The sequence below is a fragment of the Pueribacillus theae genome, assembly GCF_003097615.1.
GTDB lineage: Bacteria > Bacillota > Bacilli > Bacillales > UBA6769 > Pueribacillus > Pueribacillus theae.
This window is the reverse complement of the sequence record NZ_QCZG01000016.1, coordinates 1-57671: the sequence shown is the minus strand read 5'-3', so window position 1 is coordinate 57671 and position 57671 is coordinate 1. Positions and strand designations below refer to the sequence as shown.

51 protein-coding genes (1 of these 51 running past the window's edge) are annotated in these 57671 nt (G+C 40.4%); 40 read left to right on the top strand and 11 right to left on the bottom strand.

From position 1 onward, the window contains the following. From DCC39_RS09280 to DCC39_RS09195, 18 genes are all read left to right on the top strand, one after another. A protein-coding gene (locus DCC39_RS09280; protein WP_116554612.1) for a helix-turn-helix domain-containing protein crosses the window boundary here: on the top strand, positions 1 to 321 show its 3' portion. 519 nt of this gene lie to the left of the window's left edge; only the last 321 of its 840 coding nucleotides appear in the window; its start codon lies beyond the left edge, outside the window; it ends in the stop codon at positions 319 to 321. A gap of 445 nt (positions 322 to 766) precedes the next feature. Then, on the top strand, positions 767 to 1936 hold the full coding sequence (locus DCC39_RS09275) for a Gfo/Idh/MocA family protein (RefSeq protein WP_116554611.1): 1170 nt from the start codon (positions 767 to 769) through the stop codon (positions 1934 to 1936). A gap of 70 nt (positions 1937 to 2006) precedes the next feature. Beyond that, positions 2007 to 3170, top strand: a complete 1164-nt coding sequence (locus tag DCC39_RS09270; protein WP_116554610.1) for a dihydrodipicolinate synthase family protein — start codon at positions 2007 to 2009, stop codon at positions 3168 to 3170. A 13-nt stretch (positions 3171 to 3183) separates the two neighbouring features. Next, on the top strand, positions 3184 to 4005 hold the full coding sequence (locus DCC39_RS09265) for a sugar phosphate isomerase/epimerase family protein (protein ID WP_165820820.1): 822 nt from the start codon (positions 3184 to 3186) through the stop codon (positions 4003 to 4005). A gap of 103 nt (positions 4006 to 4108) precedes the next feature. Further along, positions 4109 to 5236, top strand: a complete 1128-nt coding sequence (locus tag DCC39_RS09260) for a glycerate kinase (protein WP_116554609.1) — start codon at positions 4109 to 4111, stop codon at positions 5234 to 5236. A 25-nt stretch (positions 5237 to 5261) separates the two neighbouring features. Beyond that, a complete protein-coding gene (locus tag DCC39_RS09255; protein ID WP_116554608.1) occupies positions 5262 to 6668 on the top strand; it encodes an FAD-binding oxidoreductase in 1407 nt (468 codons plus the stop codon). A 1-nt stretch (position 6669) separates the two neighbouring features. Beyond that, positions 6670 to 7992 (top strand): (Fe-S)-binding protein, encoded by a 1323-nt coding sequence (locus DCC39_RS09250; protein WP_116554607.1) that lies wholly within the window; start codon positions 6670 to 6672, stop codon positions 7990 to 7992. Positions 7993 to 8102: 110 nt separating this feature from the next. Beyond that, positions 8103 to 9656 (top strand): acyl-CoA carboxylase subunit beta, encoded by a 1554-nt coding sequence (locus DCC39_RS09245; protein ID WP_116554606.1) that lies wholly within the window; start codon positions 8103 to 8105, stop codon positions 9654 to 9656. Positions 9657 to 9718: 62 nt separating this feature from the next. Beyond that, positions 9719 to 11299, top strand: coding sequence for an ABC transporter substrate-binding protein (locus tag DCC39_RS09240; protein WP_116554605.1), 1581 nt, complete (start codon positions 9719 to 9721; stop codon positions 11297 to 11299). Between the two features lie 55 nt (positions 11300 to 11354). Next, a complete protein-coding gene (locus DCC39_RS09235; protein WP_116554604.1) occupies positions 11355 to 13079 on the top strand; it encodes an AMP-binding protein in 1725 nt (574 codons plus the stop codon). A gap of 687 nt (positions 13080 to 13766) precedes the next feature. Next, a complete protein-coding gene (locus tag DCC39_RS09230) occupies positions 13767 to 14921 on the top strand; it encodes an acyl-CoA dehydrogenase family protein (RefSeq protein ID WP_240613586.1) in 1155 nt (384 codons plus the stop codon). Between the two features lie 14 nt (positions 14922 to 14935). Beyond that, positions 14936 to 15736, top strand: coding sequence for a 1,4-dihydroxy-2-naphthoyl-CoA synthase (gene menB, locus DCC39_RS09225; RefSeq protein WP_116554603.1), 801 nt, complete (start codon positions 14936 to 14938; stop codon positions 15734 to 15736). A 29-nt stretch (positions 15737 to 15765) separates the two neighbouring features. Further along, positions 15766 to 16518: an SDR family NAD(P)-dependent oxidoreductase gene (locus DCC39_RS09220; protein WP_116554602.1), complete on the top strand. Its 753-nt coding sequence runs from the start codon at positions 15766 to 15768 to the stop codon at positions 16516 to 16518. A gap of 34 nt (positions 16519 to 16552) precedes the next feature. Beyond that, positions 16553 to 18235, top strand: coding sequence for a class I adenylate-forming enzyme family protein (locus tag DCC39_RS09215; RefSeq protein WP_116554601.1), 1683 nt, complete (start codon positions 16553 to 16555; stop codon positions 18233 to 18235). A gap of 120 nt (positions 18236 to 18355) precedes the next feature. Then, entirely contained in the window at positions 18356 to 18787 is a 432-nt protein-coding gene (locus tag DCC39_RS09210) for a MaoC/PaaZ C-terminal domain-containing protein (RefSeq protein WP_165820819.1), read from the top strand. A gap of 7 nt (positions 18788 to 18794) precedes the next feature. After that, entirely contained in the window at positions 18795 to 20126 is a 1332-nt protein-coding gene (locus DCC39_RS09205) for a sigma-54 interaction domain-containing protein (protein WP_165820818.1), read from the top strand. Between the two features lie 144 nt (positions 20127 to 20270). Beyond that, the gene (locus DCC39_RS09200; protein ID WP_116554599.1) at positions 20271 to 20510 is read left to right on the top strand and encodes an indolepyruvate ferredoxin oxidoreductase subunit alpha; all 240 of its coding nucleotides are present in this window, start codon (positions 20271 to 20273) and stop codon (positions 20508 to 20510) included. Between the two features lie 68 nt (positions 20511 to 20578). Continuing rightward, positions 20579 to 20971 carry a thiol-disulfide oxidoreductase DCC family protein gene (locus DCC39_RS09195; RefSeq protein ID WP_116554598.1) on the top strand — a complete coding sequence of 131 codons (393 nt, stop codon included), beginning with the start codon at positions 20579 to 20581 and terminating at the stop codon, positions 20969 to 20971. A gap of 87 nt (positions 20972 to 21058) precedes the next feature. Here DCC39_RS09195 and DCC39_RS09190 read toward each other — a convergent pair whose 3' ends face one another. From DCC39_RS09190 to DCC39_RS09175, 4 genes are all read right to left on the bottom strand, one after another. Then, positions 21059 to 21583, bottom strand: a complete 525-nt coding sequence (locus DCC39_RS09190) for a tryptophan transporter (protein ID WP_116554597.1) — start codon at positions 21581 to 21583, stop codon at positions 21059 to 21061. A gap of 109 nt (positions 21584 to 21692) precedes the next feature. After that, complete coding sequence (gene bluB, locus DCC39_RS09185; protein ID WP_116554596.1) at positions 21693 to 22334, bottom strand: 5,6-dimethylbenzimidazole synthase; 642 nt, start codon at positions 22332 to 22334, stop codon at positions 21693 to 21695. 119 nt (positions 22335 to 22453) lie between these two features. Then, a complete protein-coding gene (serC, locus tag DCC39_RS09180; protein WP_116554595.1) occupies positions 22454 to 23527 on the bottom strand; it encodes a 3-phosphoserine/phosphohydroxythreonine transaminase in 1074 nt (357 codons plus the stop codon). Between the two features lie 137 nt (positions 23528 to 23664). After that, entirely contained in the window at positions 23665 to 24096 is a 432-nt protein-coding gene (locus DCC39_RS09175; protein ID WP_116554594.1) for an HIT family protein, read from the bottom strand. Between the two features lie 130 nt (positions 24097 to 24226). On the opposite strand from DCC39_RS09175, the gene DCC39_RS09170 reads away from it, so the two are divergent. The 14 genes from DCC39_RS09170 to DCC39_RS09105 all read left to right on the top strand — a co-directional run bounded on the left by DCC39_RS09170 (position 24227) and on the right by DCC39_RS09105 (position 39305). After that, positions 24227 to 24970: an ABC transporter ATP-binding protein gene (locus tag DCC39_RS09170; RefSeq protein ID WP_116554593.1), complete on the top strand. Its 744-nt coding sequence runs from the start codon at positions 24227 to 24229 to the stop codon at positions 24968 to 24970. Beyond that, complete coding sequence (locus DCC39_RS09165) at positions 24967 to 26184, top strand: ABC transporter permease (protein WP_116554592.1); 1218 nt, start codon at positions 24967 to 24969, stop codon at positions 26182 to 26184. The genes DCC39_RS09170 and DCC39_RS09165 overlap by 4 nt, the downstream gene beginning before the upstream one ends. 30 nt (positions 26185 to 26214) lie before the next feature. Next, positions 26215 to 26946 carry an EcsC family protein gene (locus DCC39_RS09160; RefSeq protein WP_116554591.1) on the top strand — a complete coding sequence of 244 codons (732 nt, stop codon included), beginning with the start codon at positions 26215 to 26217 and terminating at the stop codon, positions 26944 to 26946. A gap of 127 nt (positions 26947 to 27073) precedes the next feature. Next, the gene (locus tag DCC39_RS09155; RefSeq protein WP_116554590.1) at positions 27074 to 28564 is read left to right on the top strand and encodes a GGDEF domain-containing protein; all 1491 of its coding nucleotides are present in this window, start codon (positions 27074 to 27076) and stop codon (positions 28562 to 28564) included. A gap of 66 nt (positions 28565 to 28630) precedes the next feature. Then, positions 28631 to 29527 (top strand): 5'-3' exonuclease, encoded by an 897-nt coding sequence (locus DCC39_RS09150; RefSeq protein ID WP_116554589.1) that lies wholly within the window; start codon positions 28631 to 28633, stop codon positions 29525 to 29527. A gap of 95 nt (positions 29528 to 29622) precedes the next feature. Further along, complete coding sequence (locus tag DCC39_RS09145) at positions 29623 to 30315, top strand: TraR/DksA C4-type zinc finger protein (RefSeq protein WP_165820817.1); 693 nt, start codon at positions 29623 to 29625, stop codon at positions 30313 to 30315. Positions 30316 to 30593: 278 nt separating this feature from the next. Beyond that, positions 30594 to 31241 (top strand): MBL fold metallo-hydrolase, encoded by a 648-nt coding sequence (locus DCC39_RS09140; RefSeq protein ID WP_116554587.1) that lies wholly within the window; start codon positions 30594 to 30596, stop codon positions 31239 to 31241. A 311-nt stretch (positions 31242 to 31552) separates the two neighbouring features. After that, positions 31553 to 32599: a zinc-dependent alcohol dehydrogenase gene (locus tag DCC39_RS09135; protein WP_116554586.1), complete on the top strand. Its 1047-nt coding sequence runs from the start codon at positions 31553 to 31555 to the stop codon at positions 32597 to 32599. Positions 32600 to 32633: 34 nt separating this feature from the next. Beyond that, entirely contained in the window at positions 32634 to 33401 is a 768-nt protein-coding gene (locus DCC39_RS09130) for an SDR family NAD(P)-dependent oxidoreductase (RefSeq protein ID WP_116554585.1), read from the top strand. Positions 33402 to 33493: 92 nt separating this feature from the next. Continuing rightward, the gene (locus DCC39_RS09125) at positions 33494 to 34498 is read left to right on the top strand and encodes a thiamine pyrophosphate-dependent dehydrogenase E1 component subunit alpha (protein WP_116554584.1); all 1005 of its coding nucleotides are present in this window, start codon (positions 33494 to 33496) and stop codon (positions 34496 to 34498) included. Between the two features lie 13 nt (positions 34499 to 34511). Next, positions 34512 to 35489, top strand: coding sequence for an alpha-ketoacid dehydrogenase subunit beta (locus tag DCC39_RS09120; RefSeq protein WP_116554631.1), 978 nt, complete (start codon positions 34512 to 34514; stop codon positions 35487 to 35489). Positions 35490 to 35529: 40 nt separating this feature from the next. Continuing rightward, complete coding sequence (locus DCC39_RS09115) at positions 35530 to 36687, top strand: dihydrolipoamide acetyltransferase family protein (protein WP_116554583.1); 1158 nt, start codon at positions 35530 to 35532, stop codon at positions 36685 to 36687. A gap of 84 nt (positions 36688 to 36771) precedes the next feature. Then, positions 36772 to 38763, top strand: coding sequence for a sigma-54-dependent Fis family transcriptional regulator (locus DCC39_RS09110; protein ID WP_116554582.1), 1992 nt, complete (start codon positions 36772 to 36774; stop codon positions 38761 to 38763). Positions 38764 to 38837: 74 nt separating this feature from the next. Then, the gene (locus DCC39_RS09105; RefSeq protein ID WP_116554581.1) at positions 38838 to 39305 is read left to right on the top strand and encodes a DUF3237 domain-containing protein; all 468 of its coding nucleotides are present in this window, start codon (positions 38838 to 38840) and stop codon (positions 39303 to 39305) included. Between the two features lie 92 nt (positions 39306 to 39397). Here DCC39_RS09105 and DCC39_RS09100 read toward each other — a convergent pair whose 3' ends face one another. Further along, positions 39398 to 39832, bottom strand: coding sequence for a ferritin-like domain-containing protein (locus tag DCC39_RS09100; protein ID WP_116554580.1), 435 nt, complete (start codon positions 39830 to 39832; stop codon positions 39398 to 39400). Between the two features lie 366 nt (positions 39833 to 40198). On the opposite strand from DCC39_RS09100, the gene DCC39_RS09095 reads away from it, so the two are divergent. Continuing rightward, on the top strand, positions 40199 to 41743 hold the full coding sequence (locus tag DCC39_RS09095; RefSeq protein WP_116554630.1) for a gamma-glutamyltransferase family protein: 1545 nt from the start codon (positions 40199 to 40201) through the stop codon (positions 41741 to 41743). Positions 41744 to 41862: 119 nt separating this feature from the next. On the opposite strand, the gene DCC39_RS09090 is transcribed toward DCC39_RS09095, so the two are convergent. The 4 genes from DCC39_RS09090 to DCC39_RS09075 form a co-directional block, all read right to left on the bottom strand. After that, positions 41863 to 43974 carry a GDYXXLXY domain-containing protein gene (locus tag DCC39_RS09090; RefSeq protein ID WP_116554579.1) on the bottom strand — a complete coding sequence of 704 codons (2112 nt, stop codon included), beginning with the start codon at positions 43972 to 43974 and terminating at the stop codon, positions 41863 to 41865. Positions 43975 to 44163: 189 nt separating this feature from the next. Continuing rightward, positions 44164 to 45066, bottom strand: coding sequence for a chemotaxis protein (locus DCC39_RS09085; protein ID WP_116554578.1), 903 nt, complete (start codon positions 45064 to 45066; stop codon positions 44164 to 44166). Positions 45067 to 45197: 131 nt separating this feature from the next. Beyond that, complete coding sequence (locus DCC39_RS09080; protein ID WP_116554577.1) at positions 45198 to 45317, bottom strand: YjcZ family sporulation protein; 120 nt, start codon at positions 45315 to 45317, stop codon at positions 45198 to 45200. A gap of 126 nt (positions 45318 to 45443) precedes the next feature. Then, on the bottom strand, positions 45444 to 45959 hold the full coding sequence (locus tag DCC39_RS09075; RefSeq protein WP_116554576.1) for an antibiotic biosynthesis monooxygenase family protein: 516 nt from the start codon (positions 45957 to 45959) through the stop codon (positions 45444 to 45446). Positions 45960 to 46078: 119 nt separating this feature from the next. On the opposite strand from DCC39_RS09075, the gene DCC39_RS09070 reads away from it, so the two are divergent. Further along, complete coding sequence (locus DCC39_RS09070; RefSeq protein WP_116554575.1) at positions 46079 to 47926, top strand: LTA synthase family protein; 1848 nt, start codon at positions 46079 to 46081, stop codon at positions 47924 to 47926. Between the two features lie 142 nt (positions 47927 to 48068). After that, the gene (locus DCC39_RS09065; RefSeq protein ID WP_165820816.1) at positions 48069 to 48854 is read left to right on the top strand and encodes a glycoside hydrolase domain-containing protein; all 786 of its coding nucleotides are present in this window, start codon (positions 48069 to 48071) and stop codon (positions 48852 to 48854) included. 131 nt (positions 48855 to 48985) lie between these two features. Here the strand turns inward: DCC39_RS09065 and DCC39_RS09060 are convergent, their stop codons facing one another. Both DCC39_RS09060 and DCC39_RS09055 read right to left on the bottom strand, forming a co-directional pair. After that, positions 48986 to 50020, bottom strand: coding sequence for a DUF1574 family protein (locus tag DCC39_RS09060; protein ID WP_116554573.1), 1035 nt, complete (start codon positions 50018 to 50020; stop codon positions 48986 to 48988). Positions 50021 to 50056: 36 nt separating this feature from the next. Beyond that, complete coding sequence (locus DCC39_RS09055; RefSeq protein WP_116554629.1) at positions 50057 to 51508, bottom strand: MBOAT family O-acyltransferase; 1452 nt, start codon at positions 51506 to 51508, stop codon at positions 50057 to 50059. Between the two features lie 477 nt (positions 51509 to 51985). Between DCC39_RS09055 and hemE the strand changes: the two genes are divergently transcribed. The 5 genes from hemE (at position 51986) to namA (ending at position 57605) form a co-directional block, all read left to right on the top strand. Then, the gene (gene hemE / locus DCC39_RS09050; RefSeq protein ID WP_116554572.1) at positions 51986 to 53020 is read left to right on the top strand and encodes a uroporphyrinogen decarboxylase; all 1035 of its coding nucleotides are present in this window, start codon (positions 51986 to 51988) and stop codon (positions 53018 to 53020) included. 134 nt (positions 53021 to 53154) lie between these two features. Continuing rightward, positions 53155 to 54099: a ferrochelatase gene (gene hemH / locus DCC39_RS09045; protein ID WP_116554571.1), complete on the top strand. Its 945-nt coding sequence runs from the start codon at positions 53155 to 53157 to the stop codon at positions 54097 to 54099. After that, complete coding sequence (gene hemY / locus DCC39_RS09040) at positions 54096 to 55496, top strand: protoporphyrinogen oxidase (protein ID WP_116554570.1); 1401 nt, start codon at positions 54096 to 54098, stop codon at positions 55494 to 55496. The genes hemH and hemY overlap by 4 nt, the downstream gene beginning before the upstream one ends. A gap of 125 nt (positions 55497 to 55621) precedes the next feature. Then, a complete protein-coding gene (locus tag DCC39_RS09035) occupies positions 55622 to 56620 on the top strand; it encodes a phosphotriesterase family protein (RefSeq protein ID WP_116554569.1) in 999 nt (332 codons plus the stop codon). Beyond that, complete coding sequence (gene namA, locus DCC39_RS09030; RefSeq protein WP_116554568.1) at positions 56565 to 57605, top strand: NADPH dehydrogenase NamA; 1041 nt, start codon at positions 56565 to 56567, stop codon at positions 57603 to 57605. Before DCC39_RS09035 ends, namA begins: the two co-directional genes overlap by 56 nt. Positions 57606 to 57671: the final 66 nt, after the last annotated feature.

The window sequence follows — 57671 nt, the reverse complement described above, 5'->3', positions numbered from 1 at the left end:
TATATAGATAAGCACTATTTTGAAAACATTACCGCCGAAAGCCTATCATTGAAATTTGGTATATCACATCGGTATTTAAATAATATTTTTAAGGGTAAATTCAACGAAACCCCATTACAATATTTACAAAAGGTAAGAATAGATCGTTCGAAAGAACTGCTAATTGAAACTGATAAGGAGATTGCCTATATTTGCTTTGAAGTTGGTTATGAAACTCTTTCAACATTTTATCGCTCATTCAGAAATGTGGTAGGAATGTCTCCTAATAAATTTCGTAATACGAACCAATATTTTAAAAAAGTTAAAAATGTGATGGCTTAAAGTGCTTTCTCTGTTAATTGAGGCAATAACATAACCTCCACTATAGTTGGAGGTCTTATTTTGATGAATATCGATAAAATAACCAATAATCCAAACAATAATCTCATATTTAAGATCCGTCTTCCTTAAAAATTTAACTTAACCCTTTCTTTATTCCTCAAGAACTGCTCAACCCCCTATCCTTTGATTTTTGTTCCATGAGTCTATTTTCAACAGAAGAACTTTTTTACCGTAAAAGATTTCTCCCTATGCTAAATTTACACATTTATTTCTGATCGCTAGATTTCTAATTAAGTTTTTAATGGATAAAATGACTGTTCCTTAGAAGACTTCTGATAATGCAAATTCATTTCTAAATTGGATAAGACGATTCTTCCGTTCGCTTTTACAATAAATGTAGTTAGTTAGATTTAGCTATTGTATTGAAAAAGGAGAGGGTACACAGATGGCTATAAAGGAAACTGGAATCATCATGAACGGTGTTACGGGACGTATGGGCACAAACCAGCATTTAGTGCGATCGATTGTTGCGATCCGTGAACAAGGGGGGGTGCAGCTTGCGAGTGGCGACGTAATAATGCCAAATCCGATACTAGTCGGCAGAAACGAAAATAAGCTGTCAGCATTGGCAGAACAATATAATATTCCGAAATGGAGTACGAACCTTGATGAATGTTTGGCGAATCCTGATTATCAAATTTATTTTGACTCTCAAACAACGGACCGCAGGGCGAAAGATGTTAGAAAGGCTATCAGGGCAGGCAAACATATTTACTGTGAAAAGCCCACTGCCAATAGTTTGGAAGAAGCAATGCAGCTCGCAAAATTAGCTAAGGAAGCCGGTGTTAAAAACGGTGTCGTACAAGATAAATTGTTTTTGCCTGGACTACTGAAATTAAAACGCCTCATTGATTCAGGATTTTTCGGCGAAATTCTTTCTGTGAGAATGGAGTTTGGCTACTGGGTTTTTGAAGGGGATTGGCAAGAAGCACAGCGTCCGTCCTGGAACTACCGGGAAGAGGATGGGGGCGGAATTATTGTTGATATGTTTGCCCACTGGCGCTACGTTCTAGACAATTTGTTCGGTGAGGTAAGGGCTGTTTCTTGTCTAGGAAGAACACACATTCCAGAGCGAATTGACGAAAATGGAAATCGATACAAATGTACAGCTGACGATGCAGCATACGCTACTTTTGAATTAGAAAACGGTATCGTTGTCCAAGCAAACTCATCATGGGCAGTTAGGGTAGACCGAGATGATCTTTTAACGATTCAAGTGGATGGAACTGAAGGAAGTGCCGTTGCCGGGTTGCGTGATTGCAAAACACAACACCGTGTTAATACACCTAAGCCCGTATGGAATCCGGATATTCCAAATACAATTCGTTTTCAAGAGCAATGGGAAACAGTTCCGGATAATCAAACGTTTGAAAATGGATTTAAAATCCAATGGGAGCTTTTCCTGAAGCATATTGTCAACGACGAACCGTTTCCTTGGGATCTTTTGGAAGGTGCGAAAGGAACGCAATTATCTGAATTGGCGTTGGCTTCCTGGAAGGAGCGCCGCTGGGTTGATGTTCCGGAACTGTCGTATAAAGAACTAACAGTACAATAATGCTTGCTGGTGTTGGGCAAGAGAAAATCTCTTGCCCTTTATTAGTAATTGAATGGATGGAGGAATGAAGATGGGGTTAACAATAAAGCTTCCAAAAGAAGACGGCTCAACGTATGAATATAAAACTTCAAATAAAAGCTCGTTTCAAGTGCCAAGCAGAAAGCTTGAAAGTCGAATCGTTTTTTCGGCAGCCCACGTTGTATGTGATCCATTTGCTAATACTGATCCATTAACAAATGCACAAATTGACTGGGAGCATACGCTTGCTTACAGGCGCTATTTATGGTCACTAGGCCTTTCGGTTGCTGAAGCAATGGATACAGCTCAGAGGGGAATGGGGCTAGACTGGAAAAGGGCTAAAGAGCTTATTCAAAAATCAATAGCAGAAGCAAAAGCTGTTGGCGGGAAGGTTGCTTGTGGAGCAGGAACTGATCACCTTGCGCCAAACTTTCGAATAACGCTTGAACAGGTTGAAGCAGCATATGAAGAGCAATGCGAATTTGTTGAAAAGCATGGCGGCCAAATTATTTTAATGGCAAGTAGAGCCCTTGCTGCTTGCGCTCAAGCTCCGGAAGACTATGAGAGGGTTTATGGGAAAATTTTGCAGCAAGTGTCACAGCCGGTCATTTTACACTGGCTTGGCGATATGTTTGATCCGGCCTTGGAAGGCTATTGGGGCACGGCCGACTTGGATAGTGCGATGGAAGTTTGTTTAAATGTCATTTGGAACAATAAAGATAAGGTTGATGGTATCAAAATATCTTTGCTTGATGAGAAGCGTGAGATAGAAATGAGGCGGCTGTTGCCAGAAGGCGTACGCATGTATACCGGAGATGATTTTAATTATCCATCACTTATAAAAGGAGATAAACAAGGCTACAGCCATGCGCTGCTGGGAATATTCGATGCAATTGCTCCTGCAGCGGCGGCGGCGATCCATGCACTTGATAACGGCGATCTTGCCACTTATGATGCATTACTAGAAAAAACAGTTCCGTTATCAAAACATATTTTTCAGAAGCCTACTTTTTCCTATAAAACCGGTATTGTGTTTATGGCGTATTTAAACGGCCACCAACCACATTTTCGTATGATTGGCGGAGCGGAAGGCGCCCGATCAATCATACATTTGGCTGAACTTTACAAGCTTGCAGACGAAGCGGGATTAATATCAGATCCAGAGCTTGCGGCAGAACGTATGCGGCTGACGTTAGCGCTTGCTGGCATTCGCTAGAAAGGGGATAAAGATGGATAAATTGCAATCAATCGATAGGTTAAGCCACAATCAAATAACGACAAACCAATGGAACTTGCGTGAAGCGGTTGAGGGCTGTGTAAGAGCTGGCATTCCTTGGATCGGAATATGGCGAGATAAAATTGAAGAAATCGGTTTAAATGAAAGCAAGAGAATCGTTCGTGATGCGGGCCTTAAAGTTTCAAGTATTTGCAGAGGCGGAATGTTTCCCGCGGCGACAAAGGAAGAAAGACAAAAGAGGATTGATGAAAATAAGCGTGCGGTAGAAGAAGCAGCTGAACTTGGTACGGATGTCCTCGTACTTGTTTGCGGACCCTCTCCCGGTAAGGATATCGAGGCTGCCCGCAAAATGGTTGAAGTAGGCATTGAACAGCTTGTTCCTTTTGCAGAAGAGCATGGGGTAAAGCTCGGAATTGAACCGCTTCACCCAATGTATGCAGCCGAACGTTCCGTCATTGTGTCACTTGCACATGCGAATGAAATAGCAGAACAATACCGGCCTGAGCAAGTAGGAGTTGTTGTTGATGTTTTCCACGTATGGTGGGATCCGGATTTATACAATCAAATCAAGCGGGCGAAAGGAAGGATATTGGGTTACCATGTTTCCGACTGGCTAGTTCCTACTCCAGACTTATTAATGGGCCGTGGAATGATGGGTGATGGCGTTATTGAAATTCATCGCATTCGTAAAGCAGTTGAGGAATCGGGATATGACGGACCGATAGAAGTTGAAATTTTCAATCATGACATTTGGAATACCCCTGGTGACAAGGTTTTGGAACGAATGAAAAAACGGTATTTAGAATATGTATAACTGTAAAGTTTTTAACAGTGGCTCACTATCGGAAATTTCCGAGTGAGTTTTTTTCTGTATAATAGTTTAATAATATGTTTAATAATACGAAAAAGGTGATGAAATGAAAATTGTAGTAGCGCCTGATTCTTTTAAAGAAAGCCTTTCAGCCGTCGATGCTGGCAGGACGATTGAAAGGGCGATAAACAAAGAACTCCCCTCTGCTCAAGTCGATGTATTTCCAATGGCTGATGGAGGGGAAGGAATACTTGACGCGCTTGTCTACGCGACAAAAGGAAACGTGATCGAAATGAACGTGACAGGGCCATTAGGGAAAAAGATAAGGTCAGAATACGGCCTACTAGGAGATGGGAAAACCGTCGTCATCGAAATTGCCAAAATGGCCGGTTTAATGCAAGTCCCCTTAACTAAACGCAATCCAATGAAAACGACAACTTACGGGATTGGGGAAGCAATTTCTGATGCGTTGGAGAGTGGGTATCATAAGTTTATAATCGGGCTTGGAGGAAGCGCGACGAATGACGGTGGATTAGGGATGCTTCAAGCGCTCGGCGCTCGGTTTCTGGATGAAAATGATGAACAAGTTCCCCCATTTGGCGGATCGCTCGGAAAAATTAAAAAGGTAGATTTTCATTCATTGGATCATCGATTAAAAGATTGCCAAATCACTGTTGCATGTGATGTGACGAATCCATTATGCGGCAAGGAAGGTGCCACTTATGTGTTTGGTGAACAAAAGGGAGTAGCGAAAGAACAAATGGAAGACATTGATTCAGCGATGTCCCGTTATGCTCAATTGATTGAACGTGAATTGGATCAATCTTACCAATATAGAAAAGGTGCGGGAGCGGCTGGCGGTCTCGGCTTTGCATTAATGTTGCTTGGGGCGAAAATTCAGTCCGGTGCCGAACTTGTTGCGAATACAATTGGAATCAGGTCTTCGCTGGCTGATGCGGATCTCGTTATTACCGGAGAAGGAAAAAGCGACGAGCAGACGTTGTATGGCAAAGTGCCATCGTATATTAGCAAACTTGCACATCAACATAATGTGAAGTCTATTTTACTATCGGGAAGTTTAGGAGAAGGCTATGAAGCATTGTATAACGAGTTTATTAGCTGTTTTTCGATTATAAATAAGCCGATGGATTTGGATGAAGCGATAGCAAATGCCAGTGAATTGCTTTATCAACAAGCAAGAAGTATTGCGAGAATGCTAAAATATTTTCAATAGATTGCGATGTTTGGAGTGAAGATAGATGGAACAAGAACAGCTTTATAAGCTAATGCAATCCATTTTTCCAGAAAAACGTATACTCACTGATTTAGCTGATCGCTATTCCTATAGCTTCGATGCTTCATTTGGAGAATATTTACCTGACATTGTCGTCCAGCCTTCTAATAAAGAGGAAATCTCAAAAGTTATTAAACTGGCAAATGAATATAAAATTCCAGTGTATCCGAGAGGATCTGCGACATCATTGAGCGGGGGTTCCCTTGCTGTTAAAGGCGGCATTGTTCTTGATATGTCACAATATAAAAAGAAGCTAATCATTGACCGGGAAAATTTGCTTGCGATTGTTTCTCCGAGCGTCATTACAGCCGATATTCATAAACAGGCGGAAAATGTGGGTTTGTTCTATCCTTCCGATCCGAGCAGCTCCCACGTATCAACGATTGGTGGCAATTTGCTTGAAAATTCAAGCGGCCCGAAAGGATTAAAATATGGCACAACGAAAGAATATGTCATCGGGCTTGAGGTTGTCACGCCGACAGGTGAAATCATCCGGACAGGCGGCAAGACGGTAAAAAATGTGACAGGCTATGATTTAACGAGATTAATTGTAGGTTCTGAAGGGACGCTTGGCGTCGTGACCGAAGCTATTTTGCGCCTTATCCCAAAACCGCAGGCAAGAAAAACGCTTTTAGCCTCCTTTAATCGGCTGATTGATTCCGGCCACGCGATCACAAACATTTTATCAGCCGGCATCCTGCCAAGTGCGATGGAGCTGATGGATAACGCGTGCATCAGGGCGGTGGAAAACTACGAACCGAGCGGCCTGCCAATTGATGCGGAAGCGATCGTTATCATTGAAATTGATGGGCATATGGCCGCGATTGAAGAGGAAATTAAAAAATGTGAAGAAATTTGCCGGCTGCATCATGCAATCGAAATTAAAGTTGCTACAAATGAAAAAGAGCGTGACAGCATTTGGAAAGCACGGAAAATGGTATCGCCCGCCATTACCCAAATGGGTCCAACGAAAATTTCAGAAGATGCGACAGTGCCTAGAAGCCAAATTCCAAAAATGATGGAAAAGCTTTATGAAATTCGTGAGAAATACGAGCTTAATCTTGTTGTCTTTGGCCATGCAGGCGATGGGAACCTTCATCCGAATATTATTACAGACCAACGAAATAAGGAAGAAATGAAAAGGGTGGAGGACGCGGTCAGCGAGATTTTTGAAGCAGCAGTTGAACTTGGCGGCACACTATCAGGAGAACATGGAATCGGAACATTAAAAGCGCCTTATATGGAAATGGAGCTGGGCAAAGACGGGCTGCTCATGATGAAAAAAATAAAAGAAGCATGGGATCCGAACGATATTTTAAATCCGGGGAAAATTTTTCCCCAACCAGGCCAGTCAAAGGTGGTATTAAGCTAGCATGCAACAAGATAAATATGCTCTAAAACTATATGATTTCGCATATGAAGCAGCCAATACTTGTGTGCAATGCGGGTATTGCTTGCCCGCCTGTCCGACGTATGAATCGATGGGAAAAGAATCACAGTCTCCAAGAGGAAGAATCAATCTTGTTAAAATGGCAGCCGAAGGAAAAATTGATATACAAAAGGATCTAGCGGAACCAATCGATCTATGCCTCGGTTGCCGCGCCTGTGAAGTCGCATGCCCCGTGAATGTACCTTATGGGGAAATTTATGAAGCGGCGAAAGAAGTCATAACAATGCAGCAACAAGATAAAGAACTAGTTAAGAATTCGAGTGGCCGTGTAAAGATGCAAAATAGGGTATTAAATCAATTATTTCCTTCCAATAAACGTCTTCGAACACTAGGAAACCTTACGTGGATTTATCAACGTATAGGCATGTACAGGCTTGTCCAAAAATCAAAGATAATAAATAAAATTTCAGAGCCAATGGGGCAATTTGAAAAAATACTTCCTAAGCTTGAATCTCCCTTTGAAAGATACAAATTTGGACAAGTGTTCCCACCTAAGGCGACTAAAAAAATGACCGTCGCTTTTTTCCCCGGTTGTATTATGGACGCTGTTATGTCAAGAGTGAACCGCCTGACAATTGAACTCCTTCAATGCGTTGGCTGTGAAGTCGTCATACCAAAACAGCAAAACTGCTGTGGAGCTTTGCATACACATCAAGGATTCATAAAGAAAGCAACAGAACTTGCTAAAGCAAATATTGAAGCCTTCGAATCAAGCGCTGCTGAATACTTTGTAAACAACGCAGGTGGCTGTGGGGCAATGCTTCGTGAATATGATAAACTCTTCAAAAATGAACCGGAATGGAAAGAACGCGCTAAAGCATTTGTTAATAAAACAAAAGATATTACTGAAGTACTTGTGGAATTAGGCCCACTCCCATTAAAAAAAGAATGGAACGGAATCATAACGTACCAAGACTCATGCCATCTACGCAATGTACAAGGCGTCATGAATGAGCCAAGGTATCTTCTTCGTTCAATCCCCGGTGCAACCTATGTGGAGATGGAAGAAAGCGATCGTTGCTGTGCATCTGGAGGCATTTACAACCTTCTTCATTTTGAAGAATCGATGAAAATTTTGGATAAAAAAATGGAAAAAGCGAAACATACAAACGCAAAAACAATCGTCACAACAAATCCAGGATGCCTGTTGCAAATGAGGTTAGGGGTAGAGCGAAGCAACCTGCAACATGAAGTAGAAGCTGTCCACATTGTGGAAGTATTGGCCGAAACTTGTGGAATAAACTGAACACTTTATGTCATAATTGGTTACAACCCGGAATTTCCACTAGTAAAGAAATTGGTAATAATCTCATTAAAGTAAAGAGAAAAACAATTCAAAACATAGGAGTGATTTTTTTGAGCTGGCAGAAAGAAATTGATGAGTTGCGTGAGAGAGAAAAAGAAGCTTATAAAATGGGTGGAGAAGAAAATGTCGAAAGACACCGTTCAAGAGGGAAACTGGATGTAAGAGAAAGAATAAAACGGTTATTGGATGAAGAATCATTTCATGAATTTGGAGCAATCGCTGGGAAAACAGTTTACGAAAATGGGGAAAGAAAGAGCTTTACACCTGCAAATTTTCTTTATGGAACCGGAAGGTTAAACGGGAGAAAGGTCGTTATCGGTGCAGACGATTTTACAGTTCGCGGCGGCGCAGCAGACGGAGCGATTAGAGGCAAGCAAATAAAATCTGAACAGATGGCGCACGAGCTGCAGCTTCCCATCATTCGGCTAGTTGATGGCACAGGTGGTGGAGGAAGCGTCAAATTCTTGGATATAGAAGGTCATACATACGTTCCAGTTAACCCTGCATGGGACTACGTTGTCAAAAATATGGGTGTCGTGCCTGTCGTAGCAGCTTGTTTAGGCTCAGTTGCAGGCCTTGGTGCTGCACGAGTAGCAGCTTCACATTTTTCAATCATGGTAGAAGAAACGTCTCAGTTATTCGTCGCCGGTCCACAAATTGTCAATTATGGTGTTGGCCAAAATCTAACGAAAGAGGAACTGGGAGGTGTTCAAGTTCACCGTTCAAGCGGTGCCATTGATAATGTTGTCAAATCAGAAGATGAAGCCTTTGAACATATTCGGAAGTTTTTGTCTTATTTGCCAAGCAATGTGTATGAGCTTCCTCCAGTTAAAACATCTCAAGATGACCGGAATAGAAGAGAAGAGAAATTGATTTCAGTCATCCCGAAAAATCGCCGACGGCCATACAAAATACGCCCTATTTTGGAAATGATTTTTGATAAAGACTCAATTTTCGAAATGGGAAAATATTATGGTGGTGGAACAGTAACCGGCTTTGCGAGGCTTGATGGGCACCCAGTTGGGTTTTTAGCTAATGATCCGTTTATAGGGGGTGGCGGATTAACGGTGGAAAGCTGCGAGAAAATCGAACGTTTTGTTGATATGTGCAACACATTCCATGTACCAATCGTGAATTTTGTTGATCAGCCTGGGCTCGTTATCGGTCTTGAAGCTGAGAAAAGGGGAACCATTCGTAAAGGCGTTCGTGCCATCGCAGCAATCTATCAAGCGACAGTACCAATGATTGAAATTATTATTCGAAGAGTATTCGGTGTGGGCGGGGCTGGCATGTCGAATGGCCACGGGTTAAATTTACGTTACGCTTGGCCATCTGGAGACTGGGGGTCGCTTCCAGTTGAAGGGGGTATCCAAGTGGCCTATCGGAGGGAATTGGAAGCAAGTGATAACCCGCAGGCTTTGCTTGAGGAGTTGGCTGCGAACATGGAAAGTGTACGTTCACCGCTTCGTACAGCGGAAGCATTTGGCATTGAGGAAATCATTGATCCGCGCGATACGAGGCCTCTCCTATGTGAATGGATTGATGATGCATATCGACTTTTACCAGAACATTTAGGTTCCAAATCACATACGATGCGTCCTTGATTAGAATTAGAGTTTAAAACAACCATTTTTATTTAACCAAACTAAAAGGGGGCTTTTCATCAATGCAGGGCACACAGTTGAAGTTCATTATTAGATTTCTATTATTAATCGCTTTTGTGTTCGTTATCGTAGGGTGTTCGTCTAAGACTAGCGGCCAGCCAAAAGATAATGGAACCAAAGGAAATGAAGCTTCGAAAACAGAAGAAGGTAAGCCACAAAAAGGTGGAGAAGCAACTTTTGCATATCAGACAGATGTCAGCAACTATGATCCCATTCTAGGAAGCGCGGGAAGCGATCATGCATTGCTGTGGCCAGTATATGCTACGCTAATTGAATTTTCACCTGAACTAGAACCGGAAGCTGGGTTAGCAGAATCTTGGGACTTTGCGGATGATAAAACGTTGCAGCTTACGTTAAGAGAAGGGGTGACGTTCCACGACGGAACACCATTTAATGCGGAAGCTGTCAAATTTAACATTGAGAGAGCCAATTCTGAAAACTCAAAGGTGACCGATCTCAAAAATATTGAAAGCGTCGAAGTAGTTGACGAGAAAACCGTTAAGCTACATTTGTCCCAGCCTGATTCGTCAATTTTATTAGCACTATCGGATCGCGGCGGAATGATGGTTTCCCCGACTGCGGTTGAAGAAAAAGGAGATGATTTTTCACAAAACCCTGTAGGCGCAGGTCCCTATAAAATGGAAAAACGCGTGCCAAATGGCGAGATAGTATTCAAGGCATTTGAGGATTACTGGCAAGAAGGACAGCCTTATCTTGATAAAATGACGGTTAAAATTATGGCGGATGAAAATACACGCATCAATGCCTTAAAATCCGGCGAAATTGATTTGGCAGACGATATTAAGCCCGGGAACGTCCAAAGCCTTAAAAATGAGGCAAACATTATCCTAAAAGATAAAACGTCTGTTGCGTTCCGAATGTTGTATTTGAATGCAGAGAAGGAGCCGATCAATAACAAAGCTGTGAGACAAGCTATTTTATATGGAATTAATCGCGATGCAATTATTCAAGCGATTAACTTTGGAAGCGGTGAATCGGCTTACATACCGTTCCCTAAAGAATATTGGGCTGCGGATCAAAATATCAAAATTGACTATGATCCTGAAAAAGCAAAACAAATTTTAAAAGATGCAGGGGTTGAAAATGTCAAAATTAAGATGAACCATTATTCCACCGCCTATGAACAACGATTAGCAGAAGCAATTAAAAGCCAGTTAGCGGAAGTTGGCATTCAAGTAGAACTCCAAGCAATGGAATTGCAAGCCGCAGTTTCAAACTATTTTGTTGAAAAAGAAGTACCTATGTTTCTATCTAGTTGGACAGGTAGGCCTGACCCGCAAATTACGATAAAAAACTTGTTCGCGCGCGACAGTTTTTACAATGCCGGGGGCCATTCGACAGATGAAATTGAAAGTTTAATTTCAGAAGCTGCTGGCACCTATGAACAAGAAGGACGTGCAAAGCTGTATAGTGAAATTAGCCAAAAAGCTCTCCTAGAGGAAGCGATTATGATTCCGATTTTCTTTGAACCACGCGCAGCTGCTATGAACCAATCGATTAAGGGGTATGAACCTAATTTATTAGGAAAGCCAATTTTCTCAACGATTTGGAAAGAACAATAAACTTTAGGCGGAGGAAGCGGGCAATTCTATTATTTCTATAAGGGGAGGGAGCAGAATGAGTGTAGAAAGATTCGAGAAAACGTTAGGGACTGATGAAGAGTTAATTACTAAGAAATTTGAAAAATGGGCAAAGGAATGCGGCAATAAATCTTTTATTTTTTATGGGGAAGAAAATAAAACGTACACGTATCACGACTTTAATAAAATGGCTAACAACTTTGCCCATCATCTAATGAAAAGAGGGATTCAAAAGGGAGATCGTATCTCGTTATTTTTAAAAAATCCCCTTGTGACAACAATAGCGATGTTTGGGATTTGGAAAGCGGGTGCTGTTTTTTGTCCAATTAATTTTAACTATAAAGGCAAGCTCCTCTCGTATCAGATAAATGATACTAAGCCAAAGCTTCTTGTAACTGAAAGGCAAATGGTCTCCATAATTAATGGTATAAAAAGCGAACTGTACTCTTTTCCGATTGTCATGTATGATCCGGCCGAAACGAGTCATGATTACTCTGCGGAAGAGGCTGCAATCGAACTCGATTCTCAGTTCCCAGCAATTTCATTTCATGAAGTTGTTCAGGGAAACTATGAAAACCCTAATCTTCCAATCCACTATTACGATACAGCTAACATTATTTACACGTCGGGCACGACAGGAGCGGCAAAAGGTGTGGTGCAATCGTATCGTTGGATTCACGGTTATACGTATTTCTTTAGAGCCTTTAACAAACAGGAGGATGTGATCTACAACGATTTGCCAATGTATCATGTAGGTGGTGCTTTTGCCCTTGTTGCTCGTGCAGCGTTTGCTGGCTGCACAGTGGCGCTTTGGGATAAATTCAGTCCACATGATTTTTGGGAGAGAATACGGAAAAGCGGTGCAACGAATGCGATTTTGCTTGACGTAATGATCCCCTGGCTAATGAAAGCCCCTCCATCTGAGAAAGACCGATTCAATACGTTAAATCGCGTACATATGCAGCCGCTACCACAATATCACAATGATGTTGCAAAACGATTTGGAATTAACTTTGTTTCAGCGGGCTATGGCCAAACAGAATCAGGAAACGGTTTTGTTGGGATTATTGATGAACTTGGAGAAGAAAAAGGTACCCCAAAGGAAATGTATAAAGGATACACAAGAGAAGAAACTCAAAAAATTGCAAAAGAACTGGAGATTCCTTTTCAAAGAGGAAATGAACCACTAGCAAAAGGGTATATGGGCTATGCTGCACCTTTTTATGAAGCGGCAATTTTAGATGAGCATGATAATGAATGTGGCATTGGTCAGCCCGGGCAAATCGCATTTCGCTCAAAATTCCCGCACCTATTACTGAAAGAATATTTTAACAAACCCGCTGCCACTGTAGAGGTATTTCAAAACCTTTGGTTTCATACTGGGGATGTTGGATATCGGGACGAAAATGGAATTTACTATTTCGTCGATAGAATGAAAGATGTAATTAGGCATAAGGGAGAAAATATATCTTCTTATCAGGTGGAAGATATGATCAATCAGCATTCTCTTGTCAGCGTTTCAGCAGCTTTTCCTATTCCTGCCGAAGAAGGTGATGAGGATGATATTGTTGTTTTCGTCGTACCAAAAACGGAAAAGCTAAGCGTAGCTAAGTTAGAAGAATGGACGAAACGCGAAATGCCTAAATTTATGTGGCCGAAGCATATTCATTTTATTAAGGATTTACCGCGAACGCCAACGAATAAAATTGAAAAATATAAATTAAAAAAGCTATTTTTAGAGGAATTCTTGAAAAAGAATTAAATGATATTCACGCATAAACAAGGGAGACTAGAGGCTGACTGTCCCAGACTTTTTGGAAGGTATACTTTTATTGGGCTGCTAGACTAGCTTGAAAGGGAAAATACAAAATGTACGAGGTTCAAAGAAAAAGCTGGCCAGAACATTGATTTCCGAACAATAGAGGATGGGGAAAAACCTCTACACTTATCTCAAAACTCCAAGATTACAAAATATTTAAAGAGAAACAACAATCTCAATTGAGCTTATTATCCTATATTTGGCACCTTAAAGACAGGCTATTGGCCTTTTTAAGGTGCCTATTTTTAATTTGAGTTACTCACTGTTCCTTTTTTGCGTTTCTAAGCGACTGATTTCATCCCGAATGTGGGTGCTAATCACACTTGGATGAATTTTTATCACGCCGCAGCCGTCAGTAAGACCCCCACTTCAAGGCTTCGATGAATCGAAGAATAATCCCTGATAAGTCTCACAGCATTTGTCTTCGCAACATTGCGAAAAAATTATCCATAACGCAAAAAGTTTTCCGCTCATTTTTTGAAAATATCCTGTTATATCAAGGTTTAAATATTGGCATCATTTTTGCTTTATATAGAAATGTGAAGAAATGAATTCGTTTGAGAGGAGGGAATCAACACGTAAAAGTGACAGAAGTTATATAGTTAGAAAAAAAGAAATAGAGGGATGATCATGTTGGATTTCAGTTGGACGGAAGACCAGATCGCCTTTCGTCAAATTCTTCGAGACTTTTCAAAAAAGGAACTGCTCCCTAATTATATGAAATGGGATCGGGAAGAAAAATTCCCTTTTGACATATGGGGGAAATTGGGTACTCTCGGCGTTACTGGACTGCGTGTACATGAACAATATAATGGCAGTTCGGCGAGCTGCATCACAACAGGAATAGCGGCAGAGGAAATCGGAAAAGGAGATTTTAATGCCGCCTATGCAGTCATCTTAAATGGGCTAATCGGTGAAATCCTTCAGGAATTTGCTTCCGAAAGAATAAAAGAAGAGTGGTTAAAACCGATGGCTTCAGGAAATTGTTTGTTAGGAATTGCAATAACGGAACCTGGTGCCGGATCAGATGCAGCGAATTTGCAAACGAAAGCGGCAAAAGACGGGAATTCGTATATTTTATCTGGAGAAAAATCAGGTATTTCATTTGCGAAAGTCGCCCATGGGTTTGTTGTTTTTGCGAAAACCAGCCCTGATGAAGGTGCTCGGGGAGTTAGTGCATTTATGGTGCCCCGGGATTCAGAAGGATTGGAAATACAAAGCTACCACGATATGGGAAACGTGCCAATTGGCAGAGGTTCAATTTTTCTGAATGACGTTTGCATTCCCGGTGATTATTTAATCGGAGAAGAAAATAAAGGTTTTTATCAAGTCATGAATGGCTTTGACCTAAGCCGAGTTTTGATTGCATTACAGTGTCTCGGGGCAGCGGAGCAAACGTTGGAGGAAACAATCGAACATGTAAAAGGTAGACACGCATTTGGCCGTCCATTGGCGAAATTCGAAGGGGTTCAATTTCCGATAGCAGAACATCATACATGGCTGGAAATGGCGAAATGGTTGTGTTACCGAACGCTTTGGCTAAGGGATAAAGGACTTCCGCATACAAAAGAAGCATCAATGTGTAAATGGATGGGGCCTTACTTAGCAAGGGAGGCCATTCATGAATGCTTGTTATTGAATGGCCATTATGCGTACACGAAAGAAATGCCGATTGAACAACGGTTGCGTGATGTCATCGGATTGGAAATTGGTGATGGAACCGCTCAAACTCAAAAAATTGTCATTGCTAGGGAATTGATCGGCAAAGAGTTTAAACCTTATTGAGGGAGGATTTACTTATGACCTATTCAGATATTATCTATGAAAAAAACAATGGAATTGCAAAAGTTACGATAAATAGACCGGAAGTATATAACGCATTTCGTCCGAAAACGGTGACAGAAATGATCCATGCGTTTCGTGATGCTTGGGATGATAACAAGATTGGTGTTGTCGTGCTGACAGGGACTGGCGATAAAGCTTTTTGTGTCGGCGGAGACCAAAAGGATCGCGGCGGTGATGGATACAGTGGCGCTGGTGGATTAGGAAATGGCATTGGAATGGAAATCGAAGAATTGCACAATACCATACGGAATATCCCGAAACCAGTCATCGCGGCAGTTAACGGATATGCAATTGGAGGGGGCCATGTCCTTCATGTCATCTGTGATTTAACAATGGCATCAGATAAAGCTAGATTCGGCCAAGTCGGACCTAAGGTAGGAAGCTATGATGCTGGCTATGGAAGCGCATACTTGGCAAGGGTGATTGGTGAAAAGAAAGCGAGGGAAATTTGGTTTTTATGTGAACAGTATGGAGCAGAAGAGGCGCAGGAGATGGGACTCGTAAACAAAGTTGTCCCCCATGAGAAGCTGATGGAAGAAACGGAAGAATGGTGCAATAAAATTCTCGAAAAAAGCCCTACTGCACTTAAAATGTTAAAATATTCATTTAATGCCGACAGCGCAAATATAGCAGGAATTACACAACTCGCGATGGGCTCACTTGCCATGTATTATCGATCAGAAGAAGCGTTGGAAGGCAATCAAGCGTTTATAGAAAAAAGGCCTGCTGATTTTCGAAAATACTATAAAGGATAATCATCTTCATAGAAAAGGAGCATGCAATCATGAGGTTACAAGACAAAGTTGCAATTGTTACCGGTGCAGGAAGGGGAATTGGAAAAGCAATCGCTAGAAAACTTGCAAATGAAGGTGCAAAGGCAGTTGTAACTGATATCGATTTGGAGACGGCACAACACACTGTTGAAACGATAAAATCCGAAGGTGGAGAAGCATTGGCCGTTCAGGTTGATGTTACGAAGCGTTCAGACGTTGGAACGATGGTTGATCGAGTCATAAAACATTACGGAAAAATTGATGTGCTAGTTAATAACGCTGGCTGGGATAAAGTTGAGCCTTTTTTAGACAATACCGAAGAAACATGGGACAAAGTCATCGCAATTAATTTAAGGGGGGTTTTAAACACGTGCAAAACCATCTTGCCAGTGATGATCGAGCAAGGTTTCGGTAAAGTCGTGAATATCGCTTCAGATGCCGGACGTGTCGGATCGAGCGGAGAAGCGGTGTATTCAGCAGCAAAAGGCGGAATCATTGCCTTTTCGAAGACGATCGCAAGAGAAATGGCGAGGTACAAAATTAACGTCAATGTTGTCTGCCCCGGACCTGCAAACACACCATTATTCCAAGATGTTGTTAAAGATAATCCGAAAATTTCAAGTGCACTTGAAAGAGCCATTCCATTTCGCCGTTTAGCGGAGCCGGAAGATATTGCCAACGCAGTATGTTACTTCAGTTCTGATGAAGCTTCATTTGTAACAGGGCAGACGTTAAGTGTTTCCGGTGGGTTAACAATGGTTTAATCGATCAAAAATTTTGTAAGGGTTGGTGAAAAAATTGATTCAATCAGAAACTTTAAAAACCAGCATTGATAATCTGCTGTCAAAAGATTATGTATGGATGTCAAAAGAAACAATCGAAAATTACCTATCCTCTGGTGATTGGAAAGAGGAAAGTTTTGTACATCACCTGGAACGCCATGCGAAAGAACAACCCGACAACCCTGCAATTATTGATGAAAATGGAGATGTCACCACATATCAGGAATATGACAGGCAATCGTCTAATTTTGCTCTTGGCTTGCTGGAGTTAGGGCTTAAGCCAGGAGATCGCATTGCGTTGCAGCTTCCGAACAGCAGTCAATTTCTTATCGCGCTCATGGGGGCGGCGAAAGCAGGAATTTTGCCTGTACTATGCCACATACCTTATACAGCACATGACTTGGATTATGTATTGGAACTAACTGAAGCGTCCGCACTCATGATTCCTGATTCTTTCAGAAATCGAAATTATTTGGATATGGCAAGGCAACTAAAAGACAAACATACTTGTTTAGAGCATCTTATTGTCGTCTCGGGACAAAATGATTCTGATACAGTGAGTTATGGAAATCTTTTAAAAATTGGGGAGAATGGTTCTAGAGCGGAATTAGAAAAAACGCGACCTGTGGGAACTGATCCATTTTTCATTATGTTTACGTCCGGAACAACGGGCAGACCAAAAGCCGAATTGCATTTACACGCAAATAATTTGTATTGGGTCAACCGTTTCAATGAAATTTTGCAATTGCCGCGGGATGCGCGGTGGTTCATTGTCACTCCGATTGCCCATCTTACCGGTTTGGGGATAGGTTGTCTTGGCGCATTGTACCGCGGGGCACCGGTAATCTTGCTGCAAGCTTGGGATGTGGAAAAAGCTGTTGAATTGATTGAAAGAGAAAAACCGACAACCCTTTTGGGAGCGCCTCCCATGTTAATTGATTTGGCAAGGTTCGATGGGCTAGAGAACCGCGATGTTCATTCGATTGAAACAATAGCCTATGCTGGCGCAACTTGCCCTTATGATATTTTAAATACATTAAATAAGCGTACCGGAGCGGGTATTATCGCTTTTTACGGCTATACGGAAGCGGGCGCTACCCATTGCACGCGGCCTAATGACAGCATTGAAGTAACAAGTTCATCACTCGGCAAATTAATTGAGGGACTGGAAGAACGTTTAATTTCTCCGAGTGGAGAAGATTTAACGCCACCTTGCGAAGGAGAAATATGCGTGAAAGGACCAAGTTTTATCCCCGGTTATTATAACCAACCAAACAATACGGAAAAAATGTTTAAAGACGGCTGGTTTCATTCTGCAGATATTATTCGCATGGATGAAAATGGTTACGGCACCTTTATTTCACGAAGAGATGACTTAATCAACCGAGGCGGCTACAAAATCGATCCGCGTGAAATTGAAGAGGTGCTCTATACCCATCCGGCCGTTTCGCAAGCGGCCATTGTCGCAATTCCAGATGAGCGATTAGGGCAGCGTGCAGCGGCGATCCTCGTTCTAAAAAATGAAAATGACCGCCTCACATTAAAAGATGTGACCGCCTACTTGGAGGAAAAAGGTGTGAACAAAACCCACTGGCCTGAAGCGTTGAAAATTGTGAAAGAATTTCCTATGACAAGTACCGGGAAATTTCAAAGATTTGCATTAAGAGAGCAAGCGAAGGATCTTGTTCCCGAAAGGTAACCAATTAATTAATATATAGCAACCTGAAGGCCGGGAATCTCCCGGCTTTCAATGGATTTAAAATGTATGTTTACGGTATAATTCAATAAAGATAAAAACCAAATAATAGGAGTAAAAATGATGAGTAATTATACATTAACGGATTTGTTTGTTGGGCAAGTGGCAAGAATTCAACGAACATTTACGGAAGAAGATGTTCACCTTTGCAATACATTAACAAGAGAATTCAACTCCGTTTACAAACGGGAGGAAAATGTTTGGAAACCCCATTTTGACGGACCAATCGTGCCAGGGCTTTTATCTGAAGGCTTGATCACAGAAGTGATCAGTACAAAGCTGCCCGGAACAGCGTGTGTCCTTTTACAAAAAGAAATCATTTTCTGTCATCCAATTTATATAGGCGATACAATTAGTGCAGAACTTCAGGTCATAGATATAAATCATGAACGAAACTGGATTACTCAAAAAGTTAGCTGTTATAACCAAAATGGTAAAGAAGTCGTAAAAGGCCAAGTCGTTGTCTTTCTTTTACCAAACGAAAACAATAGGTGATTACATGTTGGATGAATCCAAAAAAACGTTTTGGGATTGGGGATTCTTTGAAATAGATACGAATGGCAGGCTTATCCATGTTAGCCAGCAGTTATGTGAACATTTCAACTTGGAATCTTCGCAACTTACTCATTTCAATCAAATGTTAAAAGAAACTTCACTACAAAAAATAGGAATTGCTGCGAACTCGGAAGCCATTGTTTTTGGAGTTTTGAATAATATCCCATGTTTGCTTAAAGTATTTCTCTGTTCGCAAAAAGGTTTTATTTGCCAAGTCATTTTAAAATATGAAGAGTCATATAGACAAGAGTTGCTGTCCCTTTTGAATAATAACGAACAACAAAAAAGGAGAAAAGTAAAAAGAAAACAACGTCCTTTATCACATTCCTACACCTTTGAACAAATCAATGGAACGAGTTCAGCAATCGAACAGATTAAAGAGCTGGCTGCGAGAGTTTCAAGAGGCAGCTCTACTGTCCTTTTAACAGGAGAAAGCGGAACCGGCAAGGAATTGTTCGCCCAAGCCATCCATGATCTAAGCCCAAGACGAGAAGGTCCTTTTATTCCAATAAATTGCGCCTCTATACCAGAAAGTTTATTTGAATCTGAACTGTTTGGTTATGAAGCTGGCGCATTTAGTGGAGCAGGAAAAGATGGAAAACCCGGAAAAATCGAACTTGCGCAAAATGGGACGCTCTTCCTAGACGAAATTTCTGAATTGCCTTTCATCACACAAGGAAAATTTTTGCGTGTTTTGCAGGAAAGGGAGATTGAGCGTTTGGGCGGTACAGGGCGAAAAAGGGTTGATATTCGAATTATTGCAGCTACAAACCGTGATTTAATGACACTTGTGCAAGAAGGAAAATTTCGCCAAGACCTTTTTTACAGACTGCTTGTCTTTGAATTGAAAATCCCCCCATTAAGAGACCGAAAAGAAGACATCCTCCTCTTAGCTGATCAGTTTATTGATGATTTTAATGATGAGTTCGGATTAAACGTCAAAGAAATTGATCCGTTGCTTAAAGATTGGATGTTAAATTATGATTGGCCGGGAAACGTTCGTGAACTGAAGTCTTTTATCGAACGTGGCATGAATATTGTTGAAGGTGGCACATTAACATTAGACGACTTCTTTTTGCCTTACGCAAATTTCCCGATTTACCAGAAACCACAAATGAAAGAATTGCTATCTTTAGAAGAGGAAGTAACAAACGCAGAAATTTCAGCTATTGAGCGCGCTTTAGAAGAAACAAATGGTGACAAAACACTTGCCGCAGAAAAATTAAACATCCACTTGGCAAGTTTGTATAGAAAAATGTCAAAATACAATTTGAAATAGTTTCAATACCTCAATTCCTCATTCGAAAAAAGCAATGGTAGTGACAAACATTGATTATTTCAAAAATCTTTTCGTTTGTTTATAATAAAAAGAGGTGGTAAAATTGAAATGACATATTTGCAGGAAAGGTGGGGGTGAATAGAGATGGCATTTGTAATTTTGAGCCCATGTATTGGGGAGAAAGCTGCGGAATGTGTGGACGTATGTCCCGTTGATTGCATAGAAGAAGGGGAAGACCAATATTTTATAAACCCAGATATTTGTATTGACTGCGGTGCTTGTGTAGCGGTTTGTCCAGTCGATGCTATTATTGAGGAATATGATGCAACTCCAGAAGAAGAAGAATTTCTTAGAAAAGCGGAAAAGTTCTTTGGTATATCATAGTTCCTAAAATGCCTTACTTGGTTAACATTGAACCTTGTAAGGCATTTTAAGTTCAGGGGTGTATGATGATGGAGCGAATTATTTTATTTGATGGAGTATGCAATCTTTGCAACCATAGTATTCAGTTTATTATTAAAAGGGATCCAAATGCTGTTTTTAAATTTGCATCACTCCAAAGTGATATTGGGAAAGAACTTTTAAAAAAGCATGGGTTAAATGAAGACACGGATAGTTTTGTGTTGATAGAAAACAATAAAAGCTATATAAAATCATCTGCCGCGTTAAGGGTATGCCGTAAACTAAAAGCCCCATGGAATTTTTTTGTTTTGTTTTTTATCGTTCCACGGCCTGTCAGAGACTTCATCTACGACTTTATCGCAAAAAACCGTTACAGGTGGTTCGGCAAACAGGAAAGCTGTATGCTTCCTACACCTGAAATTAGAAAGCGATTCATAGAATAATAAAGAAAACTTGCCGATTGGCAAGCCTTATATTCACGGACAATCAAAGAATAAAAAGGCACCCGCATCACGGGTGCTTCATTCATATTAAACCGCTCTCTGAATTGGCTCAAAGTTTGAACGCTTAAGGACGGATTGGACAATTGGGTAGACAATGACAATTAGAATAGTGTTTAAGGCAAGTGCTGGCAGCACAACAAGATTAAATAATGCAAGAAATGGCGCTGGTAGGCTTACGATAATCAAAGCCGAACTTAGAAATACAATCCCACTTACAAATGTTCCGATGACTGAGATGATTCCAGCTCTAACGATTGGTGTAAGTTTTTGCAGCATAAGCACTAGTCCTAGACATACGAAAGCTGTAATGAGCTTATCAATGATGTTCGGGATAAAGCCGCCGGGAAATGTGGAAATCAACCCTGATAAGATCCCTGTTAAAAGTCCTGTTAATAACACATGTTTTTTCTCAGGAAAAAGTAAAATGGCGATAAACATCATAACGAGTAAAACGTCAGGTCTCATACCAGCAAAAGTGACTGCCAAAATAAGTGATAAAACTGTCCCCATTCCTAATAGCAAAGCGATCAATACTAAATTCTTTGTTTTCATGCTCAACTCTCCTCTTCTCAGCTAATGTTTCTATTTTCAAACCATTATACCATACATTTTGGCGCAGACAACCGTTTTCCCTTCGAATGTCTCAACATCAAAACAGTCCTTATTTTTTTCCCCATTGATTTTGAAAGATGAGACGATCCAAAGTTCGTCTTTTTTCCCAATTCACTGTCTCTAGAATCGGTTTTTCAGGGTATTCCTCTGTGTAACCAATGGAGATAAGTGCAATCGGATCAATGTGCGGCGGGATGATTAGAATATCGCGAACGTCATTTTTTTTATAAAAACTGACCCAGCCCATCCCCAATCCTTCGGCACAAGCTGCGAGCCACATGTTTTGAATGGCGCAGGCGGTTGATAATGCATCCGTCTCAGGGATTGAATTTCTTCCTAAGACATGTGAGCCCCCTCGTGTAGGATCGCAAGTGACACAAATGGTCAAAGGGGCTTCTTTTAAACCTTCAACTTTTAAACTTAAAAATTTCGTTTCTTTTTCCCCTTCATAGTGTATGGCTAGTGCCCGCCTTTCTTTATCAGCGGCCCAGGCAAGTTTTTTCTTTACATCGCCTGAAGTAATCAAAATAAAATTCCAAGGCTGCATGAATCCTACCGAAGGTGCGTGGTGGGCCGCAAGCAAGATGTTTTGGATGGCAGATTCAGGGATCGGATCCGGCAGAAAACTGCGAATGTCTCTTCTCTTATGAATGACTTTGTAAACAGCTTCTTTTTCTTCTTTTGTAAACATACTATCCCCTCGAAAAGAATTGTTTGATTTGTTGCCATTTCTTTTAAAAGCCTTCGACAGAAAATAAAAACTTCGGGGGAATTTTTTCTATGTTCCCCCAAAGTTAGTCAAAGTTTTTCTCAAGCTTTCTTTTGGAATGAAATCATGAATTCACTTAATTTCTCAACTGATTCTAAAGGTACGGCGTTATAGATTGAAGCTCTGCAACCGCCAATGGAACGGTGGCCGTTTAAGCCGACAAAGCCTAATTCTTTCGATTCAGCCAGAAATTGTTTTGTTAAATCATCACTAGGAAGAGTAAAGGTAACATTCATAATGGAGCGGCTGTCTTTTTGAGCGTGTCCATTGTAAAAACCATTGCTTTCATCGATCACATTGTAAAGCAAGCTTGCTTTTTGATTATTGGTTTCTTGGATTTTTTCAGTGCCTCCTTGGTCCTTAAGCCATTCAAGTACGAGTGAAAGCATGTAGATGGCAAAAGTCGGCGGCGTGTTAAACAAAGAATTATTTTTGCTATGTGTACGATAGTCAAGCATTGTTGGCAAATTATCGGCGCCTTTTTCCAGGAAGTTCTTGTCGGCAATAACGACAGTAACACCTGACGGGCCGAGATTTTTTTGTGCTCCCGCATAGATTAATTTGAACTTTGATACATCCAATGGACGGCATAAAATGTCGCTTGACATATCAGCAATCAAATTTTCAACGGTAGGGAATGCTTGCCATTGTGTACCGTAAATCGTGTTGTTTGATGTAATATGGACATATGACGCATTGTCGTCAATAGACAGTTCGTTCAGTTTCGGAATGCGATCAAAGTTTGTTTGTTCACTTGTTGCCGCAATTGTTGTTTTCCCGATTTTTTCTGCTTCTTTCAGTGCTTTTTTAGACCAAGACCCAGTCAAGACATAGCTGCCGTTTCCATTTCCTAGGAAATTTATCGGCACCATCGTAAACTGCAGGCTTGCACCGCCTTGAAGAAACAGCACCTCATAATTCTCCGGGATATTTAGAAGCTCTCTTAAAAGCTGTTGCGCACGGTTATGGACTTCTTCGTATTCTTTGCTGCGGTGGCTCAATTCCATGACGGACATTCCGCTGTTTTTAAAATTGGTAAGTTCGCTCTGTGCTTTTTTCAATACATCAAGCGGCAAAGCGGCAGGCCCTGCATTAAAATTATAGCTTCTCTCCATTTTGCTACACTCCTTAAGTCGTTTATCTTTTCTATTAATTTCCGAACAAAGAACTATCAAACTTTCATTATGTTCATATTTTACCACTATTGCCTGCCGAAAAAAAGAGACTCCCCTTAAGGGAGCATGATGGAAAATTATTCGATGCCAGAAGCGATTTTTTCAGCCATTTCTTGCAATTTCTCAGGAGTATATTCGTCATGATGTGTTTTCCAAACCAATCCAAACCCATCGTCTTTTCCGTAGCGCGGGAGAAGATGGACGTGATAATGAAAGACTGTTTGCCCGGCTGCTTCGCCGTTGTTTTGGAGCAAGTTCATTCCAATTGGGTTAAATTTTTCTTTGATGGCGTTTGCAATTTTCGGCACTGCTTGGAATACATGTTTCGCGGATTCCTCAGATAACTCATAGACATTTTCTTCGTGATTTTTCGGTATGACAAGCGTATGTCCTTCTGTTACTTGGCTAATGTCAAGAAACGCAAGCACGTGTTCATTTTCATACACTTTAGCTGATGGGATTTCTCCAGCGATAATTTTGCAGAAAATACAGTTTTCATTATGTACCATAATCGATCATCCTTTCAATATAATTTATCATTACTTTAATTATAACAAACTCCGAGCCCACAAATGATGCAAAACGATGAAAATGTCGCTAAAATAAAAGTAAGACAGTTAAGAAGGGACAAATGAAACATTGAAGAAAATATTAGAACTGAAAAACGTAACGGGCGGGTATGCGGCGAATCGCCCCGTGTTACATGAGATTACTTTTGAAGTGAATGAAAGTGAGATCGTTGGCTTAATTGGATTAAACGGAGCAGGGAAAAGTACAACGATTAAGCATGTGCTTGGATTGATGGAGCCAATTTCAGGAACGATTCATGTGAACGGAAGAACATTCCTTGAAGCGCCGGAAGAATACAGGGGCCAATTTACATATATTCCGGAAACACCGCTTTTATATGATGAATTAACGCTTTGGGAGCATTTGAAATTAACAGCGATGGCATATGATGTGGAGGAGTCGGTTTTTGAAGAACGGGCAGAAAAGCTGCTTGAAGAGTTTCGAATGGTAAAAATGAAACATTGGTTCCCGAGTCAATTTTCAAAAGGGATGCGGCAAAAAGTCATGATTATGTGCGCTTTTTTGGTTGAACCGAAATTCTATGTCGTTGATGAGCCATTCGTTGGGCTTGATCCGATCGGCATCCAATCTTTTTTGGACTGGATGGTTGCATTTAAAAAAAATGGGGCGGGCGTCCTCATGTCGACACACATTTTGGCAACAGCCGAGCGATATTGCGATCGGATGATCGTTCTTCATGAAGGAAAAATTGTTCTCCAAGGAACAATGCAGGAGCTAAGGGAACAAGCAAGTATGCCCCGTGCGACACTTGATGAAATTTATTTAAAAGTAGCTCAAGGAGCGTTGACATGATGGATGCCGGAAAACTTTGGTATGAACGTTTTCAAGCGTTTTTGAATTTGTTTCTTCGGTATATGCGTTTAATTGGGAACAGCGGCTTGTTGTTCTCAGTATTGTTCCTTATTATTTTCGGAAGCTATTATTATAGTTTGCTTATTAAACAAATCCCTAATTCTTTTCCAGTAATGCTGTTTATTTCGATGGTCATGGCTTTTTTATTAGTGAGAGGGAAAATCCGGACGTTTTTAAAGAGGGCCGATCTCGTTTTTCTTATTTCGGCGGAAGAGCGGATGAAAGCTTATTTTACACCTGCAATTATCTACAATATCGTGATGCAAATGTTTATTATTTTGATTGGAGCGATTGTGCTGGCACCGCTTTACGCAGTTCGGGCAAATGATTTAACTTATCCGTACCTCCTTTTGATTATTTTGTTCCTTCTTATAAAAATATGGAATGTGATTGTGTATTGGTTTGCCCTCAAATTACCTTCTGAACGCACAGTATTCAGCTACTCATTCCTGCGTACAGTTGCAACATTTGTTCTTGTCTATTTATCAATGACAGGGGCATCGCCTGTCATTTTACTTTTGGTCATTGTCATCATGGTTGCTTATCTGTGGCATTTATCCCTCGCCATTCCGAAGGAACATGGCCTGAAATGGGAAAGGTTAATCGAAATGGAAGAAGGGCTCACATTGCGTTTTTACCGTTTTGTGAATGCTTTTACCGATGTTCCGGTGTTAAAAGAACGGACGAAGCCAAGAAGATGGGTGAATGTGTTTTCGAGAATGATCCGCCACCGCCAATCTTCAGCACCACTTTATTTGTATACGCACGCATTTATTCGTTCGGGAAATTATTTTGGCATTTATATGCGATTGCTCGTTATTGGAGCCCTCATCATTATTTTTCTGCCATATGAATACGGGAAAGTTATCGGTTATGCGCTGTTTTTATATTTATCCGCTGTCCAGCTAGTCGCGCTAGTCCAACATTTTTCCGGCCACGATATCGTAAACTTGTATCCTATTTCAACCGCACGTTTTTCTTATGCAAGCAAAACGCTGCTTAGCCTATTGCTCGTTATCAAGTGTTTTGTATTTTCGATTGCCCTTCTTATAGGAGGGGCATCAGTGGTTGTTGCTTTTATGATGTTAGTAGCCGGAGCTTTATGCAGTTACCTGTATATTCACTTGTCAGTGAAAAAACAGATGCAAAGTTAACTGTTCGAATCATTTTGAGGGGTGACGATGATGACAGAATACGAAAAAAAAGCGTTTCAGGAGTTAGAAGCTTGGGAAAAGAAAATGAGAAAGCGCCAAACCCTTGCAGCGAGATATGCGAAAGTGGTTCAAAACAAAATCAATGCGAAAATTCCCGAAAAAGTCCACAACATCATTACGGAAAGCATTAAAAAGACAGTGACCGCTGTGCTAGTCGGTTCAGAATATACAACGAAACGCACACCGCTTAAAGAAGCCTCCCTTGAACAAAGAGAGGAGCTTGTACTGGAAAAGGTGAAGGTTTACAAGCGGATTGCTTCAGCTGAAGGGGCGGGAACAGGGGCGGGTGGTCTGCTGTTAGGTGCGGCAGACTTCCCTCTTCTCCTTGGAATTAAAATGAAATTTCTTTTTGATGCCGCAAGCCTGTACGGATTTGATGTAAAAGATTACCGTGAGCGCCTGTATATTTTGCATCTCTTTCAACTCGCTTTTTCAAGTGATAAAAAGAGAATGGAAGTTTTGGAAGAAATAAAAAGCTGGGAACAGACAGCAGAAAGTCTGCCAGTGAAATCAACCTATTTACAAACCATTGATTGGCAGTCTTGGCAACAGGAATATCGTGACCATATCGACTTGGTGAAGCTTTTCCAGCTGTTGCCAGGCATCGGCGCGGTAATTGGCGCCTATGCAAACTATAAATTGCTGGATGAATTGAGCGAGACGGCAATGAATGGGTACCGGATGCGCTTCTTTAATAAATAGAGAATCAAAAAGCATGGGTCTTACGAACGGTTGCACCGTGATAAATAAAAGATTCATAATTTTTTGCGGCCTTTATATGGTATGATAGTCTTAGGGAATAAAGACTATTTACCGTGGGGGTGAATAAGTGGGAAGGACACGTTTTAGACTAAAATTATTTTTGGTTATGATTGTTTTTGCACTTATTATCTCTTTAACAACGGCAACGATTGCTTACTTGCAGATAAGGGATCATGTGATAATAGATAATGAGCAACAAATTAATACCATTCAAGAAATGGCTGAAGATTCGTTAAAAGCGATTGAAAAAGCATATTTCTTTTTTGATAAAAGCACTGCGGAAAAAATGGAGGCAAATACTATTTATTTAATACAGAAATATGAAGAACAGCCTTCTTTTGAAAAATGGGACTTTAAAGAGTTAAAAGATATTTTGAATATGGATATTTATGTGATTAATGATAAAAATGTCATTACATACAGCAGTTTTCAAAAAGACATCGGACTTGATTTTAATGTATGCTGTAAGAAACTTGCCCGGATCCTTGATGAAAGAAGAGAGTCGGGAAAATTTTATGTCGATGGTTTGGATATTGAGCAACAAACGGGTGAAATTAAAAAATACAGTTATATGGCAACGGATGATAAAAGATATATTATTCAATTGGGCTACTCCTTACAGAACAGCGAAATTTTCCGAGAGTTTAACTTTCTCAGTGCAATCGATGAGCTTACGGCAAAGTACCCATCAATTAATGAAATTAACATCCTTAATTTAGGAGGCTACTCTCTTGGACAACCCGTAGAAGAGGCGAAGCTGTCTAAAGAAAGAAGAAACGCATTTGAACATACACTAAAAACAAAAGAAAAGACAGAATTAAAGGCAAATTGGCACAACGAGCCGGCGATTTACAGGTATGTGCCTTACGAATCAGACTTTGATGAAGGAACGACCAAGAATAAAGTGATTGAAATCATCTATAATCAATATGAACTTGAGTCGGTTCTAAACAAAAATCTAAAGTCATTTATTATCCAATTCCTCATTAGTTTAACGATAACGATCTTAATAGCTTTTCTTATTTCCAGATGGGTGTCGAAACCGATGTATCTCGCCTACCATGACAGCTTAACAGGATTAATGAATCGGTCGGCATTTGAAGAAAGGGTTCGGCACATCCTAAGTGAAAATAAAGGAACAACAGCTTTTTTGATGCTTGATTTGGATAATTTTAAAACGGTTAACGACGACTTTGGCCATGACAAAGGGGACGAGCTTCTTAAAAAAGCAGCGAACCTGCTTCGCAATTTTTTACGAAAAGGCGACAGAATCTTTCGGTTGGGTGGGGACGAATTTGTGATCATTATGACTTCTGTTGATTTCGAAGAAACAAAAATAAGAGCCCAAGAGTTAATCGAGCAAATGAGTGAGCATTTTAAGCAAATAACAGAAGCTGCGCAGGCTGAACTATCCGTAAGTATCGGCATCGCTTTTGCCCCTGAACATGGGATTGATCCTGAAGAATTATACAAAAAAGCCGACATGGCCTTATACAAATCAAAACAAAAAGGGAAAAATCAATTTTCAATTTATGCGAATGAAGGACTTGGAAACTGAGGCGAGCTTATATTAAAGAGGCTCGTTTCTTTCTTTTTTTGCTAAAATAAGATTTGTAGGAAAAGAATGGGAGAGAGAAATTTGACCACTAAACATACAATAATGCTGGTAGATGGCATGTCTTTATTATTTCGGGGATATTATGCTACAGCCTATCGAGGCTCAATTAGAAGAACGAGTACAGGAATTCCGACAAACGGGATTTATACATTTGTAAGGTACTTATGGGATGCCATTCAAACATTTGGTCCCAGTCACGTCGTTTGTTGTTGGGATATGGGAAAAACGACATTTCGCACCGAATTATTTTCCGATTATAAAGCAAACCGACCCGATCCTCCATTCGATCTTTTACCACAATTCGATCTTGTTAAAAAAGTAACGGAAAGCTTTAATATTCCAAATATCGGAATAAAAGGATATGAGGCGGATGATGTCATCGGCACCATTGCTTTAAATCACGCGCCGGAATTGAATGTTCATATTTTAACGGGTGACAACGATTTGTTGCAGCTGGTAAATGAACGTATCCATGTCATTATTATGAAAAAAGGTTTTTCAAATTATGCACATTTTACACCGGAACGTGTTCTCGAGGAAAAAGGTTTAATGCCACATCAGCTCAGGGAATTAAAAGGACTAATGGGAGATGCAAGTGACAACTATCCCGGAGTAAAAGGAATTGGAATTAAAACAGCTCAGAAGCTTCTCCATCAATACGAATCAATCGACGGCATTCTTAAAAATGCGGAAGATCTTCCTAAAGGAATCCGCTCCAAAATCATGTCACAACTTGACATGCTTCATCTTTCACATGATTTAGCAAAAAATCGATGTGACGTCCCTATGTCGTTTTCTATTTCAGAATGTATGTTGTCACTGGATAAGGGAAAAATAGAAAAACAATTTGAAGCTCTTGAAATGCAATCTTTATTGAAGTTGTTGGACGACCCGTTTTCATAAGTAAAATGCTTCCACACCTATTAAATGAGAGGCAAGAATTGAATTCATTAGCGAACTGCAAATACCTTCTTGTCTGTTTAGAAAGGAGCAAAACAATGGCATTGACAGCGGAGCAACTGCAACAATTTAACCAAACATTGCTTGAGATGAAAAAAGAAACTGAAACATTGCTTAAATCAAGCGATCACTTCGGTACCGAAGAAGAAATGATCAAAGAGTCGATGGGTGAGCTTTCAAATTATGACAACCACCCTGCAGATAATGGGACAATCTTATTTGACCGGGAAAAAGACATTGCATTAAATGAACATACAGAAAGAGAATTAAACGAAATTAATGACGCGCTTGAACGAATAAAAAATGGCACCTACGGAATTTGTGAAGATTGTAAACAGGATATTCCAATAGAAAGGCTCGAAGCACACCCTACAGCAGCTCGATGTGTCGAGCATAGCAGAGATCAAACAGTAGCAAAACAGAGACCTGTTGAGGAACAAATCTTAGAACCACCATTCGGAAACTTTGAAGGCTTCGAGAATGATGAAAATGAAAATACGTCTTACGACTCCGAAGATGCATGGCAAGATGTGGCAAAGTGGGGAACAAGCGATACACCGTCAGATCTTTTTGATAACGAGATTAAAGATTACAATGACATGTATCTCAATTCAGACGAACGAGTCGGGTATGTCGAAGACATCGAAAGCCTTGTCGCAACAAACCGGTATGGCAAAAACCGGAAAGTCTTGCCGAATGATAAGCATGAAGAGTATGAGGAAAGAGAATAACTGAGAAAGCACCCAACTTTACGAAGGAGGGTGCTTTGATGTTTTAGTAAGACTATAGAAATTGACTCAAGTCATAAAATTTGTGTAAAAAATTCCCGAAAATAAAATCGCTAATTTTCATTTTCTCATTTTTAAGAAAAAATATTAAAGAAAACAGCTGATTAGATGAGAAATTATATTGGCATGAAAGTTGCTATAATAAACAAGTAGATTAGTAAGGGGTGATTATTAAAAATAAAAGGTGAAATTATACATCTGGAATTTTGGGAGGCCAGCTTATGTCTTCATTAAAAGTGAAGTGTTTTACTTTAGGTCAATTAAAAACGAATTGTTTTGTAATTACAGATAAAATTAATAATAACTGCGTAGTTATCGATCCGGGAGAAGACCCAGAACCCGTTTTGAGGTACATAAAAGATAAAACAGTTGATTATATTTTACTTACTCATTCACATCATGACCATATTGCAGGTTTGAATGAAATTAGGAAAATGACAGGAGGTTTGGTGGCCATTCACCATGAAGAAGCTCAATGGTTGCTTGAACCAAATTTAAACTTGTCATATCAATCTAAAAATCCAATTGTTTGCAATTGGCCAGACATCGTACTGTATGGGGGGGAGGTTATAAAGTGGAATAATCATTTGATAAAATCAATTCACACCCCTGGCCATTCGCCTGGAGGGACATGCTACTTAATCGAACAGTACTTATTTAGCGGGGACACATTAATGGAGGGAGTAATTGGCATTACATATGGGGTACCGTATGGGAATCGGGAAAAATTAAAACAATCAATAAGAAATAAATTATTTACGCTTGAAGATGGTATAAAAGTTATGCCTGGGCATGGAAATTTGACATCAATAGGAATGGAAAAGAGATACAATCTCCTTCCGAATGTCAAATCATTTAGCAGAGATTAAATAGATTCCTGGCAATAACAAGGGTTAGCTCATTTTGAAAACGGAGCTTGTTGGAGTCAGGCAATACAAGGAAGTAAAGTACATTCCTAACTCAGAATCTAAAATCCTAATTTTTTCAGAGGAATTTTCTTCATTAGCGTCTAAATTTTTAAAAGAGTCAGTAATAAAGCGAGCTATAAAAAACCTACAACGATTGCTTTTATAGAAGAACTTCCGAGAAATGCTTCAGGTAAAGTGCTTCGCCGGGAACTAAGAAATTGGGTTTCAAAAAAGAGTGATTTGAAGAATTCTAAAATCTAAGGAGTGAGGAAATGAAAGCTGCTGTTTTTAAAGGCCCTGGTTCTCTAGAAGTCTGTTCAATACCAGATCCTGACTGTGCTGAAAATGATGTGGTACTGCGAGTGATTGCTTGCGGCATCTGTGGATCGGATTTACACACATTTCGGACGGGTGACTTTGTGAATCATGATCAAGTGATGGGACATGAATTTGTAGGTGAAGTAGTTGAAGTTGGAAAAAATGTCCAAGGCGTTACGGTTGGACAGCGAGCAGTCGGATTTGCCGCTAATTTCTGTGGGGAATGCCACTGGTGCAAAACGAACGATTTTATCTATTGCCCAGAATTATTTAAAACGGGGACTGGTTATGGCCGGCCCGGTGCGTTTGCCGAATATGTAAAGATAGAAAACGCAGCTATCAACCAAAACATTTTTCTAGTTCCGGATGAAATAACGGACGAGGAGGCTGCATCTATTGAGCCGCTTGGAGTGGCTGCGCAAACCGTACAGCAAACTCATGATCCAACCTATCGGAAAGCGCTAGTACTAGGCAACGGCTTCATTGGAAATATGGTAGCCCAAATATTGAAAAATGTTCACGGATATGAAGTAGCCATATCAGAACCTTCAAACCTTCGAAGAGAACTATCTTATGGTGCTGATAAGGCAATTAATCCTTTGAAAGACAATGTGATTGACCAAATACAAGACATGTGGGGAGAAGGCCCCTATCACTTCGGAGTAGGTGGAATGGCTGATTTAGTTGTTGAATGTGCGGGGATAAATGATACGTTCTCCCAGGCACTTGAAGCAGTGAGAAGCAGGGGAACAATAGCACTTGTCGCCTTGCCGGATAAGCCAGTGGATGCAAATGTTATGAGAATCGTTCATAAGGCTCCCAAAATTATTGGTGTGTTAGGCTCTCATATGGCTGAAGCAATTAACCTATTAAAAAATAAAAAAGTGAACCTTGATAATTTGGTTACCCATAACTATCCATTGGAAAAAATTGAAGAAGCTTTCAGAATCCAACAAAACGCGCAGGTGTCCGTAAAGGTGTTAGTAACGCCTCAATATTAAGAAGAAAAATTTTCAATGAATGAAGGAGGAAACGATGAGATTAGAAGGGAAAGTGGCTATTATAACAGGAGCAGGTAGCGGACAAGGTAAAGCTTCAGCAAAGTTATTTGCGAAAGAAGGAGCAAAAGTTGTTATTGCCGAATGGAATGAAGAAGCAGGGAAACGAATGGAACAAGAAATCGTCGATGCCGGCAATGAGGCCGTCTTTATTCAAACAGATATCTCCGATGAATCCAACGTCACCCTATTAGTTGATCAAGTAGTAGATATGTACGGGAGAATTGATATTTTATTTAACAATGCCGGTATAGGCTTTTCCTCAAGCTCCAAATACAAAATGGCTCCGTTATTGGAAACGCCTTTGAAAGATTGGAATGACATTCTCGGTATTAACTTAAATGGGGCTTATCTAATGTCAAAATATGTGTTACCCGTGATGATCAAGCAAAAAAGCGGAAATATCGTCAACAATTCTTCATTAAACGGGGTGCTCGGTGTAACAGGAGCTGATGCTTATACGGCAGCGAAAGGAGGGGTTGTTGCTTTAACGAGAGTCATGGCAGTCGATTACGGCAAATATAATATTCGCGTGAATTGCATTTGTCCGGGAGCCATCGATACACCGATGATTGCCGATGCATTAAAAAATCCCGAAGTTTCCAAAAACTATGAAGCGGGTCCGCTTGGTAGAGTCGGAAAACCGGAAGAAATTGCTTATGCGGCTTTGTTTTTAGCATCTGATGAATCTAGCTATGTGACAGGTTTAATTATGCCGGTAGACGGTGGTTGGAGCGTTGTATAGCGTTATTCATTTGATAAGGTCATCGTGTCATATTTTTACAGAAATTTTAATGAATGGAAAATCACGTAAATAAAAGTATGAGGTGATTAATAATGGCTGAAATTTATCAAAAAGAAATTAATTTAAGAGATTATAGTAAGGAAAATTTAATGGCGTTTTACCGTACAATGGTAAAAATCAGAAAGTTTGATGAAAATCTCATTCAATTGATGCACGAAGGGAAAGTGTCTGGTTTCTATCATTCCGGTATCGGATCGGAAGGACTGTCGGCAGGTTCAATAGTGCACAACCTTCGTGATGAAGATTATCTTTATTACAATCACCGTGGATGCAATCAAAAAATTGCAAAAGGGGTACCACTTTCTAAATTGTACGGTGATTTTTTGGGTACAGTTGAAGGGACAACAAGAGGTCTGGGAGCGGGAATCGTGCATAGTGCAGATGTCTCAAGAGGAGTATTAGGTCAAGCCGGTACAATTGGCTCCCAATTTAATATTGCTGTAGGCACTGCTTATTCAGCAAAATTCCAAGGTACTGATCGAGTCACTGTTTGTTATTTTGGTGATGGCGCAGCAGCAAGAGAGCCGTTGCATGGTTCGTTAAATTGGGCGGGGATATATGAGTTGCCGATTATTTATATTTGTGAAAACAATGAGTATGCCATTTCTTGTCATACTTCAGAAATGCATGCTGTGAAAGAACATATCGCTGATTGGGCTGATGGTTATGGGATCCCGAATTGTGTTGTGGATGGGAATGATGTTCTGTTGATGCATGAAGTTGCCAAGGAAGCAATCGAAAGAGCAAGGAAAGGCGAAGGCCCAACTTTTATAGAAGCAAAGACGTTCCGACATCGTGGGCATTTTGAGGGAGATCCATACGATTATGTTGATCCCGAGGTAGTAAAAGAATGGAAAGAAAAAAGGGATCCGATTAAGAATTTTAAGAAACGATTACTTGAAAACAATATTTGTTCAGAGAACGATTTTTCAAAAATAGATGAGCAAGTAGATCATGAAATCCAAAAAGCTATTAAGACGGCTGAATCCGCACCACTACCGGGTAGGGAAAGAATTTTTGAAGGACTATTTGCTTAAAGGGGATGAAACGATGAGAACATTAACAATGCGTGCAGCAATTTTGGAAGCATTATCCGAAGAAATGGAACGCGATGAAAAAACGGTATTATTTGGCGAAGACGTTGGCAAATTTGGTGGAATTAATGCAGTTACAAAAGGATTGTATGAGAAGTTTGGGAATAAACGTGTATTCGATACACCCATTGCGGAATCAACCATTGTGGGAGCGGCATTAGGTATGGCAATTACAGGTTTGCGCCCGATACCGGAATTACAGTTTGGCGATTTTGTAGGCATCGCATTTGATGAAATATTTAATAAATTAGGTAAATGGCGCTATATGCATGGTGGGTCGATGGAAGTCCCGGTTACACTAAGATTGCCAATTGGTATTGCTGGAGGAGCAGGACCCGAACATTCACAAAGTCCTCAAGCATTATTTATGCATGGGCCGGGACTACACATTGCCATTCCCTCCACCCCATACGATGCTAAAGGTTTACTTAAAACAGCCATACGAGATAATAATGCTGTCCTTTTCTTCGAACATAAAGTCTTGTATGACTTAAAAGGTGAAGTGCCTGAAGAGGAATATCTCATACCTTTAGGCCAAGCGGATGTAAAAAGAGAAGGATCAGATGTAACAATTATTGCAACAGCTCTTCAAGTTCATACTGCTTTAGATGCAGCTGAATCTTTAAGCAAGGAAGGAATCGAAGTTGAAGTCGTTGATCCAAGAACATTAGCCCCACTTGATAAAGAAACGATATTAGGATCAGTTCGGAAAACAGGCCGTGTACTCATTGTACACGAAGAACCAAAAACAGGGGGATCAGGTGCGGAATTGGCCGCTCAAATATCCGAAGAAGCAATTTTTGACTTACAGGCACCTGTTAGGAGAATTGGAGGTCCAGATGTTCCGATTGCCCAAAGTCTACATTTAGAACAATTCTATCGCCCGAGTGAACAACAAATTATTGATACGGTGATGGAATTAATGGAATATTAAGTTTATCTGAATAAAAAAAAGATTGGACAGGGGTGGGAAAATGAACGAAGTAAAAATGCCTCGTTTAGGGGTGACCATGCAGTCAGGGAAAATTGCTGAATGGTTAAAAGAAGAAGGAGATTACGTCGAGAAAGGCGAAGAACTATTTGTATTGGAAACAGAAAAATCAACAGTGGAAATTGAAGCGCAAGTATCAGGTGTACTTAAAAAAATACTCATCCAAGAAGAAATCGAAGTCCCGATAAACGAAGTCATCGCAATTATAGGGGAACCGGACGAAGTGATTGATTTAAGCAAATATGAAAAACAAGCCCCATCCATAAGGGAAAATAGCGAAGAGCCCGCCGATTCTCTAAATAATGCAGGATCAGACCGCCCGAAACCGTCAGGAAAAGTTATGCCAAGGGTCAGGAAATTGGCCAAAGAATTGGGCGTTTCTCTAGATTCTGTCACTGGAACTGGAAAGGGAGGTATGATTACAGAAGAGGATATTCGAAATGCTAGTTCAATTCGTTCACAAGGGAACGAATTTAGGGAAACAATTGAATTGAATAATATTAAGAGAGAAATGTCAAAAAATATGTTAAACAGTTGGAGAAATATTCCACAATTTACTCAAATTGTCAGTGTAAACATGGAAAAGGTATTAGAAGTAAAATCAAAGCTGGATGGAGTAACAATAAATGATCTTCTCGTCAAAACGGTAGGCACGATCGCTGACAAATACCCCATAGTAAATAGTAAGCTAGAGGATAATAAAATATTAGTTTTTAAAGAGGTAAACATATCAGTCGCGGTGTCTTCCAAACAGGGGTTAGTTGTACCGGTTGTGAAGGAAGTAAACAAAAAAGGAGTCGATGAAATTTCAAAAGCAATCAAACAATTGTCTGAAGAAGCCGAAGCGAACCAACTGTCCCCTGATGACTTTTCTGGAGGTACAATTACAGTCTCAAACTTAGGGAGTTTGGGGATCGAATCAGGTACGCCAATCATAAATATCCCCCAGTCAACGATTGTTTTTGCTGGGGCAATACAAAAAACTCCCGTGGTGGATGAAAACGATGAGATTGTTGTGAAACCAATGATGAAATTATCCATTTGTTACGATCACCGTTTTATTGATGGGGTAGCCGGAGCGAAATTTACGAACGAATTGAAGAATGCTTTAGAGAACTTAACGATTGAAGAAGTAGAGTAATAGGGAACCGGCGGTTCCCTATTCTCGGTTCACAGGAATAAGCGGGAACAAAAATTAGTTTTTCTTTTTGGAGGAGTTGGCAGCATGTCGAATGTATTTTTATTTAAAAGTCTTTCCCAACCTTCTCAAGACATTTCTTCAAAGGCGATGTCAACAAAACGGGCATGGTTCAATTATTTTCAAAAAGGGATTGATCTCGGACAAGTCAGGTATATTATTATGCGTTCTTGGAAGAGATCCCAGCGCCACGGCATAAATCCAAATAACCAGGAAGCGCCTGTAGTATATAAAGGAAAAGTCATTGCAGAAAGAATTAATAAAAACAAAGAACTATTGCATTTAATTCGTCCCTTCATGGATGACCTTTATGAAATTGTGAAAGGGACAGATAGTGTACTGGCTTTTTCTGATCGTGACGGGGTCGTTCTGGAATTATTCGGCGATAGTGAAATTGCCGTGTCGGCAGCTTCTGTTAATTTTAAAGTCGGCGTAGATATGAGAGAAGAAGTTACAGGAACGAATGCCATAGGTTTGGCGATAAATGAAAAGAGACCCATTCAAGTCTTTTCTGCCGAACATTACTGTCTAGCTTGGCATGAGGCTAATTGTTCAAGCGCCCCAATTATGGATCCCTTTTCCAATGAATTGATCGGCGTGATAACCCTTGTTGGATATTATAAATCGGCCCATCCCCATTCTTTGGGGTTGATTACAACTGCTGCCAACACGATCATGCAATTAATCCATCAACAAGGATTGGAAAAGGAAAAGTATCTTTTAAATAATTATTTCAGTGCTGCGATGGACTCGATTTCGGACGGCCTGGTCATTGTTAATCGATATGGTGAAATTGTAAAGTTGAATGCTGTCGCCGCCCACCTTTTAAAAGTTCCAACAACTTCATGCTACAAAAATGTGCTGAAAGAATTCGATTATTTGAAACCACTGCTCCGTTCCATTCAGGAAACAATAAATGGCAACGACATTATTACTAAAAAAGAACTGAATATCCCTTCCAAAGAGAAATTTACGATTTTGTTCACCGCAAGGAGAATTACTGTCAATGAGGAATGCTTGGGCATCATTCTGATTTTAAAGAAAGAGTTGACTTCTGGCGTACGTGAACAAATTGCTGCCAAATACCAATTCTCGTCATTGATTGGCAAAAGTGATAAGTTTTTACATACGATTCAATTAGCAAAGAAAATGGCAAAAACAGATAAAAGCATCTTAATCTCTGGTGAAAGTGGAACAGGGAAAGAACTATTTGCCCAAGCGATTCATAATGCTAGCTCACGGAAAGACGGTCCTTTTATAGCGGTAAATTGCGCGGGAATTCCAAAAGAATTAATCGCGAGCGAGCTCTTTGGCTATGAAGAAGGTTCATTTACAGGTGCGGTAAAAGGCGGAAAAAAAGGCAAGTTTGAAGCGGCCAATGGCGGAACAATATTTCTCGATGAAATTGGAGATATGCCTTTAGATTTGCAGGCTCATTTACTAAGGGTGCTTGAAGAAAAAGAAGTAACACCCGTTGGCTCCAATAATCCAAAACCTTTAGATATTCGTGTCATAGCCGCTACCAACAAAGATTTATTTCTCATGGCAAAAGAAAATAAATTTCGCCTTGATTTGTTTTACAGGCTGAATGTTCTTTCCCTGACAATCCCTCCTTTAAGAGAAAGAACGGAAGATTTTACACAATTTATCGAAAAGTTTTTGCCGGAAAAAACAATGTCACCCTCGCTTTTAAACGAATTTTACAAATATGACTGGCCTGGAAACGTTCGTGAACTCCAAAACGTTTTAGAACATATTGATGTCATGTGCGAAGATAGAGTTGTAACTGCCGAACATTTGCCGTTCTATCTCAAAGAACAGCTAATCGTAACGAAAGAAGAAATGCCAATCCATAAAGTATTTACGAAAAAAGCAGAAAAGGAATCAATCATTTGGGCTCTAAGGGAGAGCGCGAGTGTTGCCGAGGCAGCGGAAAAGCTGCAAGTGTCGACAAGTACGCTATACCGATGGATTAAGCAGCACGGCATTTCTGTGAAAGAGGAATTGAAAAAGGAATGAGGAATATCTATCCAAAGCGCATCCACGAGGTGCGTCAATCGCTGAACACTGAAAAATAGAAAGGAAGGGAAATCATGGACCATTTAAAAACCCCAGAATTATCGTTTGTTTTTAATATGGAGCTTCGAGTTGAAAATCCTTATTTACCCGGGGAAACGCCGACAGGGAATAAAAGGATCATCAGGGTTTCTGGGGGTGAATTCGAGGGCGAAAAAATTAGAGGAAAAGTGACCCCGGGAGGAGATGACTGGATAACAGTCCGAAAAGACGGAACAATTATTCAGGATGTCCGCATCCTCTTGGAGACAGATGACAACGAACTGATTATGATGACATACCGGGGAATAAGGACTGGTCCCGAAAGCGTATTGGCTCGTTTGGATAACAATGAAGAGGTCGATCCAGAAGAATATTATTTTAGAACAGTGCCAGTATTTGAAACATCGTCAGAAAAATATGACTGGATGAATAAAACAGTTTTTATTGCCACTGGTAAACGATCAAAAGGTAAAGTGAATTATTCAATATTTGCAGTGGAATAAACAGAAGGGAATGTTTTTGTGGGGAACTCCTTTATAAGGATACATAAGCATGGGCTGCCCGATTGTAACTTAAGAGGGCAGCCCTATGTACTTTAAGCAAAATGTTGGTCTTTCAAAATTCGCTCCAGCTCTTCCGCATGATGCGTTTCATCCGTGATCATGTCTTCTAGTTTGGTAACAAGTTCTGTTAAGCCAAGATCTTCAGCTTGCTTTTTCCGTGTTTCGTAGCGATCGATCGTATCTTTTTCCGCTTTAAGCGCTTCTTCTAGCATTTCTTTAACATCAGTAACTTGTCTAACCTCGGCAGGTGTCGTTGTTGGCGTACCACCGAGTGTTTGTATTTTTTCAGCCAAGTAAAGCGCGTGGCCTTGTTCGTCTGCAATTTCGCCTTCAAAAAAAGGTTTCAGTGTTTGGCGGTATAACCCATTTACTGTTGCCGCGTAGTAAGTGTACTGTATTGCTGCTGCGTATTCGTTCGCTAAGTCCTCATTTAAACCATCGATTAAATCTTGCATCTCTTTTTCCATTCAAATACTCCCTTTCCCAAAATTTTTTAAAATGCAAAAGTGAAATCGGTCTTTTTCGCCAATTTCAACTAATCTGGCCTCTGATTTCTGACCTCTGTAATGTAGAGTACCCTTTTTAGCATAACATTAAACAATTTTTTCCTCCATTTGTTAACGAAAAAGATTTCCTTAATTTCATAAGGTCAAAAAAATAAAAAAATGTTATAATGAAAGTCAGAATAAGGATTAACTTGCAATCCGAAATAATTTTTTGTGATATAATGACAAAATGAATACTGAAATTAAGGAGGAACTAACAAATTGGCTAATTACTCAGCGTATCATCCTTACCCATCAGCAAGACATAGTACATATGCCAAAAACGGTATGGTTGCAACGTCGCAGCCTTTAGCTGCACAGGCAGGGCTTGATATCCTAAAAAAAGGCGGTAATGCCATTGATGCTGCAATTGCAACGGCTGCTTGTTTAACAGTTGTTGAACCGACATCAAATGGGATTGGCGGTGACGCATTTGCTCTCGTTTGGGTAAAAGGGGATCTTCACGGGTTGAATGCAAGTGGTTTTGCGCCGAAAAATATTAGTATCGATAAGTTAAAAGAAGCGGGTTATGATGAGATACCTGAAACAGGCTGGGCTCCTGTTACTGTTCCAGGCTTGCCGTCAGCATGGGCGGCATTGTCAAAGCGTTTTGGGAAGCTGCCTTTAACCGAAGTGTTGAAACCGGCGATTGATTATGCCGAGAACGGTTACCCACTTTCAAGAACGCTTGCTAGAGTATGGAAGCAGGAATATCGCAGGTTCAAACAATTATTGGACGGGGAAGAGTTTGAAAGCTGGTTTGAAACTTTCGCTCCAAATGGCCGTGCCCCTGAAATTGGCGAGGTTTGGGCGTCTCCGGGACATGCTTCTACTTTACGATCGATTGCTGAAACGAATGCCGAATCGTTTTACAGAGACGAACTAGCGGAGAAAATTGCTAAATTTTCCAAGGAACATAACGGTTATCTCACTGCCGATGATTTAGCAGAATATTACCCTGAATGGGTTGATCCGATCAATGTCAATTATCGCGGCTATGATGTATGGGAAATTCCTCCAAACGGCCAAGGGCTCGTCGCTTTGCAGGCGCTGAATATTTTGGAAGGCTTTGATTTTCCTGTGAAAGACAGCGTGGATACGTATCACAAACAAATTGAAGCAATGAAATTGGCATTTGCAGATGGAGGAAAATACATTGCCGACAGCAGGTATATGTCTCAAGATATTAATGGGTTGCTTTCGAAAGAGTACGCTGCGCAAAGACGTCGTTTAATAGGCGAGGAAGCATTAATGCCTGAAGCAGGGAAGCCGCCTAAAGGTGGTACGGTGTATCTCGCGACGGCAGATAGTGAAGGAAATATGGTCTCCTATATCCAAAGCAATTACATTGAATTTGGTTCGGGGCTTGTTGTACCTGGAACAGGAATCAGCCTGCAAAACCGGGGACACAGTTTCTCCTTTGATCCGAATCATGACAATGCGCTGGAACCTAGGAAAAGACCTTATCATACCATCATTCCTGGCTTCTTGACGAAAGACAATGTTGCGGTTGGTCCGTTCGGTGTCATGGGTGGATTTATGCAGCCTCAAGGCCATTTGCAAGTGGTTATGAATAAAATTGATTTCGATTTAAATCCACAAGCATCATTAGACGCACCTCGCTGGAAATGGGTGGAAGGCAAAACGGTGGAGTTGGAACATTCTGTACCAAACCACATTGCTCTTGCGCTCAAAGATCGCGGCCATGATGTTCGTATTGCTCTTGAACCGTATAGCTTCGGTCGCGGACAAATTATTTGGCGCGATCCGGAAACAGGTGTCCTTACAGGTGGAACAGAACATCGTACGGATGGTATCGTTGCAGCGTGGTAATCTATTATGTTATGAAAAATAACCCCTGTCAGCAAGGTTATTTTACCTCGCGGGAGGGGCTTTTCTATTTCTATCTCGGACGCAGTCTTTAAGCATTTAAGAATGGGGAAATTGTTTCCCTATTCCACACTTTGCAGCAGCGCATCTCCCTTTTTTCCTACACGAAGGTAGGCGAATTCTGCTTCATTTTGCAACTTCATTCCTTCTCCTTCAGGAACGAAATAGCTTTCTGTTCCATAAATCACTTCGCCCGGACCGTTCATTTTCCCGTTTATGATGACATCACCAGGCTGTTTTTCGTAAGGGCGGTTCCATTCTCCATTTTCGTAAACGTAGCCCGCATAGTCATAAAGATTATCTTCATTTTCTCGAAGGACGATTTTCACTTTCTCATTCCAAGTTGAAGGATCATCCAGGTCAGGAATGGTTGAAATGTCATATCGTAACGTGACGTAATCCCCTTGAAGCAAGGAGCGTGGGTCAACAGGTACGAGCTTTACTTTAATTAATGTTCCTTCTTTTAACAACGTTTCATTTGTGATGGATTGATAGGTGACAAATCCGACTTGCAGTAACACAACAGCCAGAATGAGTGCCCACTTTTGTTTGAAGCGTGGAAGTTTATCTTCTGTCTTGGCCATTCTCTTTTCAAAATAAATTGTAACGGCGAGAATGACAAGACCAAGAAATAAAAACAACAGCGATTTATGAATCAGTTTCCATAAATATTCGTAATATTTATACCCAATAAATAAAAACCAAAAAATAAAACTCGTTAGCCATTCCCACCTTCTCGTATCCCGATTCAATGCGAAAAGGCAAATGGTTGTGATGAGAAAGAAACTGATATTATAAACGATGCTCAACCAATTTGAGACATCGATTATTGTAAGCGTAATAAACGACAGGTAGGCAAGAATGAGTGCCGTATAATGCGTTGCTTTGTCCTTTTTTTGTAAATAGTAGTACACCCCATTCAAGACAAGCAGGCTAACGGTCACACCGTGAACCAAAAACCACTCGAACATGATGGAACCAAACACAAGATTCAAAAGCAAATAGAGAAAGACTCTCATGCCTTTTTGTTTCATAACATAAATGGCGAAACAGACAAGGGCTAATAGTAGCAAACGATAAAAAAACAGATCATGAAAGAGGCCGGTGCTTACTGCAAGCAGGAAACCCGTAGCTAAAAGTGTATAAGTAATTTGAACTGGCCAATTTGTTAATAATCCAGGGAGAATAAGTGCAATCACTGCAAAGAAAAATAAAAAATCAATTGAACTTTCAGGAAACATTAAGAAAAAGAGGCCAGATATCGCGCTTGTCGCAAACAAAGTTGCAATAAATGTAACCAATATTGTAATCAAAGATTTAATAAGTTTATTCATTGGATTTGCACTAATGTACTTCACAGCAATCACACTAAGGAAAACGAGGGCAGCGGCTAAAAGGAGAAAGAAAAATAAAATCCATTCTCCGAAGTAATCGGCAATCCAGTTAAAACCTTTTATGACGAGATAGATGGTTGCAGACACACCATGTAAAGTAAGCAGCACGCGGTTCGCTTTCATTTTGGACCAGTAATAAAATCCAATCGCCAAAACGATAACGTATAAGCCATTGCTTATCAACTTATAAAGTGGCAGCTCGGCAATGACGGTTAAGAAAATGAAAACGTAATGAAAGACGGCAAACGCCCCGTATTTCATTGTTTTAGAATGGAGGATCGGTTCACTTGCATAAAAAATAACGGCATTCAAAAGAATAACGCCAAACAGCATCCAAAAATATTGATGCTCATTCCAATTCGCAAAATAAGTGGACGGCGTTAAATAAAAATAAATCATTAGGTGCAATAAAATAAAGCCGAGAATATAAAAAGGCTCATATCTCGTAATCAATGAAAAAAGCAACACTGGAATAAGCCAGACTAAAAACAACAAATAACTGTCCGCATGAGAATTGTAGATTTGACCAATGAGTGCAACCGATAATCCAAATACGATACTTGTCGCAATCAGCATCCAATCACTTAGAAACCGCTGATGTTTCACTACATTCACTAAAAGAATATGCAGTCCATAAAAAAGTAAAATGAGCGCAATGCTTAAACAAACTTTCGTTATGCGATCAAATCCTTGCCAATTCGAAGCAAAGAAATAAAAAATGCTTGAAAGAAGAAGACTGATTCCTAACAAATAACCGGTCTTGATTCCTTTTACATCCAAATCATTTCCCCCTTTTACGATCAGTATATACGCTAATTTTCAGAAAATATATAGAAAAAAAGAAATCGGTCTTTTTCGCCGATTTCTACTAGTCTGGCTTTTGAACTCTAACTTTTTATAAAAGGATAAGTCTAAATTGGCAATTCGCCAGTTTAGACCAATCGCACCTCTCACGCGAATGCGTTTTTCTTAAAGTATGTATTGGTCAATCTGCTTTACAAGACTGAATACTTCCGGTTTGCTTACTTGCGCGTCAGCTCCAACACGTTCTCCTTTATGTTTTAAGTCATTTGTAATAAGAGAAGAGAAAATAATAACAGGCAAGACGTTGAACCTTTCATCCTCTTTAATTCTCTTTGTTAAATGATGTCCATCCATCTTAGGCATTTCAATATCTGTAATCACGAGCTGAATTTCATTTTGGATGTCGCCTTTTTTTGCGTATGCTTCAAGCTTTTCATAGGCTTCAGAGCCATCTACACAAAATTCGAGGTTTGCGTAGCCAACCTCCTCAAGTGTTTCCCGCAACAGTTCTCTCAATAAAGCGGAATCTTCCGCGATCAGTATTTTCTTCGCTGAACGTTCCCTTTTTCCAACGGTTTTAATCCGATCTTTCGTTATGCCTGTATGAGGGTTAATATCGAATATAATTTTTTCAAAATCGGGAAGTAGAATCATATCTTCATCAAAGTGAATAATACCTGTGATTAGGCCTTCAAGATCTTTTGCCAAATCATTTGGCTGTTCGATGGCTTCCCATGAAAAGCGGTCGATTCGGGCAACATTTTCAACATGAAAGGCTACTTTTAACTGGTTGAATTCCGTGATAATCAGTTTTTCCGATGGCTTCCCAGCGCTCACAGGCAAGCGAAGCACGTTTGCCAAATGAACGACAGGCACGACTTCACCGCGAAGTGAGACGACTCCTTCGATATTTGGGTGGGAAAATGGAATTTTCGTTGCAGGAAAAAAAGGTATAATTTCTCTAACTTTTATCACGTTAATGCCAAAACGACTGTTGGCGATCGTAAATTCAACGATTTCTAATTCATTCGTTCCACTTTCAAGCAGGATCCCTTTGTTAGTCTGCATATGTATTTCTCCTTTCTATTACGCTCTTATTCTTTATATCGGCAGTTTCATTGAAACCGTTATAGCGTAACAGATGAAGGGAGAAAAATTAGGATTAAAAACCGGCGAACTGCCGGTTTTTGGTTGCGATATTAGTAAACGTAAGCTGCACCAACGATAATCAACAAAATGAACAAGACGACGATTAGCGCGAAACCAGCACCAGCACCATAGCCGCCGCCGTAGCCGCCGCCTCCATATCCGTAGCCCATTAACGTTCACCACCCTTCTTGGTTTACTTTAAATTATGGAAAAAAAGGTGGAGACGAAACGGGTATTAGCCGGCTAGTCGGCAATTTGTGCGAATACCCAGTTTAACATTGGCCGCTTGCGGTTACTTAGTTATTATCAAGTTCTTCCCTGAAGACCGAATACGTTTTCACATAAGCTTTCCCTGTAAACAATTCCTGTGGTACGTTAATGCCCGAGGTGGAAGGTTTCGTTAAACCAAATTCTGGAGAGTTTTCGAATCGTCGATAGTCACCAGATGAATCCCACATGCTCAGGATGATAAATGAATCACTTTTTATCGGTTTTAAAACTCTGACAGCAAGGCATCCGGGTTGCTTTTCGATCATCTCAGCGCGTATCTTCGCCTCATATAGAAAGATATCCTTGTGTTCCTGCGTAACGGGAACGTTATTTATCACAGCGAAAGTGGCTCTTTCAAAACTTCCGCTCGCTTTTTCAATTGCATAGGTTTTGCCGCTTTGAAAAAGGCTCTTTCCTTCTTTTTCCACAATAAGGATGGATGAACCGCCGCCATCCAATAGGTAAATATCGTATTTATTTTGATACTTTTCATAAATTGACTTTAAAAAATCATGTGTGCCATACGTAATAAAAAAATTCATATTGCCAACCTCCTAACAATTTCCTTTTCTTTACTATCGTACCCTTACATGGAATAATAATAAACAGGGTAAATAACGTTTAAAGGAGCACAAAAACAGGTCGAGAGGGAGGAACTAAGGTGAAACCCCTTTCTTTTCTTCGAAAACACCAATTGTTATTTTTGGCAATTTTTTTATTTTGGGTGAAAGCTTACATTGTTCAAAGGTTCTGTTTTAATACGCCGACAGAAGGTGTGCTTCAAGGGCTTCTTTTGTTGGTCAACCCTTTAAGCTCCGCTTTATTGCTTTTTGGGATCAGTTTGTTTTTTTCGGTAAAATGGCGCAAACTGACGATCATTCTTATTAGTTTACTAAGTTCAATGATTTTATATTCAAATGTCATTTATAATCGATTTTTTAACGATTTTATTACACTTCCAACACTGTTCCAAACGAATAATATGGGTGATTTGGGCGGCAGTATTTTTACGCTTGTTCAAGCAACGGATCTTTTTCTTTTTGCTGATGTTGCTTTTCTTTTGATCATTGTTAGATTCGTAGAATTCCCAATCACTTTAGCTACGAAAAAACAAATTAATACTATCTTTGGGAGCGCGCTCGCATTGTTTGCATTCAACCTCGCGTTATCTGAAATCGAACAGCCTCAATTATTAACAAAATCTTTCGATCGCTCAATGATCATTCAAAACATTGGTGTCATTAACTTTCATATTTACGATCTTGTGATGCAATCAACGGTTAGAGTCCATAAAGCGCTAGCAAAGAGTGACGTTTTTTACGAAGTGGAAAATTTCGTTAACGACTTGCATGGGGAACCAAATCCATCATTTCGGGGAAAGGCGAAAGGAAAAAATGTTTTTATCATTTCTCTTGAATCCATGCAAAGTTTTGTGTTGAATCGAAAGATGGAAGGGCATGAGATCACCCCATTTCTAAATGACTTAATGAAAGAAAGCTACTACTTTCCAAATTTTTATCACCAAACGGGACAAGGAAAAACGTCTGATGCGGAATTTCTTGTTGATAATTCGTTATATCCGCTTCCAAGCGGGGCTGTCTTTTTTACGCATGCTGAAAATGAATACAACGGATTGCCCGAAATTATTTCTAGGGAAGGATACTACCCGGCCGTTATGCATGCCAATCATGCAAGCTTTTGGAATCGGGACATCATGTATGACGCATTAGGCTACAAACGATATTTTTCCGCAGATGATTTTGAAATCAATGAAAACAATTCAGTCGGATGGGGCTTGAAAGATATTGACATGTTTGAGCAATCAATCGCCCATTTGACATCATTGCCGGAACCTTATTATGTGAAGTATTTAACCATTACGAATCATTTTCCTTACGCTTTGGAGAAAGAAGATGAATTTATCCCCCAATGGACATCAACAAGTGAAACAGTCAATCGCTATTTCACAACGGTTCGGTATACAGATGAAGCGGTGAAGCGTTTTTTTCAACGTTTGAAGGAAGAAGGCGTATATGAAAATGCCATCTTCATTTTTTACGGAGACCATTACGGGATATCTGAATACCATAATAAGGAATTGGGGGAATTTCTAGGGAAGGAAATTACTCCGTTCGAGTCTGTGCAGCTCCAAAGGGTTCCATTGCTTATTCATATTCCGGGGGAGCAAGGCGGGACATTCGATACGATTGGCGGACAAATCGATCTGAAGCCGACGATTTTAAATTTGCTCGGGATTGATGAAGGAGAAGACCTTTCGTTTGGCAATGACTTGTTTTCCAATGAACGTCCCGGTTTAGTTGTGCTTCGAGACGGAAGCTTTATTACAGAAAAGTATATTTATACGAAAAACAAATGCTACGATAAATCGAATGAATCTGAAATAGAGATTGAAGCGTGTGAACCTTTCATAGAAGAAGCCCAGCTTCAGCTTGATCAATCCGACAAAGTGATTTACGGTGATTTACTAAGGTTCTACGAAAATAAATAAATACTTAATTTTGGCAGGCCATTCTTTTGGCCTGCTTTTACTCTGGCTTCCGGTTTCTGGCCTCTGACCTCAGTTAAACCCACACCTCTCCATTGTGATTGGAATATGCTATTGCGAGTCAATGAATATGGGAGGTGAATGGGTGAGTCTTTTTAAATCAGCTCGCTTTTGGATGATTATACTTATCTCAGTACTTTCCCTTTCATTTATAGTATGGAGCATAAACCTTTCGGATAAGGACGATGATTCTGATTCAAATAATGGGGGAAACGGGAGCGGGCAAGAGATTTTATGGGGAGTGGATTCCGCTACGTACACGACCAAAGAGTTTTATGAGTGTGTTGTCGACAACTTTGGGAAACCAGATGCTTGGGGGAGATATATCGGTTCAAAGAAAGGCGTATCATCTGGATTAGATCAAGACGAGATTGACTTTTTACACGAAAAAGACATCCCAATTATCCCAATTTACAACCATTTTACTGATGCAACCGGATATGACAACGGAAAAAATGAGGCTAAAAAAGCAATAGAAATTGCGAAAGAGCTTGGGATAAAAGAAGGCGTCTATTTATTCGCGGATATTGAGCCGGAATATCCTGTCGATTCCGCATTTATTCAAGGCTGGACAGATCAACTTGCCTCTTCACCATATAAATCGGGGATATATGGCGTTTTTGATGAAGGAAGCAATCTTTTTAAAGCTTTTGAAGCAGCAGCTTCTGAAAATGACAAAGTTGCAAAAGAGGTTGTTGTTTGGACGAGTTACCCTCAAGAAGGGGTGACAAAAAAAGACAATGCACCAAAGTTTAACCCTGAGGCACCTAAATCAGCGAATGCGCTAATCTGGCAGTACGGGCTAGATGATGAAACCTGTAATATTGATACAAATTTGCTTCGTGAAAAAATGCTGGAAGGGCTTTGGTAACTTAGAGGTTAGAGTAAGAGTCAGCTGTTCGCTGACTCCTTTTTAATTAAGAAAGTTTAAATTTGCTTTTCCGCAAATTTAAGGCCCACAGGAGGCGGGTCACACAGACGTTGCCGCACAATGTGGCGTTCTTATTCTGTGTAAGCCGTTTGTTTTTCTTTTGGGATCTTTTTCAGAAGTTTTTCAGTGATGAGGTTTGCGTTCTTTTCTTGTATATGGGCGCCATCATAAAATGCTGTAAGGGAACCATCGTATTTTTTTACTCGATCGAAATTTTCGAAGGTAAAGTTATTGTATTCAGCTTCCAAGTCGTTTAAGTAGGCGACAAGTTTTTGGGAAATTTCATCATAACCGCGTGTTTTTCGCAAATCATTAATGAGATCGTCATGCAATGTTGTAATAAAAGAGACGACTTCAATGTCATTTTCCTTGGCAATTCTAAGGAAATCAGTAAAGTATTCTTGGCGATTCTCACTTAATCGTGTGTATCCCTTAAACCGATCGCGATATTTTTCAATGTAATCTTCTATTTTGGCATCGTAATTATCTTCCGTTACTTTGTCTTCTTTTTTCGAGTAATGCAAGAAACCATTTTTATCATACGAAGTCGAGGGATCCGGATAATCTGTTGCAGCGTAATATAAGCTTCTAACTGTACCCGCTGTCTCGTCATACGAAAGCAAGGCGGTCAACTTATCTTTCAATGAAACTTTATCTTCTTTTTTTAAATATTTCGCAAGTGTATTGTTAAATAACAGCCGTTCATCTATCGGTGCCGTATTGTGAAACGCTTCAACATCAATACCTAAAAGGATAATCTTTGGTTTTACCTTTAAATCTTCAAGGGCATAGCGAAGCATGACATAATAATCCTCGGCTTGAGCTGAATTGACACCGGCGTTAAATGAAGTAAGCCCGGTCTTTTTTTTGATAAAATCTGGGTCAAGTTTCATAGAACGGCTTGATCCGAGAATGAGAACATCAGGGTTTTCTTCAAAATTTTCAAGAAGGGCAGCTTTATCGCTGCGTCCTGTCCAAACGAGGGAAGGCAAAACATGCGATTTATATTTACCAAGCGGATTTACGGCATAGTTTAAAGCCATCACACCGCCCGTAATAAAAAGGGAAGCGAGAATAACGGTAATGGCCATTCTTTTCCAAGACAAGCGAAATCCCTCCTTTAAATGGTTCGAAAAGATTTTTTAGAACTGAAAATATAGAAACTCCGCTTTTCGATTAATAAATAAAATCGCCGCGATTAATAGTCCTGTTATGAGCATAGCCCATTTCCAATTTGGCTTTAATCGCTTTGAAAATTCAATTGTGTTCGGGGCGAAGCTTACCCATAAATATAAGCCGATTAAAACAACGAGCTCTGTCAACCCTTGTGGAAAGTACTCCAGTTTTCCAAATTCAATGCCATTGAAACCGGCCATTCCCTTTAATACCTTTACTGCGTCGTTCACTGTTTCAGCACGGAAGAACACCCATCCGACGACAACCGCAACAAAAGTGAGTATACGGGCAGGTGTAAATGAGAACAATGAAAAGAAATAAGAAGATCGGGATGCAGCAATTTCAACAGCGCTTGATTTTACAGGGAAAAGTTTCTTTTTAATGTCCCTGTACAAATGATTGATAACATTGTATAAGCCGTGAAGCGCTCCCCATATGACAAACGTCCATCCTGCACCATGCCATATGCCGCCGAGAAGCATCGTAATAAAAAGATTCATATATTTACGAGGCTTTCCTTTTCGGTTCCCGCCAAGGGGAATATAAAGATAGTCTTTTAAAAAAGCGGATAGTGTCATATGCCACGAACGCCAAAAGTCAATAATGGAATTTGCCTTATAGGGTGAAAAAAAGTTAATCGGCAGCTTAATGTTGAACATTAACCCTAATCCAATTGCCATTTCCGAGTAGCCGGAAAAGTCAAAGTAAAGCTGAAACGTGTAAGCGAGCGCTGAACCCCATGCTTCAAAAAAAGTTAATGACGCTGCTTCATCAAAGCCTGGAGTGGCCCATAGTGCGACAGAATCAGCAATGACAACTTTTTTAAACAAGCCCGAAGAAAAAATAAACAGGCCGAGCGCAAGATTTTCATAGTTTATATTGAACACTGTTTGTTGTTGAAATTGCGGGATGACATCTTTGTGCTGGACGATCGGGCCAGCGATTAACTGTGGAAAGAAAACAACGAACAATGTGTAGTTCAGGAAGTTGTAATCTTTCGTAAGCCCCCGGTTTGAATCAACGAGAAAACCAATCTGCTGGAATGTAAAAAATGAAATCGCAAGAGGCAGGATAACCTCAAGAAGCGGCACCGAAGTACCGAATAAACGATTCACATTTTCCAAAAAGAAATCAACATATTTGTAATAACCAAGCAGTCCAAGGTTTACGGCGATTCCGAAAATCAATATTTTTTTATTTGGCTTCCTTGAGAGTAGTTTTCCAACCGCAAAGTTGAAGGCAATGCTAAAGAACAAAAGCAATACGTAGCGGTAGTCCCAATACGCGTAGAAAAAAATGGAAGCGGCGACTATCACCACTTTTGCAGCTGTAAACCATTTAAATTTAGCAAAGATAAAATAAATTAAAAATGTAATTGGTAAAAACACAAAGATAAACTCAAATGAATTGAACAGCATCGTTGTGTCTCCTTTCAGAGCAAACAAAAGAAAAAAGAAACTAATTACTTTTACCCTTTTTTCAAAAAACAAAACGTATGTGTACTCTAAAAATATCAAAAAATCCTTCTAAAGTGAGGGTTTTTGGTATAAAATCGCCATTTGTAAACGAAGATTAACCTTTGTAGCATAGCCGTAAAATACGGATGATCCGTACGTGAATCTATGAACGAATCGTCAAAATAAACGATTTCATGACATTTGAAGCGGAATTGTATACAACAAGCAAGCGAGCGGCTATAGTGGAGATGACATGGATAAGAACAAAGACGCTGACGCGTCCTTACTTGGAGTTAGATGTGAGAAGTTGGATTTGTAGAAATCGGCGAAAAAGACCAATTTCACTTATTTTAATCGTCAGAGTTCAGAGACCGGATTTGTTTAAATTTGTGAAAGAGAAAATTTATACTTTCTTATTTCGTGGAAAGGTGTGGCAGAATGACAAAATTCAACGATACATTTTTAAAGGCCTGTCGAGGAGAACAAACGGATTATGTGCCGGTATGGTTTATGCGCCAAGCTGGCCGAACGCAGCCTGAATATCTTAAAATTAAAGAGAAATATTCTCTTTTTGAGATTACTCATCAACCTGAACTGTGTGCGCGGGTGACGAGGCTTCCAATTGACGAATACAATTACGGGGTAGATGCAGCAATTTTATATAAAGATATTATGACTCCGCTCCCCGCAATCGGCGTCGATGTTGAAATTAAGCCGGGGGCTGGTCCTGTTATTGCCAATCCCATTCGCTCGAAGCAAGACGTAGAAAGATTAGGCGAAATAGACCCGGAGAATGATGTTGATTACATACTTGATACGATTAAACTTTTGCGTGAACAATTGACAGTTCCGCTTATCGGGTTTAGCGGAGCGCCATTTACGCTTGCAAGTTATATGATCGAAGGCGGTTCATCACGAAACTACCACAAGACAAAAGCTTTCATGCACGGAGAGCCGGAAGCCTGGTTTATGTTAATGGATAAACTTGGCGACATGGTTATTTCTTATGTAAGAGCACAAATTAAGGCTGGGGCGCAAGCCATTCAAATTTTTGACTCTTGGGTCGGAGCGGTAAATCGGCAAGACTACCGTAAATATATGAAACCAGTAATGGAGCGTATTTTTAATGAATTAAGGGTCGAAGGAGTTCCGCTTATTATGTTCGGTGTCGGCGCGAGCCATCTGGCAGAGGAATGGGCAGACTTGCCTCTCGATGTCGTTGGATTGGACTGGCGCCTGCAAATTAAAGAAGCTCGTGAGAAAGGCATCACAAAGGCGCTGCAAGGAAATCTTGATCCTTCCTTTTTGCTTGCACCTTGGCCAGTTATTGAAGAAGAGGTTAAGCGGATCCTCGATCAAGGCATGGAACAGCCCGGTTATATCTTCAACTTAGGTCACGGTGTGTTCCCTGAAGTGAATTACAAAACATTAAAACGCTTGGCAGAATTTGTCCACGAATATACGTTACGTTAAGAGAAACGTCATGACGTTTCTCTTAACAGAAGTCGGAGGTCAGAGGCCAGACTGGTTGAAATCGGCGAAAAAGCCGATTTCCGTAAATTCAACTTCCAATTTCTAACATCTAGAACGAAAGGTATGATGGAACGATGCGAAAAATCGGATTGCTTGTGATGGCATATGGAACACCACGAAAACCGGAAGAAATAGAGCCTTATTACACTCATATCCGCCACGGGCGCAAGCCTTCTCCTGAAGCACTGCAAGATTTAACAGAACGCTATGAAGCTATCGGCGGTGTCTCACCTCTTGCAAAAATAACAGAAGAACAAGCAGAAAAACTGGAATCGGCATTAAATGAGAGAAATAGCGATGTACAGTTCAAATCTTATTTAGGTTTAAAACATATCGATCCATTCATTGAAGATGCTGTAAGCGAAATGCATAAGGATGGCATTGAAGAGGCGGTAACTCTCGTACTTGCGCCTCATTATTCGACGTTCAGCGTAAAATCGTATAACAGCAGGGCGGTTGAAGAAGCAGGAAAGCTCGGCGGACCGAAAATTCACACGATAGACAGCTGGTACAAAGAAGAAAAATTTATCGGCTACTGGGCAAGCCAAATCAAAAAGACATTTCAGGAAATCCCTGAAGCAGAAAAGGACAAAACGGTCGTCATTTTTTCGGCACACAGCTTGCCAGAAAAAATATTGCAATATGGCGATCCGTATCCTGATCAGCTGCAGGAAACAGCTGATTTGATTGCTGAAAAAGCCGGAATTCCCCATTATGCAATTGGCTGGCAAAGTGAAGGAAACACGCCAGACCCATGGATCGGTCCTGATGTGCAAGATTTGACAAGAAATTTATATGATCAAAAAGGCTATATCAACTATGTTTACTGTCCTGTCGGATTTGTAGCCGATCATTTGGAAGTTCTGTATGACAATGATTACGAGTGTAAAGTCGTCACGGACGAGCTTGGCGTGAACTACTTCAGGCCTGAAATGCCAAATGCAAAAGACGAATTTATTGATGCACTTGCAACTGTGATTGAAAAAAAATTATCGGAAATTGAGCGTGGGGAAGCATGACCGCCGAAAGAAAAAAAGTTGCGATAATCGGGGGAGGAATAACAGGCCTCTCCGCAGCTTTTTACTTATATAAAGAAGGAAATATGGATTTCACGCTATTTGAGGCTACCGATCATCTCGGCGGAAAAATTCAAACGGTAAAACACGAAGGTTTTACGATTGAAAGAGGCCCGGACTCTTTTGTTGCACGCAAAAAAAGTGCTTCAAAGCTGGCAGCCGATGTAGGGCTTGAGTCAGAACTTGTTGGCAATTATAAAGGGCAGGCATTCGTGTTGAATAATGATACGCTTTATCCCATTCCTGGCGGAGCGATTATGGGTATCCCGACAGAACTCGGACCGTTCATTGAGACGGAATTGTTTTCTGCTTCTGGAAAGGCAAGAGCAGCACTTGATTTTATTTTGCCAAGAACCGGAAGGGAAAATGAAGATCAATCACTCGGTGGCTTCTTTCGAAAACGGCTCGGAGATGAAATCGTAGAAAATTTGATTGAGCCGCTTCTTTCCGGAATTTATGCCGGCGACATTGACCGATTAAGTTTAATGTCGACCTTCCCGCAATTTTACGAAGTGGAACGAAAATATCGCAGTTTAATTTTAGGCATGAAAAAAACGACGCCTGCACCGAAAAAGCAAGAAGAAGGCGCTAAAAAACCGAGCAATTTTTTAACGTTAAAAAACGGACTTGAATCACTCGTTAAAGCAATTGAGAATGCACTTCCACCTGAATCAATACGGAAAAAAACGGCAGCTGAGTCTCTTAGGAAATACGATAAAAAGTATGAACTTCGATTATCAAGTGGAGAAAAAGAACGTTTTGATGCCGTTTTAATTACAACCCCCCATATGACAGCTAGAAAATTGCTTGAAGATTATTCGTTTATGGGCATTTTGCGTGACATTCCGACAACAACAGTGGCAAATGTTGCGATGGCGTTTGATGAAGAGAAAGTAAACCTTACGAAAGACGGTACTGGATTTGTTGTTTCACGAAATGCCAATTATACGATCACAGCATGTACGTTTACCCACAGAAAATGGCTTCATACAACGCCTAACGGGAAAGTCCTGCTTCGTACGTATGTTGGCAGGCCAGGGAATTCAGAAATCGTTGAAGCGACTGATGAAGAAATCATTGACGTGTCTTTACACGATTTAAATCGACTCATAGATATAAAAGGAAGGCCGGATTTTTATTTTGTAACGAGGTGGAGAGAAGCGATGCCACAATATACGGTCGGTCACCAATTTCGGATTCAAGCTGTAAAGGAAAATTTGGCAAAACAGCTCCCAGGAGTATTTTTGGCAGGCTCATCCTATGAAGGCGTCGGCATTCCGGATTGCATTGACCAAGGGATTGATGCAGTGAAGAAAATAACGGAATATATGAAAGGATAGAAGGAGTTTCTGATTTTTCGGAGCTCTTTTTTCTTTACTTTGTAGGAAGAATTTTTGTTATAATGAAAGAGAATTTTAAGTTTACAGAATCTTTTTTATTATAAAAAGTTAGGAGTTGTTAGATTATGGGTATGATTAACTCAATCACAGGAAAACTTGATCCATCTGAACTTGGCTGTACACTAGTGCATGAACATCTACGTACACGTTCTGAATCTGTTTTCGCCCAATTTCCACACCTATATGATGAAGAGAATGAATTTCAAAAAGCAGTTGAACAAGTAAATGCTGCAAAAGACAGAGGTGTCCAGACGATTTGTGATCCGACGGTAATGGAGCTTGGACGTGACATCCGGTTTATGGAAAAAGTAGCCGTTGCAACAGGGATGCAAATTATCGCGGCGACGGGAATCTATTCTTATCATTACATACCACCCCATTTTCAAAATAGAAGTATTGATTATATGGCGGATTTGTTTGTTAGAGATATTGAAGTTGGCGTCCAAAATACATCAATCAAAGCCGGCTTCCTTAAATGTGCAACAGACGCACAAGGCATGACGAGAGACGTTGAGAAAGTGATCCGTGCTGTTGCAAGGGCACATCACAAAACAGGCGTTCCAATCATGACCCACTCTCATCCAGCGAGCGGAACAGGGCTTATGCAGCTTGATATTTTGGAAGAAGAAGGCGTCAATCCGAACAATGTTCTCATTGGGCACTGTGGAGATACGGATGATGTTGATTATATTCTTAGAGTCATTGATCGAGGGGCATATGTTGGGATGGACCGTTACGGAATTTTGCGAATGATCGATACGGAAAGCAGGAATGAGACCGTGATTGAGCTAGCGAAAAGAGGATATGCCGACCGAATGTTTTTGTCTCAAGACTATTGTTGCACAATCGATTGGTATGAACCGGAAGCCGTAAAAAAAGTAAACCCTGATTGGTCATTTACGTTTATCTTTGATAAAATTATCCCTGAATTAAAAAGAAATGGCGTAACAGAAGAACAGATTCATACGATGATGTTCGAAAATATTAAAAGCTGGTTTGGAGGACAGGATGGAAGCAAAACTATTCACACCATACACGATAAAGGATCTTACACTGAAAAATAGAATTGTCATGTCTCCGATGTGCATGTATTCCTGCGAAAACCGCGATGGAAAAGTGATGGATTGGCATCGTATTCATTACCCGACGCGTGCGGTTGGGCAAGTAGGCCTCGTCATCGTGGAAGCGACAGCCGTAATGCCAGAGGGAAGAATCTCTGATTATGACCTCGGCATATGGAGTGACGAACATGTTGATGGATTGAAAGAACTAGTCAAACTCATTCATGCACAAGGCGCTGCCGCCGGCATTCAAATTGCTCATGCCGGCCGGAAAGCGGAAGACACCGATGAACCTCTCGCACCGTCAGCCATCCCATTTGAAGAAGGAATGAAAACACCGAAAGAAATGGCAAAAGAGGATATCGAACGGACAATTTTTGCTTTTAAAGAAGCGGCACGAAGGGCAAAAGAAGCCGGATTTGACCTCATCGAGCTCCACGGAGCGCACGGTTATTTAATTAATGAGTTTCTATCTCCATTAACGAATCAACGAACCGACGAATACGGAGGCAATGCTGAAAATCGCTATCGCTTTTTAGAAGAAGTAATTAATGCTGTTAAAGAAGAATGGGAAGGACCGCTATTTGTCCGAATCTCTGCGTCAGATTATCACGAAGAAGGAAACACACCTGATACATATGTGAACTATGCGAAAAAAATGAAGGAACAAGGCGTTGATTTAATTGATTGCAGCTCTGGTGCTGTTGTACCTGCAAAGATAAACGTCTTTCCGAGTTATCAAGTGCCTTTTGCCGACAAAATACGGAAAGAAGCAGGCATTGCAACAGGAGCAGTCGGGATGATTACAACAGGGGGACAAGCGGAAGAAATCCTTCAAAACGATCGGGCCGATCTCATTTTTGTCGGCCGTGAACTCCTAAGAAGTCCTTATTGGGCACTAACAGCAGCAAAGGAATTAAATTACAATATTCAATCACCTGTGCAATATGAGCGCGGGTGGAGAGTGACGAAGTTTTTGAAGAAGTGAATCAAAACCACCCGTGTGAACGGGTGGTTTGCTCTACGGCTGAAAGCCTTTGTTACTGGCCAGCCC

What these genes read in the sequence shown, in the direction of transcription:
- DCC39_RS09275 (WP_116554611.1), top strand. Translation starts at nt 767, where the DNA reads ATGGCTATAAAGGAAACTGGAATCATCATGAACGGTGTTACGGGACGT.
- DCC39_RS09270 (WP_116554610.1), top strand. Translation starts at nt 2,007, where the DNA reads ATGGGGTTAACAATAAAGCTTCCAAAAGAAGACGGCTCAACGTATGAA.
- DCC39_RS09265 (WP_165820820.1), top strand. Translation starts at nt 3,184, where the DNA reads ATGGATAAATTGCAATCAATCGATAGGTTAAGCCACAATCAAATAACG.
- DCC39_RS09260 (WP_116554609.1), top strand. Translation starts at nt 4,109, where the DNA reads ATGAAAATTGTAGTAGCGCCTGATTCTTTTAAAGAAAGCCTTTCAGCC.
- DCC39_RS09255 (WP_116554608.1), top strand. Translation starts at nt 5,262, where the DNA reads ATGGAACAAGAACAGCTTTATAAGCTAATGCAATCCATTTTTCCAGAA.
- DCC39_RS09250 (WP_116554607.1), top strand. Translation starts at nt 6,670, where the DNA reads ATGCAACAAGATAAATATGCTCTAAAACTATATGATTTCGCATATGAA.
- DCC39_RS09240 (WP_116554605.1), top strand. Translation starts at nt 9,719, where the DNA reads ATGCAGGGCACACAGTTGAAGTTCATTATTAGATTTCTATTATTAATC.
- DCC39_RS09235 (WP_116554604.1), top strand. Translation starts at nt 11,355, where the DNA reads ATGAGTGTAGAAAGATTCGAGAAAACGTTAGGGACTGATGAAGAGTTA.
- DCC39_RS09230 (WP_240613586.1), top strand. Translation starts at nt 13,767, where the DNA reads ATGTTGGATTTCAGTTGGACGGAAGACCAGATCGCCTTTCGTCAAATT.
- menB (WP_116554603.1), top strand. Translation starts at nt 14,936, where the DNA reads ATGACCTATTCAGATATTATCTATGAAAAAAACAATGGAATTGCAAAA.
- DCC39_RS09220 (WP_116554602.1), top strand. Translation starts at nt 15,766, where the DNA reads ATGAGGTTACAAGACAAAGTTGCAATTGTTACCGGTGCAGGAAGGGGA.
- DCC39_RS09210 (WP_165820819.1), top strand. Translation starts at nt 18,356, where the DNA reads ATGAGTAATTATACATTAACGGATTTGTTTGTTGGGCAAGTGGCAAGA.
- DCC39_RS09200 (WP_116554599.1), top strand. Translation starts at nt 20,271, where the DNA reads ATGGCATTTGTAATTTTGAGCCCATGTATTGGGGAGAAAGCTGCGGAA.
- DCC39_RS09195 (WP_116554598.1), top strand. Translation starts at nt 20,579, where the DNA reads ATGGAGCGAATTATTTTATTTGATGGAGTATGCAATCTTTGCAACCAT.
- DCC39_RS09190 (WP_116554597.1), bottom strand. Translation starts at nt 21,583, where the DNA reads ATGAAAACAAAGAATTTAGTATTGATCGCTTTGCTATTAGGAATGGGG.
- bluB (WP_116554596.1), bottom strand. Translation starts at nt 22,334, where the DNA reads ATGTTTACAAAAGAAGAAAAAGAAGCTGTTTACAAAGTCATTCATAAG.
- serC (WP_116554595.1), bottom strand. Translation starts at nt 23,527, where the DNA reads ATGGAGAGAAGCTATAATTTTAATGCAGGGCCTGCCGCTTTGCCGCTT.
- DCC39_RS09175 (WP_116554594.1), bottom strand. Translation starts at nt 24,096, where the DNA reads ATGGTACATAATGAAAACTGTATTTTCTGCAAAATTATCGCTGGAGAA.
- DCC39_RS09165 (WP_116554592.1), top strand. Translation starts at nt 24,967, where the DNA reads ATGATGGATGCCGGAAAACTTTGGTATGAACGTTTTCAAGCGTTTTTG.
- DCC39_RS09160 (WP_116554591.1), top strand. Translation starts at nt 26,215, where the DNA reads ATGACAGAATACGAAAAAAAAGCGTTTCAGGAGTTAGAAGCTTGGGAA.
- DCC39_RS09150 (WP_116554589.1), top strand. Translation starts at nt 28,631, where the DNA reads ATGGGAGAGAGAAATTTGACCACTAAACATACAATAATGCTGGTAGAT.
- DCC39_RS09145 (WP_165820817.1), top strand. Translation starts at nt 29,623, where the DNA reads ATGGCATTGACAGCGGAGCAACTGCAACAATTTAACCAAACATTGCTT.
- DCC39_RS09140 (WP_116554587.1), top strand. Translation starts at nt 30,594, where the DNA reads ATGTCTTCATTAAAAGTGAAGTGTTTTACTTTAGGTCAATTAAAAACG.
- DCC39_RS09135 (WP_116554586.1), top strand. Translation starts at nt 31,553, where the DNA reads ATGAAAGCTGCTGTTTTTAAAGGCCCTGGTTCTCTAGAAGTCTGTTCA.
- DCC39_RS09130 (WP_116554585.1), top strand. Translation starts at nt 32,634, where the DNA reads ATGAGATTAGAAGGGAAAGTGGCTATTATAACAGGAGCAGGTAGCGGA.
- DCC39_RS09125 (WP_116554584.1), top strand. Translation starts at nt 33,494, where the DNA reads ATGGCTGAAATTTATCAAAAAGAAATTAATTTAAGAGATTATAGTAAG.
- DCC39_RS09120 (WP_116554631.1), top strand. Translation starts at nt 34,512, where the DNA reads ATGAGAACATTAACAATGCGTGCAGCAATTTTGGAAGCATTATCCGAA.
- DCC39_RS09115 (WP_116554583.1), top strand. Translation starts at nt 35,530, where the DNA reads ATGAACGAAGTAAAAATGCCTCGTTTAGGGGTGACCATGCAGTCAGGG.
- DCC39_RS09110 (WP_116554582.1), top strand. Translation starts at nt 36,772, where the DNA reads ATGTCGAATGTATTTTTATTTAAAAGTCTTTCCCAACCTTCTCAAGAC.
- DCC39_RS09105 (WP_116554581.1), top strand. Translation starts at nt 38,838, where the DNA reads ATGGACCATTTAAAAACCCCAGAATTATCGTTTGTTTTTAATATGGAG.
- DCC39_RS09100 (WP_116554580.1), bottom strand. Translation starts at nt 39,832, where the DNA reads ATGGAAAAAGAGATGCAAGATTTAATCGATGGTTTAAATGAGGACTTA.
- DCC39_RS09095 (WP_116554630.1), top strand. Translation starts at nt 40,199, where the DNA reads ATGGTTGCAACGTCGCAGCCTTTAGCTGCACAGGCAGGGCTTGATATC.
- DCC39_RS09085 (WP_116554578.1), bottom strand. Translation starts at nt 45,066, where the DNA reads ATGCAGACTAACAAAGGGATCCTGCTTGAAAGTGGAACGAATGAATTA.
- DCC39_RS09080 (WP_116554577.1), bottom strand. Translation starts at nt 45,317, where the DNA reads ATGGGCTACGGATATGGAGGCGGCGGCTACGGCGGCGGCTATGGTGCT.
- DCC39_RS09075 (WP_116554576.1), bottom strand. Translation starts at nt 45,959, where the DNA reads ATGAATTTTTTTATTACGTATGGCACACATGATTTTTTAAAGTCAATT.
- DCC39_RS09055 (WP_116554629.1), bottom strand. Translation starts at nt 51,508, where the DNA reads ATGCTGTTCAATTCATTTGAGTTTATCTTTGTGTTTTTACCAATTACA.
- hemE (WP_116554572.1), top strand. Translation starts at nt 51,986, where the DNA reads ATGACAAAATTCAACGATACATTTTTAAAGGCCTGTCGAGGAGAACAA.
- hemH (WP_116554571.1), top strand. Translation starts at nt 53,155, where the DNA reads ATGCGAAAAATCGGATTGCTTGTGATGGCATATGGAACACCACGAAAA.
- hemY (WP_116554570.1), top strand. Translation starts at nt 54,096, where the DNA reads ATGACCGCCGAAAGAAAAAAAGTTGCGATAATCGGGGGAGGAATAACA.
- DCC39_RS09035 (WP_116554569.1), top strand. Translation starts at nt 55,622, where the DNA reads ATGGGTATGATTAACTCAATCACAGGAAAACTTGATCCATCTGAACTT.
- namA (WP_116554568.1), top strand. Translation starts at nt 56,565, where the DNA reads ATGGAAGCAAAACTATTCACACCATACACGATAAAGGATCTTACACTG.